The sequence below is a fragment of the Ruminococcus sp. AM42-11 genome (genome assembly GCF_003480145.1).
Taxonomy (GTDB): Bacteria; Bacillota; Clostridia; order Lachnospirales; family Lachnospiraceae; genus Blautia_A; species Blautia_A faecis.
On the sequence record NZ_QUIO01000001.1, the window covers coordinates 230,687 to 288,357 of the forward strand.

The 57,671-nt window shown below is 42.0% G+C and carries 47 protein-coding genes and 2 pseudogenes (3 of these 49 only partly in view); 7 read left to right on the forward strand and 42 right to left on the reverse strand.

Annotation, left to right across the window (positions count from 1 at the left end):
* Positions 1–79, forward strand: the 3' portion of a protein-coding gene (locus DW904_RS01000) for an ATP-binding protein (RefSeq protein WP_243110238.1). The gene continues 1,094 nt to the left of window position 1, outside the view; 79 of the gene's 1,173 nt are visible here — the last part of the coding sequence; the start codon falls outside the window, past its left edge; its stop codon occupies positions 77–79.
* On the opposite strand, the gene DW904_RS01005 is transcribed toward DW904_RS01000, so the two are convergent.
* The 4 genes from DW904_RS01005 to DW904_RS24790 form a co-directional block, all read right to left on the reverse strand.
* Positions 76–642 (reverse strand): M15 family metallopeptidase, encoded by a 567-nt coding sequence (locus DW904_RS01005; protein WP_118577703.1) that lies wholly within the window; start codon positions 640–642, stop codon positions 76–78. The genes DW904_RS01000 and DW904_RS01005 overlap by 4 nt on opposite strands.
* A gap of 114 nt (positions 643–756) precedes the next feature.
* Entirely contained in the window at positions 757–2,163 is a 1,407-nt protein-coding gene (locus DW904_RS01010; RefSeq protein WP_118577704.1) for a YfcC family protein, read from the reverse strand.
* A 406-nt stretch (positions 2,164–2,569) separates the two neighbouring features.
* Positions 2,570–3,697, reverse strand: coding sequence for a linear amide C-N hydrolase (locus DW904_RS01015; protein WP_243110239.1), 1,128 nt, complete (start codon positions 3,695–3,697; stop codon positions 2,570–2,572).
* Positions 3,698–3,821: 124 nt separating this feature from the next.
* The gene (locus DW904_RS24790; RefSeq protein WP_347561985.1) at positions 3,822–4,070 is read right to left on the reverse strand and encodes a DUF6783 domain-containing protein; all 249 of its coding nucleotides are present in this window, start codon (positions 4,068–4,070) and stop codon (positions 3,822–3,824) included.
* Here DW904_RS24790 and DW904_RS24795 point away from each other — a divergent pair.
* The gene (locus DW904_RS24795) at positions 3,969–4,238 is read left to right on the forward strand and encodes a DUF6783 domain-containing protein (RefSeq protein WP_347561986.1); all 270 of its coding nucleotides are present in this window, start codon (positions 3,969–3,971) and stop codon (positions 4,236–4,238) included. The genes DW904_RS24790 and DW904_RS24795 overlap by 102 nt on opposite strands.
* Here the strand turns inward: DW904_RS24795 and DW904_RS01025 are convergent.
* From DW904_RS01025 to DW904_RS01145, 26 genes and pseudogenes are all read right to left on the reverse strand, one after another.
* The gene (locus DW904_RS01025) at positions 4,120–5,157 is read right to left on the reverse strand and encodes an N-acetylmuramoyl-L-alanine amidase (protein WP_243110240.1); all 1,038 of its coding nucleotides are present in this window, start codon (positions 5,155–5,157) and stop codon (positions 4,120–4,122) included. The two genes, DW904_RS24795 and DW904_RS01025, sit on opposite strands and share 119 nt — an antisense overlap.
* A 73-nt stretch (positions 5,158–5,230) precedes the next feature.
* Positions 5,231–6,067, reverse strand: coding sequence for a hypothetical protein (locus DW904_RS01030; protein WP_118577705.1), 837 nt, complete (start codon positions 6,065–6,067; stop codon positions 5,231–5,233).
* A gap of 383 nt (positions 6,068–6,450) precedes the next feature.
* Positions 6,451–7,104, reverse strand: coding sequence for a family 78 glycoside hydrolase catalytic domain (locus DW904_RS01040; RefSeq protein WP_118577706.1), 654 nt, complete (start codon positions 7,102–7,104; stop codon positions 6,451–6,453).
* 137 nt (positions 7,105–7,241) lie between these two features.
* Positions 7,242–9,326, reverse strand: a complete 2,085-nt coding sequence (locus tag DW904_RS01045; protein WP_147422276.1) for a glycoside hydrolase family 2 TIM barrel-domain containing protein — start codon at positions 9,324–9,326, stop codon at positions 7,242–7,244.
* Between the two features lie 38 nt (positions 9,327–9,364).
* Positions 9,365–9,700 (reverse strand): sugar-binding domain-containing protein, encoded by a 336-nt coding sequence (locus tag DW904_RS01050; RefSeq protein ID WP_118577708.1) that lies wholly within the window; start codon positions 9,698–9,700, stop codon positions 9,365–9,367.
* Between the two features lie 104 nt (positions 9,701–9,804).
* On the reverse strand, positions 9,805–10,593 hold the full coding sequence (locus tag DW904_RS01055) for a TIM barrel protein (protein WP_118577709.1): 789 nt from the start codon (positions 10,591–10,593) through the stop codon (positions 9,805–9,807).
* A gap of 195 nt (positions 10,594–10,788) precedes the next feature.
* Positions 10,789–12,327, reverse strand: a complete 1,539-nt coding sequence (locus DW904_RS01060; RefSeq protein WP_202187646.1) for a DUF5060 domain-containing protein — start codon at positions 12,325–12,327, stop codon at positions 10,789–10,791.
* A 159-nt stretch (positions 12,328–12,486) separates the two neighbouring features.
* Positions 12,487–14,016, reverse strand: a complete 1,530-nt coding sequence (locus DW904_RS01065) for a hypothetical protein (protein ID WP_243110241.1) — start codon at positions 14,014–14,016, stop codon at positions 12,487–12,489.
* Between the two features lie 120 nt (positions 14,017–14,136).
* Positions 14,137–14,538: a hypothetical protein gene (locus tag DW904_RS23395; protein ID WP_243110242.1), complete on the reverse strand. Its 402-nt coding sequence runs from the start codon at positions 14,536–14,538 to the stop codon at positions 14,137–14,139.
* 17 nt (positions 14,539–14,555) lie between these two features.
* Positions 14,556–15,947: pseudogene (locus tag DW904_RS01070) on the reverse strand (MFS transporter).
* 157 nt (positions 15,948–16,104) lie between these two features.
* Positions 16,105–17,373: a helix-turn-helix transcriptional regulator gene (locus DW904_RS01075; protein ID WP_118577711.1), complete on the reverse strand. Its 1,269-nt coding sequence runs from the start codon at positions 17,371–17,373 to the stop codon at positions 16,105–16,107.
* A gap of 175 nt (positions 17,374–17,548) precedes the next feature.
* Positions 17,549–17,989 (reverse strand): beta-galactosidase, encoded by a 441-nt coding sequence (locus tag DW904_RS24800; protein ID WP_347561976.1) that lies wholly within the window; start codon positions 17,987–17,989, stop codon positions 17,549–17,551.
* Entirely contained in the window at positions 17,986–18,216 is a 231-nt protein-coding gene (locus DW904_RS24805; protein ID WP_347561977.1) for a beta-galactosidase, read from the reverse strand. The genes DW904_RS24800 and DW904_RS24805 overlap by 4 nt, the downstream gene beginning before the upstream one ends.
* Positions 18,216–19,268 carry a family 43 glycosylhydrolase gene (locus DW904_RS01085; protein ID WP_118577712.1) on the reverse strand — a complete coding sequence of 351 codons (1,053 nt, stop codon included), beginning with the start codon at positions 19,266–19,268 and terminating at the stop codon, positions 18,216–18,218. Before DW904_RS01085 ends, DW904_RS24805 begins: the two co-directional genes overlap by 1 nt.
* Before the next feature lie 113 nt (positions 19,269–19,381).
* Entirely contained in the window at positions 19,382–22,210 is a 2,829-nt protein-coding gene (locus DW904_RS01090) for an alpha-L-rhamnosidase (RefSeq protein ID WP_118577713.1), read from the reverse strand.
* Positions 22,211–22,399: 189 nt separating this feature from the next.
* On the reverse strand, positions 22,400–24,886 hold the full coding sequence (locus tag DW904_RS01095) for a glycoside hydrolase family 3 N-terminal domain-containing protein (protein WP_118577714.1): 2,487 nt from the start codon (positions 24,884–24,886) through the stop codon (positions 22,400–22,402).
* A gap of 124 nt (positions 24,887–25,010) precedes the next feature.
* Entirely contained in the window at positions 25,011–26,558 is a 1,548-nt protein-coding gene (locus DW904_RS01100; RefSeq protein WP_118577715.1) for a family 43 glycosylhydrolase, read from the reverse strand.
* 415 nt (positions 26,559–26,973) lie between these two features.
* Entirely contained in the window at positions 26,974–27,861 is an 888-nt protein-coding gene (locus DW904_RS01105) for a carbohydrate ABC transporter permease (protein ID WP_118577716.1), read from the reverse strand.
* A gap of 15 nt (positions 27,862–27,876) precedes the next feature.
* Positions 27,877–28,812, reverse strand: a complete 936-nt coding sequence (locus DW904_RS01110) for an ABC transporter permease subunit (RefSeq protein ID WP_243110243.1) — start codon at positions 28,810–28,812, stop codon at positions 27,877–27,879.
* Between the two features lie 107 nt (positions 28,813–28,919).
* Complete coding sequence (locus tag DW904_RS01115; protein ID WP_202187647.1) at positions 28,920–30,383, reverse strand: extracellular solute-binding protein; 1,464 nt, start codon at positions 30,381–30,383, stop codon at positions 28,920–28,922.
* 193 nt (positions 30,384–30,576) lie between these two features.
* Entirely contained in the window at positions 30,577–31,683 is a 1,107-nt protein-coding gene (locus tag DW904_RS01120) for a response regulator (protein WP_118577718.1), read from the reverse strand.
* Positions 31,680–33,428: a histidine kinase gene (locus tag DW904_RS01125; RefSeq protein ID WP_118577719.1), complete on the reverse strand. Its 1,749-nt coding sequence runs from the start codon at positions 33,426–33,428 to the stop codon at positions 31,680–31,682. The genes DW904_RS01120 and DW904_RS01125 overlap by 4 nt, the downstream gene beginning before the upstream one ends.
* Positions 33,429–33,430: 2 nt before the next feature.
* Positions 33,431–35,935: a glycoside hydrolase family 3 N-terminal domain-containing protein gene (locus tag DW904_RS01130; protein ID WP_118577720.1), complete on the reverse strand. Its 2,505-nt coding sequence runs from the start codon at positions 35,933–35,935 to the stop codon at positions 33,431–33,433.
* A gap of 19 nt (positions 35,936–35,954) precedes the next feature.
* Positions 35,955–38,180, reverse strand: coding sequence for a hypothetical protein (locus tag DW904_RS01135; protein WP_118577721.1), 2,226 nt, complete (start codon positions 38,178–38,180; stop codon positions 35,955–35,957).
* A gap of 396 nt (positions 38,181–38,576) precedes the next feature.
* Positions 38,577–40,544 carry an oleate hydratase gene (locus tag DW904_RS01140; protein ID WP_118577722.1) on the reverse strand — a complete coding sequence of 656 codons (1,968 nt, stop codon included), beginning with the start codon at positions 40,542–40,544 and terminating at the stop codon, positions 38,577–38,579.
* Between the two features lie 359 nt (positions 40,545–40,903).
* Positions 40,904–41,467 carry a TetR/AcrR family transcriptional regulator gene (locus DW904_RS01145; protein ID WP_118577723.1) on the reverse strand — a complete coding sequence of 188 codons (564 nt, stop codon included), beginning with the start codon at positions 41,465–41,467 and terminating at the stop codon, positions 40,904–40,906.
* Between the two features lie 382 nt (positions 41,468–41,849).
* On the opposite strand from DW904_RS01145, the gene DW904_RS01150 reads away from it, so the two are divergent.
* On the forward strand, positions 41,850–42,401 hold the full coding sequence (locus DW904_RS01150) for a prolyl-tRNA synthetase associated domain-containing protein (protein ID WP_118577811.1): 552 nt from the start codon (positions 41,850–41,852) through the stop codon (positions 42,399–42,401).
* 116 nt (positions 42,402–42,517) lie between these two features.
* Here DW904_RS01150 and DW904_RS01155 read toward each other — a convergent pair whose 3' ends face one another.
* The 4 genes from DW904_RS01155 to DW904_RS01170 form a co-directional block, all read right to left on the reverse strand.
* The gene (locus DW904_RS01155; RefSeq protein WP_118577724.1) at positions 42,518–43,537 is read right to left on the reverse strand and encodes a sugar ABC transporter permease YjfF; all 1,020 of its coding nucleotides are present in this window, start codon (positions 43,535–43,537) and stop codon (positions 42,518–42,520) included.
* Positions 43,534–44,595 (reverse strand): ABC transporter permease, encoded by a 1,062-nt coding sequence (locus tag DW904_RS01160; RefSeq protein ID WP_118577725.1) that lies wholly within the window; start codon positions 44,593–44,595, stop codon positions 43,534–43,536. The genes DW904_RS01155 and DW904_RS01160 overlap by 4 nt, the downstream gene beginning before the upstream one ends.
* Entirely contained in the window at positions 44,595–46,151 is a 1,557-nt protein-coding gene (locus tag DW904_RS01165) for a sugar ABC transporter ATP-binding protein (protein WP_330382806.1), read from the reverse strand. The genes DW904_RS01160 and DW904_RS01165 overlap by 1 nt, the downstream gene beginning before the upstream one ends.
* Positions 46,152–46,319: 168 nt before the next feature.
* Positions 46,320–47,303, reverse strand: coding sequence for an ABC transporter substrate-binding protein (locus tag DW904_RS01170; protein WP_118577726.1), 984 nt, complete (start codon positions 47,301–47,303; stop codon positions 46,320–46,322).
* Positions 47,304–47,591: 288 nt separating this feature from the next.
* Here DW904_RS01170 and DW904_RS01175 point away from each other — a divergent pair, with 288 nt between their 5' ends.
* Positions 47,592–47,801: a hypothetical protein gene (locus DW904_RS01175; RefSeq protein WP_118577727.1), complete on the forward strand. Its 210-nt coding sequence runs from the start codon at positions 47,592–47,594 to the stop codon at positions 47,799–47,801.
* Here the strand turns inward: DW904_RS01175 and DW904_RS24810 are convergent.
* Positions 47,802–47,963 (reverse strand): annotated as a pseudogene (locus DW904_RS24810) (DUF6783 domain-containing protein); the annotation flags it as partial.
* Between DW904_RS24810 and DW904_RS24815 the strand changes: the two are divergent.
* From DW904_RS24815 to DW904_RS01190, 3 genes are read left to right on the forward strand one after another with little or no spacing between them, the layout of a single operon-like run.
* Positions 47,901–48,053 (forward strand): DUF6783 domain-containing protein, encoded by a 153-nt coding sequence (locus tag DW904_RS24815; protein ID WP_320054993.1) that lies wholly within the window; start codon positions 47,901–47,903, stop codon positions 48,051–48,053. The pseudogene DW904_RS24810 and the gene DW904_RS24815 sit on opposite strands and share 63 nt — an antisense overlap.
* A gap of 5 nt (positions 48,054–48,058) precedes the next feature.
* The gene (locus DW904_RS01185; RefSeq protein WP_118577729.1) at positions 48,059–48,745 is read left to right on the forward strand and encodes a GntR family transcriptional regulator; all 687 of its coding nucleotides are present in this window, start codon (positions 48,059–48,061) and stop codon (positions 48,743–48,745) included.
* Positions 48,679–49,083, forward strand: a complete 405-nt coding sequence (locus DW904_RS01190) for a hypothetical protein (protein ID WP_243110244.1) — start codon at positions 48,679–48,681, stop codon at positions 49,081–49,083. The genes DW904_RS01185 and DW904_RS01190 overlap by 67 nt, the downstream gene beginning before the upstream one ends.
* A 131-nt stretch (positions 49,084–49,214) precedes the next feature.
* On the opposite strand, the gene DW904_RS01195 is transcribed toward DW904_RS01190, so the two are convergent.
* Positions 49,215–50,819, reverse strand: a complete 1,605-nt coding sequence (locus DW904_RS01195; RefSeq protein WP_118577731.1) for a response regulator — start codon at positions 50,817–50,819, stop codon at positions 49,215–49,217.
* Complete coding sequence (locus DW904_RS01200; protein ID WP_118577732.1) at positions 50,794–51,825, reverse strand: ABC transporter substrate-binding protein; 1,032 nt, start codon at positions 51,823–51,825, stop codon at positions 50,794–50,796. The genes DW904_RS01195 and DW904_RS01200 overlap by 26 nt, the downstream gene beginning before the upstream one ends.
* Positions 51,822–53,408 carry a sensor histidine kinase gene (locus DW904_RS01205; protein ID WP_118577733.1) on the reverse strand — a complete coding sequence of 529 codons (1,587 nt, stop codon included), beginning with the start codon at positions 53,406–53,408 and terminating at the stop codon, positions 51,822–51,824. Before DW904_RS01205 ends, DW904_RS01200 begins: the two co-directional genes overlap by 4 nt.
* Positions 53,409–53,529: 121 nt before the next feature.
* Positions 53,530–55,542 carry a diguanylate cyclase gene (locus DW904_RS01210; RefSeq protein ID WP_118577734.1) on the reverse strand — a complete coding sequence of 671 codons (2,013 nt, stop codon included), beginning with the start codon at positions 55,540–55,542 and terminating at the stop codon, positions 53,530–53,532.
* 3 nt (positions 55,543–55,545) lie between these two features.
* Positions 55,546–56,274: an HAD family hydrolase gene (locus DW904_RS01215; protein ID WP_118577735.1), complete on the reverse strand. Its 729-nt coding sequence runs from the start codon at positions 56,272–56,274 to the stop codon at positions 55,546–55,548.
* 359 nt (positions 56,275–56,633) lie between these two features.
* On the reverse strand, positions 56,634–57,671 hold the 3' portion of the coding sequence (locus DW904_RS01220) for a trypsin-like peptidase domain-containing protein (protein ID WP_347561987.1). 3 nt of this gene lie beyond the right edge of the window; the window shows 1,038 of its 1,041 coding nt (coding positions 4–1,041); its start codon lies beyond the right edge, outside the window — the gene reads right to left on this strand; it ends in the stop codon at positions 56,634–56,636.
* On the reverse strand, positions 57,605–57,671 hold the 3' portion of the coding sequence (locus DW904_RS23400) for a hypothetical protein (RefSeq protein ID WP_243110245.1). 359 nt of this gene lie beyond the right edge of the window; 67 of the gene's 426 nt are visible here — the last part of the coding sequence; its start codon lies beyond the right edge, outside the window — the gene reads right to left on this strand; it ends in the stop codon at positions 57,605–57,607. The genes DW904_RS01220 and DW904_RS23400 overlap by 70 nt, the downstream gene beginning before the upstream one ends.

Here is a 57,671-nt window from a genome sequence, read left to right on the forward strand (position 1 = left end):
CTCAGTAAAAGTATTAGAAAGTAATGAAAAAGGCAGCATAATTGCACTTATGCTGCCCGTTAGTAGTTCAAAAAATTAAATTTCATAATCCGAAAACGGCGCCGGATCCGTAGATACATCATAAAAATGCCACCATTCGCACTCATATGCCTGGAAGCCTACGGATTCCATTACTTGTTTCAAATACTCGCCGTTTCTTCTTCCGGTTTCGGAATGACCGGAAGAATTCAAAGCAGCGCGTTCGTCCATAGTGTCAAACGGAGATGGCATTTCGATTTCGTTGCCTTCTTTATCAGTTAGTGTGACGTCAACACACATTCCGTTCATATGAGTAGGACGGAATTTCTTAATTTTCGTCATATCCGGCGGACGGGCAATGAAATCATCATTTGGCATGATCTCCCAGAACCGCTTCTGCGCACGAATTGGACGATAAGCGTCCCAGATTTTCACCCGATAGCCATCTTTTTCGAAAATTTCCTTCGCTTTTATCAGGATCTGCGCTGTGTGCTCATCCAGCCAGCAATCCGCTGACTGGTACACCTGCACGCCAGTGAAATTATCCGGCGTGGCATATTTCAGGTCGATGATGAAATCGGAAGACAGGTCCGTAAGTTTAATTAAGTTTCCTTTTCTTTCCATTAGACTTACCTTTTCAGAACAGTTACCTTTATGTTTTTAAAGTTCACTGGTTATCAAACAATTAATGTTCTTGAAGCTTTTCCTTGAAGTTCCGGAGCGTGTTTGAAAAAGGCTCTAGAAACCAATTCCAGTTGCAATTCCCAACAAAATCGCCTGTGTCACAAACAAGATCAGAAACAGCGGTGTAAACCACTTATACCATTTCTGCAGGGAAATTCCACCAAGGCCACAGATGATAACGATATCTGCCGTCGGCCAGAAAATATTGGAAAGTCCATCGCCAAACTGGAATGCAAGAACTGCTGTCTGTCTGCTCACACCAATAATATCTGCCAGCTGTGCCATGATCGGCATGGTTGCAGAAGCCTGGCCTGTTGCAGATGGTATGAAGAAGTTGATCAGAGTCTGTACTACAAGCATTACCTGTGCAGAAACTGCATGAGGCGCATTTTTCAGCACATTTGACAAGCCGTAGATAACAGTATCCATAATTTGCGCATCTTGCATAACAACTGTGATAGCCTTCGCAATACCAGTAAGGATACATCCCCACATTGCAGTCTTTGCGCTGTCAATAAACTCACTGCACCATTTATTCGGAGACCACTTACAGATTGCTGCAGCAATCATAGACATAAGAAGGAACAAGCCACAAAGCTGCGGGAAATCCCATCCCCATTTGATCAGACCCAGCATAAGAACAACCAGCACTACAAGAACATCCAGAAGAACCAGACCATCTTTTAAGGTAAAGCTGTATTCATTTAACTCATCTCTGTCAAAGGCATGAATGTTTTTTTCACCAAATACAACGGATGCACCTGGATTTTTCTTAATTTTCCGCCCGTAAACCATTACATAGATAATGGAAATTGCCATGAAGATCACGAAGCAGATCGCACGGTATCCGGTTCCGGAATAAAGCTCTACACCTGAAATTGTCTGGGCAATTCCTACAGAATATGGATTCAATGTCGCTCCCATAAATCCAACAAACTCTCCAACTGCAATAATGGCAAATCCGAACATTGCATCATATCCAAGAGCAACTCCCAGACCTACGATCAATGGATAAAATCCATAGAATTCACTTGCCATACCAAACACAGAACCGCCCAGTCCGAAGATCATCATAATGATTGGAACAAGCAGAATTTCTTTTCCCTTCAGTTTCTTTAAAATGGTTCCGATTCCTGCATGGAAAGCACCTGTTTTCACCACAACACCGAAAGTTCCGCAGCAGCAGAGGATCATGAAGATTACATCAGCAGCCTCCACGCAGCCTCGATACAGTACACTGAAAAATCCAAGGAATCCGGTTGTGGTAACTTCGGATTTATCAATTGTGTGATAAGTTCCATCAATGGCTACGTTTCGAATTCTTCCATTGATGTTCATTTCCTGATAATCGTAGGTTCCGGATGGAATGATCCATGAAAGAATCGCCACCAGAAGTACAACGGATGCTACGATGATCAGGGTGTCTGGCATTGCCAGTTTTCTTTTTCTCTTTCCCGTCATAAATGACTCCCCCTTTAGATAGATGGATTATAAAAACTATTCGCTTTGCCTGAAGAGTTTTACACTTTTTTCTTATGCATACCCCATACATTTATCCACTCCGCAAACAGCAATTATAAATTCATAATACACTGCATATACTATGGAGTCAATCAAAATTAACGTGTTAAAGCGTTATTTTTCAGACTAAGTTGACATATTGTTTCAAATTTATAGACAAATTTCACTAACATTCCAGTCAACACTGTAACAAGATTAGTATTTCAAATAATCAAAATGCCCCGCCGGGGAAATGATGAAGCTTCCCTTTGACGAGGCATTTAAAACCTTATATTGAACTTCTGGTTCACGTGTCTTTCTCTTCCTTTAAGACTACCGGATTATGTTTGAAACAGGCTCTATGTTATTATTTTAGTGTAATCGCGTTATCCTTCAGATTATACCCGATCACATCATCCCAGTTTCTCCGAAGGGCAATCTCTGCGGTGAGATTGGTATCATCATAAACAATAGACCACTGGGTATTACTGGTAACTTCCTCCTCTGACGGCTCCTGTGATGCGGCCTTCAAAGCCTCCCATGCAACATCACTGTTGTAAACTTCCTCATAGTCAAAAATAGCTTCCATTTTGTCATACCGCTCTTTTCCGTGACCGTAAATGCCATTCTTCTGATTCGGAAGGACTTTATCCTCATAGAGTCCAAAGAAATTCGTAATGGAGCGAATTGATGTGGCAACCAATTCTCTGGTTTCACTTTCACAGTCATACTCCACTACTCTGCCATCACCGGAAGCATCTGTGATATAAAAATGATAATCTCTGCCGCTTGTAGCAAACATGTCATACTGATTCAGAAGCTCTACGGCTTCTTCTGTAGTTGCCGCACGGTCCAGAATCAAACGGATCACAAGCGTAGTTCCGATCACCGGCTTGCCTGTATTCTGGTGAACCGGTTCGCTGTCCAAAGTAAGGACTGCAATAGATACCCCTTTTTCATTCATGCCATCCAGGCAGATAAATGGTGCTGTTAATGTGGCAAGCTTTTTCTTCATACTCACATCCGGAATATTTGCAGAGATATTATCCAATGCTGCGAAAGCCACGGATTTGTAACCACCCTTCGGTTCACAGTAAACCAGCATTGCGGAAGTATACCGTTTGAAATCATAGTTTCTGCCCATCAGCACATTTCCGTCTGCTTCCTGCAGGGTAAAAGCACTGCAGCCAAAATCCGGTGCTTTAATATGTACTGGCAAGATAGGAAGTGCCTCTTTCACAATGGCATCAACAAAGCTCTGGTTATCTGTTATGCCGTATTCGATCAGTCGATCCAGATCATAATCATATTTCACATCCATGCGATACAGATTATACTCGTCGTAATCTGTCACTTTCTGTATACTGCTTATGGTTTGAAAACGCCCCTCATACACTGAAATAAAACCACCCGCAGCCACTATCAGAAGCAAAAGAATCACCAGTAAAACCGTACGGATTATCTTATGTTTCTTCGATTGTGTCCTCATCTGCATACCCCCCTCCTGTAATATTTTTGATATAATCATTATACTGGATTAAATAATAGGTATGCAAGACAATTGTTGGATATGACTTGTTTTTCTGTTGAATTAACCTATTTTTATCTATAACCTAACTTTATTTTATTCCATATTCTTCCATCAACTTTTCACAATATCCAGGATCATCCAAAGCAAGTTGTACATCAGCCATTCGGTCAGAAGCCAGCAATGCTTTCATTAAAGCAGTCATTCTAGAGCGTGTTTGAAAAAGGCTTTCTGCAAGATGTGCGTCACAATTTGTGGGAGATTTTGCCCGGATGAGGGCGTCGTAGCGGGCTACGACAACCGAATTCGGGTGAAATATACCGCAAAGTGGGGCGTGCAGATTGCAGGAATGATTTTTCAAACACGCTCTAGAGCGTGTTTGATCATGGTCAGCCGAGGAAATAAGCTTTTATTCCTTCTGCCATTCCTTTTACCATCTTTTTCTGGTAAGCTTTGGTCTGCATATTCCGGTCTTCGGTTGGATTGGACATATAGCCCATTTCGATGAGAGTGGTGGGGACTTTGCTCCAGTTGTTGCCGGTCATGGTGTCGGTCTGCCAAATATATTCTTTGTGGCAGCCAGTTGCTTTTACGTAAGCATTAAGGACTGACTGGGAAAGTGCATAGCTTTTTTTGTATAATTTAGATGAAACAAAGCGGTTGTTCTTTGTAACACAGATGGTCATAGCGCCGTTTGTGCTGGAATTACTGCTGCCGTTGGCGTGAATGCGCAGGTATGCATCTGCTTTGGCTTTGTTGGCTGCTTTGGCGCGCTGAATGCAGCTTAGAGGATTTTTACTGTTTGTTCGGGTCATAACCACTTTGCACCCCTGCTTCTTCAGCGCCGTGGAAAGCTGTTTCGCCACTTTTAAAGTCATCTGATACTCAGCAACACCTGTTGCGATACCTTCTGTGCCGGAAGTATCCTTCGCTTTCATTTCACTGGAACCTGGTCCCAACGGTTCATAGCCGCCGGCTACCACACCGGTGTGTCCTGGATCCAGTACTACTACCGGAGTCCAAATTCCCTTGCTGTTTATTTTTCTGCCCTGAATTGTGGTGTTTACTCGCATTTTGCCTGTTTTTTTCGAAAAATAACGATAATGATTGCGTATATGTTGCCAGCCAGTGTACATGACGCCTTTCGAATTGAAATAGTACCAGGCACTATCAATCTGTTGAAAACCGGTTAGTTTCCTGCCGTTACGGTAACAATAATGCTTACCGCCTTTCTTTTTCCAGGTTACAGAAGACTGTAGCGAAGCGGTAGTTACTGTAGTTTTGTCCGAAGGTGTAGTTCCCTCTTGTACATTAGTCTCTGCCTGTGCAGTGACAATTGCCAGCTGTTCCATCTCCGGACAGGAAATCCCTAAAACTCCTGCCAGAATCATTCCTGTAAATAATCTGTTTAAATTTCTCTTTCCCAATTTCTCCCCCCTGAAATCCAGCTTTTTAACAAAGAGCCGGATTTCTCCGACCCTTCGCTTAGCTTAATTCACTTTATTTTATTCCATATTCTTTCATCAGTTTTTCACGAAATCCAGAATCGTCCAACGCAAGTTGCAAGTCAGCCATTCTGTCAGCTTCCAAAAGCTTCTTGGTTAATGATGCCATTCTGTCACTTCCTTCTATTCTTCCTTCACTTTTTCCGGCTTTTAATCCATCATCGTACAACATCTGACCTAATCTTGTCATCGCTACAACCTCCTTTATTTCCTCCAACTCATTTCCCTGCAGGAACTTATCTGCCAAAGTATACAATATTGCTACTGTCTTTTCTGCAGTTACTCTGGTATCCTGTTTTGCAAGTAATATAGCTGTTTTTATAGTATCTTTCCGATCTTGTCCGCTACTCATCAATGGTGTTAATGACAGCTTCGCATAGTCCTCATCCGAAAAGGCTTCTCCCTTTCTGCTCTTCTCCTGCAAATAGTGAAAAACTTCATCCGCGCTCTTCTGTGTCAGAAATACAGGAGAGATTTTGTACGAGTAAGTTCCGCAATCCAGTGTATCTCTGGCATTTTTAATGCCGCCAGAGTAAATCACATATGTAACCACCTTTTTCCCTGTTTCATGAGAAAAAACAGCTTCATATGCATGGAACCGTCTCAGATCACCTTCCCCGGAATCCGTGGTCTGAAACTCCACATGAATATAAAAATCTTCTGTCGTCAGAAATGTAAAGTCCATAAACATGGAATGAATGGTTAATTCCACAAGCTCTGTAGGTCCGATATCCACATAATCGTAATCAATTCCCAGCATCTTCAGTATCTGATCACGAAAATACCGAAAACCCATTTTCATAATCGCATCTTCATGTTTTGTGTTTGACATGAGCATTTCCCTTCTTTAGATTCAGTATAGTCATCTCATGTACTTTATTATTTCCTCTGACTGTGTCTCAGTCCACGTCACCTTCTTTCTTCCTTTATTTCTTATAGTTTATCAAAACACTCGTAAAATTACTATACTAATTTCCATTTTTATAAACTTTTCATAATTTTATTTTTATCAAAAAACATTTGTTTTATAACAAAAACAACATTAAATTATGTGTTGCATGCAATTATACATACTATCTAATAACAATATTATCTTACATTTTATCGTAGTTCAATATAATAAAGACAAATATCTTCATACTCTCCATTTTTCAGCCTAAAACCGCCTGGAATCACACCCACTATTGTAAAACATTATCGCCGTATAGAAAATTTCTACTGTATACAGCTTTTCTCATACACATTTAGGCCTGCGTGCAATATGACTTTCTCCCTGCCCAAACACAAAGAGGAGTTAATCCCTTTAGGAATATCCAATTCAATTCTCACCTTTTCGTTTGTCTTTTTAACCATAAATTTCAATATTCCCATTAGTGTTACAAGCTGTCCATTCATATTTTTAAGCACCGAAAAATCCGGTGAAATGCTAATTTTCTCCCATCCTGCCTCTTCAATGCAAAGCCCAAGAATATGATGAATAAACTCATAAATCGGCTGAGCACTCCACGCATGACACTCACTTCTACTATTAACCGGAACTTCTGGGCATGTAGTACATCCCTTTTCAGGAAGTACTCTCCAAAGTTCAAACATTTTTTTCAGATAGTCTGATACATCCACACCATCATAATACTGACGATACCGATCTCCTTTGCATGGACCAGACAATACAGGTTTTCCATTAATCCATAATCTATATCTGGCAACTGCTGTTATTTGTAAAAACAGTTTTCCAACTTCCTCTAAATCTATATCCAGATGAAAAAAAGCAAAACGATTGTTCATATCTCCTTGTAAAATATTCCATTTTATAATTTCTGACAACGGAACTCCAATCCACTTTGCATTCGTGAACATCATAATCCCCATTCTTCTTTGCTCCTCATATCCGTAACTGAGCCCTCATAATAATTTCTATTTTCATATGCTTTAATATTACACAGGCTTTTTGAAAGCAAAATTCTATCAGCAGTACAATATCTTCCGTATACAAAAATAAAGTTTTATCAACATTTCTTCACTGGAATTTTCATTTCTACACTCGCACATCCTTCTGTCATAAAACGTACTATAGCTTCTCCCTCTTCATAACTAGCACGTATTGCTGCCTGTACACGTCCTTCAAATGTGGGAATTGTCTTCTGCTGATATGTTCCTTGAAAATAAGGATCTGCGTTTCCATACCCTTGAACAACACCTACTCCTTGCGCTTCAATCCTTATATCTTTTTTTGCCTGCATATTTACAATGCCGTTTTTATCGCATAATTCCACCGTGATAAATGCTATATCAGATCCATTTGGACGAAGCTCTGTTATATTACTGCTTATTTCCAGATTCACTTTCTCTTCCGCTGTATGAATTTCATCTGTTAAAATAAACTCTTGAGATTTATTACCTATATAATATGCTTTCACCAGTATTGTTCCAGGTTCATATGTAACCTCATATTTAGCTGTAAAGCGTTTTTTCTCACCAGTCTGTTTTTTTCCTTGTGATTTACCATTAATAAATAGCTCCACTTCATCAGATGCAGAGTACACATCCACGATAATCGTTTTTCCTTCGTAACCCTTCCAAGTCCAGCTTGGAATGCTGTCTTCAAATGCCCATTTACTTTTCTGTTGTTTTATTCCAAAATGAGCCGGATCTTCTACCGCTATATAAGGAGCCTTTCGAATGCCATAAACAATTTCTCTGAAATAACTAACAGGGCGGCGTTTACCAGTAATATCAATATCACCTGACCAAGAAGTTCTTCCAATTATCTCCTTCTCACCTTCAAATTTTATGGTACCAAGCCCAGCTTCTCCCAAATAATCATAACCAGTCCAGGTCATATCACCAATTACATGATTGTTTCTCTTTACAATTTCCCAAAGCTCTGGGATATCACATGGAAATGTTTCCGATCCAAGTACTACCCTGTGAGACTTACGTTCACGATCCATTTCATGACGAAGTGTTAGATAATTGTAGCCGGCAACATCCAAACAGCCCATAAATGCATCAATTCGTTCTGTCATAATTGGATGTACTTCCATACTGGCAATCATTTTTTCATCCCCTATATCCATCATTTCACCCATCATATCGTTAAGATTTTTATTTTCTCGTACGGCCTTCTCCTTGATATCTTTAGAAATTGTTTGCTCATAATCGATACCAGCAAGCCACCCGTTAAACCCACAAGTCACATAACGTGTAGAATCAATACTTCTGATTTTTCTTGCAATCATACGGTTTATTTCTACGCCTTTTGGCGTTCCAACTTCCTGAATTTCATTTCCTGTACTGTAAAGGATCACTGATGGATGGTTATAATCTTTTACTACCATTTTTTCCACATCGTTTTCCCAGTCCATATCGAAATATGTAGCATAATCGTTCATATTCTTTGACCATGTCCACATGTCGGAGAATTCATCCATAACAAGCATTCCATATTTATCACAGGCATCCAACATCGCCTTGCTCAGAGGATGGTGGGAGCTTCTAATACAATTGAATCCCGCTTCTTTTAACAAACAACATCTTCGCTCCTCAGCCATTTCTAAAGTACAAGCTCCAATGATACCATTATCATGATGAATACAAGCTCCACGAAGTTTCACTTGTTTTCCATTAATACGAAGCCCATGTATACTATCCATCTGAAGCTTCCGGACTCCAAACTTCACTTCCGCTTGTTCAATAAATTTTCTGTCACTTTCCAATGTAAGACGGCAAGTGTACAGATACGGATTATCACTATCCCATAATTGGGGATTCACAATACCAATTCTTTGGTAATGGCTCTGTTCTGTCTGCCCATAAATTGTGGAACAGCTCGATTCTTCTGTTACTACAAATCCATCTCTATCCAAAATTTCTGTTTTTATTGTAATTTTATGATTTAATTTATCCTCACTTTTTACAGTTGACTGTACCAGTACTAAAGCCATATCTTTTTCTACATCTGGTGTTGAAATTTTAATACCGTCAATGGCAAAATGTATCTGCTCATCTTCATATAGCCAAACATTACGATAAAGTCCCGTTCCTGTATACCATCTGCTGTTCAGTTCTTCATTATTTACAAGAACCTCCACCCGGTTTTTCTTTCCATATAACAAATGCTTGTCCAGATTTACATAAAAATTTGAATAACCATAATGGCAGCAGCCACATAATTATTGTTAAGATATACTCGACTGTTCATATAAGAGCCTTCAAATTCCAGATTAATGATTTTATCTTTCCATTCTTCCGGTGCTGTGAAGTCTTTTGTATATCGGTAATAACCCCCTGGAAAATATGCTGTTTGGGTATTATTTCTGCTATTTATATCTGTGCTTTCCTCAATCATAGCATCATGAGGGAGGTTAATGGATTTTCCTTCCGGAAAACCATTAATCTGCTGTCCAAGGATTTTTCCGTCAATTTTGCTAACTTTCCAGCTTTGATTAAACTTTGTTTTTTTCATTCATTAATACTCCTTTTTGAAACAAGCCCATTAGTGCATGTGATCTGCAAGGCCCATCTTCGGACTAGATACAGGAAAATATTTCATTTGCTATTATTTTAATCTCATATTTTTTCCCAGGTTTCTTTGATCCATTTCACAGATTTTCTTATTCCATCAGACATAATCTCTGCGGGATATCCATATAATTCTGCAATAAATCCACCATCATATCCCAGTTTCTTAAGCCTTGACATAATCTCTTTAATATGTATAAAACCATCTCCTACGGGAACCGAACAGACTCTTTCTCCATCGGCACAAACTACAACTGGGTACTCTACAATATATTTGTCGCCACTTTTATCTTTTCCACAAAGACTATTTTCAACGTAAGTAACCTCTCTCTCATAACATCTGTCTTTCAAATGAACCGTACAGATTTTTTCTTTAAATATTTCGAATGCTTTCAGTTCATCATCATGAAACATTACAAAATTCCCTGTATCAAAACTCAATTTTAATCCTGGTACATTCTCTAAAAATTCTGCTACTCCTGAAACTCTACAGTATGGAGCAGTAAGTCCATCAAAATCCTCTATTGAAACAGCTACCCCCTGTTTTTTCCCATACTGAACGGCTCTTTTTAGTCCTGTCCACATATTTTGTTTGATTTGTTTTTCCCTTGCTATATCTTCCTCCGTTATAAAACCTGGCACAAACAATACATTCTGAGCTTTTACTTTCACTGCCAGATCAATCATATTTTTATAGCTGTCATCCATTGGAAAATGATCAAAGTAAAAAAATCCATACACCCCTTCTACTCCCAACTCCAATTCCTGTAACATTTTCAGAACTGATTTCTCCTTGTCATTTCTCAACGTTTCATAAGAAATATATACTTTTTCCATTCCTTCCCGCTTCAATTGCGCCAAAACATTTTCATATCCAAATGTTCAAAATTCACAGCATCCAGAATATTCTCATAAAAAGCAGAAATTTTCATATATTCTATTTCACCTCACAATAATTAATTATTTCATCCCATAATCCTTTAGCTGTAATGCCTCCCCTGTATACTACATTAATTCAATTAAATTTCCATCCTACAACGTCGTACACTTCGCCAGTACTGCAATTCCTTCCTTACCAGGAAGCTTCAACTTCACATTTCCACTTACACCAGTCATAACTTTACTGCGTGACATTTCCCATACATCCAGAACTTCAATGTCGTAACTATGATTTTCCGGTAATTCCAGTTCTCCTTCAGCGGTACAATGTCTTCCATAATATGCAAGATAAGCATCCTCTCCACAATGTCCGGTGTAAATGCGGGTATCCTTTTTCAGATTTCGTACAATTTCAACTGCGCGCTCGGCCGGGAGACGAAGAACTGCCCGAATAAAATCGTCCTGTGGAATCTCCGCTTTACCATTTTTCACTGCCAGCAAAAGCTCTGGTGTTACAAAAGAACTGGGAACCGGTTCCAATGCCGCTGGCAATTCTTCCAAAATTTCACGAAGAAATCCAATTCTTGCAGGAGACTCTCCTACCAGTCTGCCACCTTTTCCCCACCAAAGAGTATCTGTATCATTCATATAAGTTTCTCCGTGTGTCCCATAACCACCCATCACACAGCACAACCAGAAACGGTGCACTTCCTCAAAGGCAGAAAGATTTCCCCAGTGACAAAAAATATTTCCCTCATAACCAAATTCATCCATCAGAGCCGGTTTGCCATACTGCTTCATCAGGTTTTCCACTTCAGTTACATCCCCCTGTACAGAACAGTGTGTCACATTCTCACAGCTATAATCATAAGGTTCCAGCATATAATGACAGCTGAGCATATGTCCGTAAACATCAGTCTGGCTGATATAATTTTCAATGCTTTTCCAGTCTTCTTTTGAAAAAGCATTCATACAGTCGTATTCATTTGCAAGGCTCCACCACACATTGGGATAAGCTGCCAGACGCGCCAGCAAGTAATGCAGATACGGCAGATACTGTTCCTTCGTCATCTTGGAAAAGCCCCACCAATCATACGGATGAAACAGAATCAGATCAACCTGGATCTCGTGTTCGTCAAAAATCTGAAGCATTTCATCCATTGCATTCCAGAATTTCATGCATGGCTGTTGGAAATCAAAGCTTCCATCTCCTTTTCTCTCAAATGCAAAATATTCTGGTTCGTTCTCATTGAATACATAATGTTTCGGAAAGACGCAGGTACGGATTTTATTAAATGGAGAGTGCAGCATAGTATCAATAGTCTGCTCAATTACTTCTTTGGGCTGATGCATCATGGCATAAACAGTAGTTCCAAAAGTACGGCAGATCGTACCGTCTTCATATTGCATGGCAGTTCCATTGGGTTTTACTACACCATGGTGAATTCCATCTGTACATGGAACACATTCTTCTTTTCCTTCTGCCGAAAAAAGACCGGTTACCTTCCATTCCACAAGTCCATTTTCCTGTGGCAGATAACGCACTTCATACTGTCCATCTCCTGCATAAAATCCATATACTTTTTTCATTTTTCCATTACAGGTGAATTCTGCAGTCAGATCAATTTCTGACCAGGACCCCTGTGGCTGTTTTCCATTAAATTTTAAGGTGAATATTTCGAACTGTTTCATTTTCATTCTCCTTTATCTCTATACTTTTTCCTCTAAACATTTTGTTATAGTACTACAACACCGGTATACCAAGAATTTCTCTTCAGCATACCGGTGTATATACCATTAATTTCTAAAACTACGTTTCTATTATATTAAGTTAACTTACCTTTTTCAGTTCTACTCCACCACAACTCTTACTCTGTCAATATTTCTCACCTGAGTAAATACATCCGCCGTATTTCCTTCTCTCTGGGATCTTATCCTTACAACAGCGAAATAAGTGCCCTTTTCTGAAAAACTATGATTTGTTTGGGCAATACCCTTTCTTCCGTCCTCTGACAGCTGAAATGCTCCCTTGTATGGAAAATCCGTTTCTCCTTCAAAACTCCATTCCACAGATGTCAGGAAACCTGCACCTTCCGGAACTTCTGCTTCGGCTGTGAAAGTAACACTTTCCCCAGCTTTTACATGTGCACATTTCCTTCCATTTGCAAAAAAGTGTACAACCGGCTGGATTCCCCCGCGTTCTGCTGTATTCTCCCCCATTTCCACGTGGCCTACCTTTACCTGATAATTGCTGGATGCCAGTGGAGCTTTATTCTTCTCTACCCATGCCGCCAGATCAATCAGTGTCTGCCATAATCCGGACAAATAGGTAGTTGCATGAAGCTCATCAACAGAGTCTCTCTGGTCATCATGAAGTACATTATCAAAATACCATAATCTGCAATAATCACTGTCGTTTCCATTATGTACAGAATCAACCTTTCTTCTATACCAATCAGCCTGCCATGGATATGCCTGTTCATCCATAATGGAAGCCACGATAATAATCTTACCCTGTATCAGTCCATTCTGCTCACATCCAGGTCCGTTTCCACAGAAAACAGGTCCCAATAACATTTTTTGCTGTGGATATAATGGCTCACCATTTTCATCACGAAACTGATCCCAGGCATGGTAATCTGCGGATGGAATCTGATGTCTGTGATACGTCTGAATTGCAATATAATCAGAATTATCCAAATGTACACTATCACCATTTTCTGCCATAGTCAGAGTTTCCTGAATTGGATCCATTCCGAATCCTTCGATAATATAAACTTTCTGCCTTTCAATTCGTCCAATCTGCAGCTTACGTCCTTGGGCCTTTCCATCTATAAACTCCAGTACTGCTCCTTTCAGATAAAGGTCTTCATTCTGTGGAAGCTGATCCAGTTCCAACCAAGGTTCTTCCTCTGTACTCTCATCACTAATCATCTTTTTCCACGCATCATTTACTCCGTTTCTATTATCATTTTTTCCCTGAGTCTGTTCTTTTTTACTAGGAACAAAAAGGAAATGAATCTTCGTATCTATACAAATACGATCTTTTGCAGCATTTCCCTCTGGATCAGCGCCCAGATATCCAGGAACCTTCCAGTAATCTTCGAAATAAGAAGGATCCATTACTTTCACCCCGGGAGCAAGAACTGGAAGGGAGCCGTCATTAAGATCTGCACTAGCAAACCAACTTTTTAATGGATAGCCAAACAATGTAACTTCCTTTAAAGCCTTTTTCTCTTCCTCATTTAATCCTTCATACGGATTTCCGCTTCCACCTGCATCCACAGCATCAATAATCTGTTGAATCTTGTGTCTGAGAATTCTTTCCGCATAAGCTCTTGTAGTTTGGCAATTGGGAATTGCATAAGGAGAACCAATCACATAGGGTGCCGCTCCATCAAATGCATTCGTATTCTCAATGCAGGCAATGGTACGATAACCACCACCGCTTCCTCCGTAGACATATCCATATGGGCGATGCTCATAGCCATAGATTTTGTGCTATTTTCGCGAAAATTCGGCACAAGCTGCGCTGGAACGGTAAGTCATGGTGTTATCTTCTGTATTGGTAAACACAGCGCCAGAGCCCATATTGGACTCCACATAATAAGCGCCATGAGTAATGCAAAAGGCAATCTTATCATTTTCCCCATCTTTATCCAGAGATGCAAGTTCCTCCTCTGGTCCTGGAAATGGGGACAAATACTGATAAAATCTGCCCTCATAGGCTTCCTTTTCCGGGAAGCAGAGAGAAAATCTTACTGCTGTCCCGGTAAATCCACCATGCATGTAGCGATATGGCATCTCTGTTCCATTTTCCATTTTGCGCACACGTTTTTCATTAATATCAATGTATCCATCCTGAAACTGGGGATCTGTTTTCGCGTCATAAATCATTCTCATTGTCTCCGCCTCCCCAATTATTCCTGAATATCAGACTGGACATTTCCTGCTGCTGCCCTTCTTGCTTCATTGTCTGCTTTGATTTGTGACATAATCTTATCAAGTGTATACAATTTCAATGAAAATGCAGTCAATACATAAAGGACCATGGGCACAAGACTATAAAGCATACGAATCATAGTAACTACACTATCTGACATATTTTCGGCGCTTCCAGTATAGCCAGCCAGAGATAATAAAACACCAAGCGCTCCAGTTCCAAGTGCAGCACCAACTTTACCACCAAAATTATTAATGCTGCTCATAGTACCTTCCATTCTCGGAATTCCTTTCCATTCATTGAAATCAGCACATTCGATAATTACAAGTGAAATCAGCATACTTACAGGGATTGTTCCAGCACCGGTAAACACAGCCCCCACCATTAGAAGCACCATGTTCGAACCAGCAAAAAAGTTAATCAGATATCCTAATGCAGATACCAAAAATCCTACAAACATCAGTTTCACAGTGGAAAATCTGGAAATAAGCTTTGGGAAAACAAAGGCCAACGGAATCGCAACTATCTGCGCAATGTAAGTAGCACCCATAAGACCTACATTCCCAACTACGTATGTAAAATAATATACGTTTACACCCATATTGCACACAAAGTTAAATATAAGTGACATTAGCGCAATAAGAAGAATATATTTGTCTATTTTTACGACAGTAAGAATATCCTTTACTTTTAATTTTTCTCCCTAACGTGTAGTCACATCTACGTCATATTTTTCTTTTACAAAGAGCATACGCAGAATACCGATTGCTGCCATAGGCACGGCAAACATCAGAATCAGTCTGCTCCAGCCAGAAGCGGATGTTGCAATCTTTCCCATCAGAGTCGGAAATGTGACATTAAATGCAACAGCTGCCAGCATAGTTACAACACTTCCATAAGAAGTCAGCTTTACGACCTGTTTTTCATTGTATGCACGCACCTTATAAGGTGTCTCATTTGCATTTAAAAATGTATAGCATACAGACTGAGCCAATGTGTACATAATGAAAATCCATACACATTTCATAGTAGTGCTAAGTGATTCTGGACAGGAGAATAACAGCCAAGTACAAATCCACAAGCCAACAATAAAAATTTCATAAGGTCTTGCTTTTCCCCACTTCGTTTCTGTACGATCAACAATAAATCCTGCTACCATATCGGTAACACCATCAAAAACCTTACTTGCTAACAAAATGAGACTGACTGCTGCTGCCGGAATTTTCAAAGTATCTGTGGCATAGATCATCAGATAGCCTAGCATTAGCACCACAACAGAGTGAGACACGGCACGACTCTGCCAGAGCATTAAACCACCGAATCCAATCTTATCATCCTTATTCTTTTTTACATCCTTTACCTTTTCCATTTGTTTCTCCTTTCTTTTGCTCCACACTTCCGCTTTTTTAAGGTAAATTCAGTATAGTACAATGCTTTTAAAATGCACGTGTCTGTTTTCGTTATTGATTACACTTTTTCGCTCTTTTTTGCATTAAAGAAGAATTTGGATACTCAAACGCCGATTTTTATCCCTTCCTTCCTGCGTTCTCTCGGAACTCCGCCGGGGACATTCCAGTTATTTCACGGAATACCTTACTAAAATAATTCCGGGTTCCAAAATGAAGGGAATCGCTGATGTCCTGTATACTTTTCGTAGTAGTAATCAGTACAATTTTTGCATACTCAATGCGTGTCTGTTTTATGTAATCCGTCACTTTGATTCCCATTTCTTTACTGAATTTCTTTGTAAAATAATATGTAGTATAGCCCAGTTCCTTTGCAATGGATTCCACTGTAAGAGAACTTAATACATTAGCTCTGATATAATCGCAGCACTCCTGGATTGCTTTAGAAATCAGAGGTGTCTCCTGCCCTTCCCGAACACGTTTTACATATTCATCCAGCATATTTCCCGCAATATTTTTCAGCTCGGTAATGGTTTTACATTTCTCAATCTCACCAGATATGCGTAGCTCAATTTCCTTTGCTGCATGAACAGATATGCCGCCGTCCATTGCCGCACGGCTACATAATGCATTGAAAACAAGCTGAGTGTTTTTCCAGTCACGAAGAGCATCTCCTGTCATACTGATAAATCCACTGTTGTAGTTACTCTCTCTTTCCAGAATTTCCTCATAAGCAGGGTTCCCATCACGTATTGCCTGGAGAATCATTTTTTCTCCTCTTAGTATCCGTTCCGGATTCATTTCCGGCTGCCCTGTCTGCACCTTGTCCTCTTGTTCCAGGATATTGTTTCCTGAATTCTGCTCTCCATAATAGAGAAAATCCGATGTTTGAATTTTCTCTGAGGTAAGTGTAAAATGCAGCATTTTTCCATATTGATTTAAGGATGTCAATGGAATCACTGGCACATTTGCCAAAGTTCGCATCATCTGTCGCTGCATATGTATAGAGGACACTCGTTCCCGAAGTGCCTTTTCAATATGTTTCACGGAAGTCTGGCTAAGAAACATTGGACCAAGAATAATCAGCATTGCAGGCTTATTTTCCAGATATGCATATTCGCTCATCCAGACCAGCCCTAAAGGATCGCTAATGATAAAAGGACGGTGCATATCCTCTTTATGTTCTTCCATGATTTCCAGGCATTTACCCAGTTTCAAAAAGCCTAGAAATTCCTTTTCCATAATGCATGTAGAATACATCAGACTTTCACTGGAAACAAAGCACCAGGTTCCCAGATTAGCTGCAGCATTCACCTGACCTGCAAAAATACGGATTCGTATAGGCACAGCATACTCTTCCAGATTATCCATTCCTTCTATATATCCCATAGACTTCTTCTCCTTATTTCTTATGGATCATTCATCTTTGTCATATATTATAGATAACCTGAAACTCTTTTTCAAATTATTTTTCCACTATTTTCTCCTGAAATCTTCTTTATAACATCTCATACACAGCAGTTCCATATGCTTCTATGCAAATTTTCCGCACACAATTTTACTATCATATAACAGTTTCATACGCGTTTTTAACAATATTTCCTGCGTTGAACCTGTATAATCCTGAATTATTCACGGAACAGTATCTGAACTGATAACTGCACCATGAATAATTCAGGTTAAGTCTATCCAGTGTTTTATATTTTTCTTTTACAAAATTACGAAAAGCTATCGAATCTGATTCCGAATAAAATTCATCTATTCCGCAATTTAGCTCATTATCAATCTGCCAGCCCACAATAGCCGGATGTTTTCCATAATGTTCTGCTAATTTCTCAACGATTCGAGCTGATAATTCCCTATACTTTTTTGAGTTATAATTATACTGTCTTCTGGATCCATGGCAATATACCACACCATCCTGACGGCAATTCAGCACTTCCGGATATTTTTCTGTAAGCCAGGCTGGAGAAGTAGCTGTTGGTGTTCCAAATATTACTTTCATTTTTCCGATTTACATAACTCAAGGAACTCATCCCAGAAAGTGAATATAAAGTTTCCTTCTTCCGGTTCCACTTTATTCCAGGCAAATTCTGCTATACGTATTACAGAAATTCCTACTGCTTTCATTCTCCGCAAGTCATCCTGCCATAATTTTTTATCCCACTGTTCCGGATAATAACAGGTTCCCATTGTCATTTCATTCCATTGAAAATTTTGGTGTTTTCTCATTATTTAAATTCCTCTATCTTCCATTCATCTTTCCAGTCCAGATAAGCCATCTCCCCCTCAAAACGAAATGGCAGCCAGACATAGTCAGCAATGGAAGTATTACGTTTGCTGTCATCCCCGAATTTTTTCGCCAGGTCAATAGCTGGACCTTCGTAATCTTCATTGAATATCTGTTCAAAACCCTTGGCATATTCTTCGTATTTGTAATCCATATGGTCTGGAACCCAGCGGTCAGCCATTGCAATATACAGGTCTTTTTTTCCTTCTACTTTGAATACACAGGATATCTGTGAGTAGTAAGAGGTATGGCTTTCATCCTGCGGATGAGGATTTCCAAGTACTTTGTAAGGACCATGCCAGGTATCTGCGATTGCCACTTCAGATGGGTTCGGCAGATACCCACTGGTTCCTGATGTGATCAGATAGTGCTTTCCTTTTCTCACAAAATGAGAGGTTGCCTCTCTGACAAACGGCGGATATTTGTTTGGAAAATGAGTGGTATAATAGCCGGTCACATCTGTGTAATCTTCCGTCAGATCCGCACAGATTGTCTCGCTGTGTACACGTTCGAAATAATAATATGCTTTCCCATCCGGTGCCACTGCAAGGTCGAAATCCCCGGCACTCATATTCAGTGGACGAAATCCTTCTCTTACTTTTTTATAAGGTCCCAGAATATGGTCTGCAGTGAGAATTGTCTCGCTCTGAGTGCCATCCTTGTTCATTATTTTCAGCCAGCACACAAATTTTCCAGTGCCTTTGTTATAGATGATATGCGGTCTGTCCATCATGGATGTTGGATGAAGTGATGAGTCTGGATCAGCTGTTTCCGGCGGAATAATCAGGCCTTTATCTTCCCAGTTATACAGATCCTTTGAGGTGTAACAGCGTACGCCCCAGTGCCAGATATTATCTTTTCCAGTTGTCTTCTCTTTGTTTTCCCCATACCAGTAATAAGTTCCATCCAGGTACATGACGCTCCCGCCATGTGCCTGAATCCGCTTTCCTTCTGTATCCAGCCATATCTGGCCGGGTTTAATTGAATTGTACATGTCATTTTCCTCTCTCATCACATATCTATGATATTAGTGTCAAAAAATCTTTTGACACTAACTCGATACCACAGATTATTCTGCAGCTACGCTGCTCTCACAATCCTTCATATCTATCTATTATTAAAATTTACAAGAAACTCCTCCAGCCGCTCCATTCTTTCTTCCGGTGCTGCCGGCGGGAAAAGCTCATGCATTTCATTGACTGTATTACCCAGATACTGCAATGGAACATCCCATTTTTCTTCATCCATAAACGCTTTAATCTCTGCATTTTTCAAAAGCTCACGACAGGTAGAATCCAGACTGAATTCTTTTTTCATGGACTTTGTCAGCTTATACTGTATCTCATACGTACCTGGCTCCAGAATGCAGATTCCATCCTTCACATTTGCAGTTACAAGATTATCCTTATCCTCAAAAATCTCTTTTGGCGCATATGGCAGTATTAGTTCTGCCTGTCCACCAAACGGAACCTCCGCAGTAATCTGGATCTCGTCATCAGATAGCAGTTTCCATCCACACTTATAAGTACCGCAGGAGGAATCATAGGAAGCGTTCATGAAACCAAGCTCCGGATTTGGTGTAGGTGCCATAGAAATTTTTCTAAGCCCAGGCATGTTGTCCACAGTATTAATTCCTGCACCATGACGAAACATCCACTCTACAATGGAGCCATAGGAATAATGATTCATGCTGTTCATGCCGATTCCAGAAATAGTTCCATCCGGAAGAAGACTGTTCCAACGCTCCCAGACGGTAGTCGCCCCAAGCTTCACTTCGTACAGCCAGCCTGGGTATTCTTCGTTGAGAAGTAAGCCATATGCGATATCCTCCATACCATTGTCGGACAGAATATTACACATTAAAGGAGTTCCCACAAAACCAGTTTTCAGCTTTCCATTATTTTTCTCATAAAGCTTGCGAAGCTGATTTTTCACCAGTTCTTCATTGCCAGAAAGATTATACTTCAACGTCAGCAGAAGGGCTGTCTGCGTCTTGATACAGCATCGTCCAGTCGGACTGTAATACTCTTTTTTCACAATTTCAAACTGCTCCTCGGACAGCTTCTGGTATTCTTCCTGCTCTGCTTTTTTACCAATCACACCTGCTGCTTTTGCCACAAGTCCTGCGCTGACTGCATAGTACAGATTGGCAATAAATTCCTCGTCTGTTCCTCCCATAACTGTCTCTGGTCCCGGATTGGGATTATCCAGTGCCAGCCAGTCTCCATAGTGGAAAACATAACGCCAGCCATGATTGTCTCCATCAACCTTCCGTACATAATCCACCCAGCTTTTCATGCTCTCAAACTGGTCTTCCAGAATTGCCTTATCACCATAGAAAAGATACAAATTCCACGGCATAATGCAGGCTGCATCTCCCCATACGCAGGCTGTGCTGTCCACACCAGGAGACGGAATTACATCTGCAACTTTTCCCCCTCTGTGAGACTGTTCTTTTCCCATATCGTACAGATATTTTGCATAGAATGCATAGGTATCCTCCAGATAAGTTGCCGTTGGGGAAAATACCTGTGCATCACCGGTCCATCCCAGACGTTCGTCACGCTGCGGACAGTCTGTAGGTACATCGATAAAGTTGCTTTTCAGTCCCCAACGGGCATTTTCCACCAGTCTGTTTACCAAAGGATTACCTGTTTCCAGCTGTCCTGCCTCTTTCATTTCACTGTACAGCGCAATGCCTGTGAAGTCTTCTTTTTTCAGGTCATGAACCCCCTCCACCTTCACATAACGATATCCGAAATAAGTAAAATGAGGCATCAGAATGTGTTCTTTTCCGTCTGAAATATAGATGTATTCTGACTTTGCACTGCGGAGATTATCGTTATAAAAGTTGTCATTCTGCAGGACTTCTCCCGTCTGAATATGTATTTTCGTTCCTTTTGGTTCCTGTACACGGAGGGTAAAAATCCCGGCAAATTCCTGTCCCAGATCAAACACTTCTTCCCCGGCAGGTGTATGAAGCAATTTCACCGGTTTAAAGGTTTCGTGCATCCTTACTGGAAGACTCATCCGGTCAGATAATGTGCCTTCCGGTGCATCACAGAATACTGCCAGCTCCTCTGGTATTGTCTCCAGCGTGTCATCCTGGTGCTCTCCATCGTACAGATTGGAGAATGTAATATTGCTTCTCTTCACCGTCCAGCTGTCATCTGTACCAATTATCTCACTGGTTCCATCTTTGTAGAACAACTGAAGCTCAGCGATCAACTTCCACTCTTTTCCCCAGTAACCATTCTTACCTTCTTCTGAAAAACCGAAGCGACCTTTGTACCAGCCGTTTCCAAGAATAATGGAAATCTTGTTGCCTGAAGTAATTCCAGCTGCTTCTCCAATCAGATTCGTCACATCATAGGTCTGGTACTGCACCCACTGGGTATAGTCATTGCTGTAAGGCGTCAGATACTCATCCCCGATTCTTTTTCCATTGTAATAAGATTCGTAAAGCCCAAGACCACAGATGTATAATCTGGCTTTTTCTACTTCTTTTTTCAAACAGATTTCTTTCTCAAATATAGGGTGACGTGCTTCTTTATTGTTGCAGGTAATCCATTTTCCAGTCCATGGCTGCTCTCTTTTTCCTGTTTCAAACCACTGTACCGCCCCAGTTGCTTCCTCAGTTATCATATCGCCAGCCTCGTTTTTCACGCTGGCATTGCTTCTTACGGAAACGTTCCAATAATAACGTGTTGTCGGCTTTAGTTCCACTTCTACACTGCTTGCAAGACTGTCCAATTCTTTAGACCAACCGGTATCATTCAGGATCTGTGTCATTTTCTCATCTGCAGCCACCTGGATTCTTGCTTCTGTCTGCTGTTTTCCGATGGCATTCTTTACTTTCCAGGAAAAAACAGTCCGGGTCATTCGAAAACCAAGGGGATTGGTGAGATGGTTTACTTTACAATCGTATATCTGCATGTCGTACCTCCATTTACAAATTCATTAATAATATCTTTATATACGCATCTCATTCATATCTGTTCTTCTGAGACCTTCGTAATAATTCTATCATCTGCTTGCTTTTCTCAATATTACAATAATCTTTATTTTCATATAATTTTCTTCTTTTTCTACATCAAATTTACTTTTCAAGCTGGTATCCTGGTCCTATCTTACTCTGCCAAGAGAATAAAATTTCCTATCTTTTCCATCAATCCACGCGTCTTTCATAATGCGGAAGCTGCTGCGCTGACGAATATCTGCTGAAGAAGAACCAACCAGCACATCAATGTCTCCTGCTTCGATCTTCCACTGCATGTTTTCATCCAGAAATGCTACCTGGGATGGGGCTACTTCAAATTCTACTTGTTTTTTCTCTCCAGCAGCCAGATAGACTCTTGCAAATCCGGCAAGCTCCATAACGGGTCTGGTCTTGCTTGCATAACGATCCTTCAAATAAAGCTGGACTACTTCTGTACCTGCGCAGCTGCCAGTATTTTTGATTTCCATGGTCAGATAAACTTTTTCCGTTGGAAGTACTTCCGTTATTTCTCCGGTCAAACATCTCTTCTTGTCAAGCTGCAGTTTCCCATATTCAAAGGTCGTATAAGAAAGACCATGTCCAAAATAATACCTTGGCGTATGAGGCAGATCCACATAGTCCTTAAATCCAATACTTTCTCCCTGATGCCATGCCGAGCCATTCATATGGTTGTAATAGATTGGAAGCTGTCCAGTGTGATAAGCAACCGTTACCGGAAGCTTTCCACTTGGGTTGTATGCTCCAGTCAACACATCTGCAATTGCCTGTGCACCCATTTCAGACGGATTCCAAGCCTCTACAATTACATTCAGATGCTTATCTGCTACGTCACTGGAAATCGGACGTCCATTAAAATGAACACCTACCATTGGTTTTCCCAGCTTGGCCGCCTCTTCAATAAATGCATCCTGACACTCTGGAAGATTGATATTGGCACCGTCCACGCCTTCTCCCATAGAAGCAACAGAGCAGGAACCATGCTTTCCGCCAAGAGTAAGGATAATCAGATCTGCACGTTTTGCCACTTCCAATGCCTCCGCGAAATGAGAAGTGTCGTTTCCAGCAATGGGATAACCATATGCATAGTTGATTTCCACATCTGGCATAGCATACCGTAAGCCTTCCACCATATTTTTACAATCTGGTTTCTGCAAACGCAGAATTGCATCAAATTCCTCCGTTTCATCACTCTGGATCTGAGTTCCGGGAACACGCTTGTAACCCACTGCCAAATCCTTTTCCTTTATATTTGCGCTATCATCACTTTCGCATTCGACTACAGAACAGTCTACATTCCCATTATTTTTCACATCCACACCAGCCAGAGAATTTGCAACTGCATGTACAGCTTCTTCCATGCTAAGATGTGTATAGCCACCGAAGAAACTTCTGGCATTTGCTCCATGACAACCAATTACGGCAATTTTCTTTACATCTTTTTTAATCGGAAGCACCCCATCATTTTTCATCAGGATCATGGACTCCCGGGCACTTTGCAGCAATAATTCCTTATCACTTTCCTTGTAAAATGCCTGTTTCAGTTCTTCTCCGCTAAGCGCATATGGATGCTCGAACAGTCCCATTCTGAACTTTGCACAAAGTACACGATAAACCGAAGCATCCAAAGCTTTCATGTCTGCCTTTCCGCTCTGGAACCAGGATTTCAACTCCTCATTGTACCCGCAACAGGAAGGCATCTCCACATCCAGACCAGCCTCCAGGCAATGTTTTCCAGCTTCTGTCACACTTTCATACATATACTGTGCCACATGTACGTTAGAAATAGCACTATAATCAGCAGCCACTACACCATCAAATCCCATCTTATCCCGCAGAAGACCTGTCAGAAGCTTCTTTGAGGCAGAAAGCGGTTCTCCGTTTACATTGCAGTAGCAAGGCATAACTCCCCGAAGCTGTGATTCACTGATTGCTGCCTGGAATGGTTTCCCATAAACCTCCTCCAGAGTTCTATCTGTTACCTCGCTGGTAGCTCCATGAATAGCCGCCTGTGAAGCGTGAAAACCAAGAAAATGTTTTGCAACAGATTCTGCCTTACGTCCGCCGCTTTTCACTGCGTTCTGTACACCTTTCGTGTAAGCAGCTCCCATTGCGGCAGCCAGTGTAGAGTCCTCTCCATAAGTTTCTCCCTGACGGCCAAGCCGGGAATCCCTGGAAATATCCAATACTGGTGCCAGTACCTGGGTAATTCCCACTGCCGTTTCCTGTCTTGCCACAATATCACTTAGCTTTTCTTCCAGTTCCGGGTCGAAAGAGGAACCTCTTCCGATTCCAGATGGAAGACTTGCCGCATCCTGGATAAATGCACCACATAAGCCTTCCATATGAAAAACTGCCGGAATGTGATGTGGTGACTGCTCCATGATCTTTTTCTGGATTTTTTCCTGCCATTTTGCTACTTCTTCCAAACTTGTTATCTGACGTACTTCCAGAGTAGAAACTTGTCCAATTCCATAAGCCGCCGCTTTTTCAATGTCTTCATGCTCTGCAAAAAAACAATTGACCTGTCCCATTTTTTCTTCCAGACTCAGCTTACCAAGAAGATCCTGTGCACGCTCCTCTGAGGTTAAGGTTGTATCTAAGTATTTTTCCATCTATATCATCCTCCATGTAACCTAATACGTATCTTGTATACATTCGTTACTTATCAACCACCATAATATTTCTCTTTTAACCGATAAGACATGTTCATCTGTCTCTATACGGTTGCATACTTCCTTATATTAATTCAAACTGCGCCAGATCTACTTCCCCTACTCCTTCATATTTCAGATAGAGTGGATATGTTCCCTTTTCAAGTAATAATTCACAGCTTACCGTTATCCAATTTTTTTCCGTGTTTTCACTAATTTCAACAGGTATTATTCCACAAGAAAAATCCTCAAGACTCTGTCCTACCAGAATTTTTCCCGCCACATTTTGAGATCTTGCTCTTATAGTAAGTGTAAGTTTTTTCGTATCTTTGAAATCAAAATACTTATATCCCACAATATTCTTATCCTGAATATTCGCAATATACTGAACAGGAAACTCTTTTTCCTGTTTTGCTTCTTCAGATTCCGGCTCGATGTCATAGCAATCCTGCGTCAGAAATGGATAATCCATTTTCATTAACCTCGGATGTGAAGTACACATCGGTTTGCTTCCAGTCAGATGACAACAAATACGTGCAGGATAAACTCCCTTTCCTTCCAGGGGACCATCATTTAGACCGCAAGACGTTACTTCTGCCTGATCAATGCTTCCGTCTTCTTTTATATAAATTTTTTCCGCACAGCCCTGACGGCTGAAATTCGTTCTTGCGGTCTGTCGATGATAAAATATGTACCATTGCCCTTTTACACACACCATTCCTCCATGAGTGTTTCCAAGCGGATTTATTGCTTCTCCCTCCTCTTTTCCCCGAAGTGTCAAGTCCCCAATATCCACCAAAGTTCCACCATAACGATATCCTTCATCCGGTTTTTCGCTTACTGCGTAACAAAGTTCAGAGCTTTTTACCGAAGAATAAACCAGATAATATAAACCATTGTTTTTTCGAATAGAACTCGCCTCGAAAAATTCATGACCTTCGTAGCCGGTACCTGCACTTTCTGTAATGCTTGGAAGCAGCTTCTTCGGTTCTTCCTTTAAGGTAACCATATCTGGCATAAGCTTCATTACCTGAGACGCCTGTGTCCCATTTTCATACTCCGGTGCTATCGGCGCATTGCCTGAATACAGATAAATTTCATTTCCCTCTACATAAATTCCAGGATCGAATTGAATCAGATCTCCTTTTTTCTGTCCCAAAGGAATTCCATCTGCATGTTTTACCAATCCCAGATATTCGTATTTTCCAGCAGGTGTATCACAGACAGCAACACCAATTTCAGGCAAAAAATCCAAACCATAATATAAGTAATAACGCCCATCTGGTCCTTGTATCACATCTGGCGCAAACTGAGCATGAATTCCACGTGGGTTCAGGTCTTCCTCTTTTTCCGGTTTGATTCCGAAAAGAAGTTGCTGCTCTGGTGCGTCTTCTGGAATATTCTGGTTTCGCGGATCTGCAGTTTTCGGATAAATTACACCCTCATATCTCCATTCTGCCAGATTATTCAGATCAGCTGAATAACATACATAATCGTTCAAACAAAAGCCAGCTGAGCCAAACCTGTCATGACTGCCATATATATATAAACGATCTTCAAATATTCGTGGTTCACCATCTGGAATATATTCATAAGATGGAAGGTATGGATTAAATGCTTGTTTTTTACTCATTTTATTGCGCTCCTATTCAATTTTTAGTCGTAACTGTTCAGTATCTTCACAGTTACAAATGCAATTTGCTATATGGTTACTTTTAATCCTATGTTTAGTTTTATACTATTCCCCATTTGTTTCAGTAAAATTGCACTTAAAGATAATTCTTTATCTTTTCCAATGTTATCATAATATAGAAATCCAAAATCGCACATTCACAAATTCGCCATTTTATATATAAAATCGTCCTATTGCCAAAAAAACTATTCAATAAGATTTTTATGCATCCGGAAATTTCTTCATTACATAAAAATGCCGGAAGAAACAGGAACCTGTAAAAATCCCTGCTTTCTCCCGGCAAATCATTATGCCTTGGAATCGCCTTAAAATCTCATTTTCAAGGCACCGGTGAATATTCAATTACTTATACGAATCAGCCCTTTACGCCACCCACAACAATACCTTTCACAAAGTATTTCTGCAGGAATGGATAGATTACCATAACTGGAAGTACTGCAATTACTGCAATTCCCATACGGATACCTACAGTCGGCATTTTAATCTTTGCAGCGTCAGCTCCCAGCATACTTGCACTTCTGGAAAGGAATTCTACATTCTGGATCATATTATTCAAAATCATCTGGATCGTATTCAAACTATTATCATTCACATAATACATACCATTCATCCAGTCGTTCCAGTAATTCAGCCCCACCATCAGAACCAGTGTAACCAGCATCGGTTTTGATAATGGCAGGATTACCTTTGACAGAATTTTCATTTCACTGGCACCATCCAGCTTCGCAGCCTCAATCAGGGAATCCGGAATGCTGGTTGTGAAAAATGAACGCATCATAATGACATAAAATGCATTCATCATCAATGATGGAACAATCAGTGCCCAGATTGTATTTTTGATATGAAAAGTGTTCGCATACATCATATATGTAGGAACAAGACCACCATTAAACAACATCGTAAAGAACAAAATAAATGATAAAGCATTACGATATGGAAGATCTTTTCTTGACAGCGGATATGCAAATAATACTGTCATTGCAATGTTACAAGTTGTACCAATAACAGTAACAAAAACTGTCATAAAGTATCCACGGAAAATCGTATTTGCACTTCTGAAAATATAGCGGTATGTTTCCAGGCTAAACTTTTCCGGGAAAAAACTATACCCGTTTCGGATCAGTGTCTGCTCATCTGTGAAAGAGGCCATCACCATTAAAAGGAAAGGAAGCACACAGCACAATACCAACCCGATCATAAATAAATGCATTAATGTCTGCTGCAGTTTATCATGTTCAACCATCTTTTATCGCCTCCTTTAGAATAATGCGTTGTCTTTGTCAACTTTATTTACAACCAGATTTGCAGTAAGTACAAGGATAAATCCACAGATTGACTGGAAGAATCCAGCAGCTGCAGAACGACCTACATCGTTAAGAAGCATAAGTCCCTTGTATACATACACATCAATTGTTGTTGCTACATCATATAGTAATCCCGAATTCTGCGGTACCTGATAGAACAGACCGAAGTCAGAATAAAATACTCTTCCTACCGCCAGCAGAGTCAGGGTGATAATTGTCGGTTTCAGTCCTGGCAGTGTAACATGCCAGATTCTCTGCCATCTGGAAGCACCGTCTACTACTGCTGCCTCATACAAAGAAGAATCAATACCAATTACAGTTGCATAATAAATAATACTGTTATAGCCGAAGCTCTTCCATAAATTGACGATTACAAAAATAACCGGCCAGTATTTCGCCGTCATATACCAGTTAATATGACTTCCAAAAGTCTTATTTATAAAACCACTGTCTGTACTTAAGAAAGCAAAGACAATGTAACTTACAACTACCATGGAAATCAGGTACGGAATCAGAATAAATACCTGATAGATTTTTTTCGGAACCTTTGCACGGATTTCGTTCAAAATGATTGCCACTACAATAGCAAAAACAGTTCCTGTCACGATAAATACAAAATTATAGCCAAGAGTGTTTCGAATCATTAAAGCCGCATCTCTTGTGCTGAACAGATACTTAAAGTTGCTTAGTCCTGCCCAGTCGCTTCCCCAGATACCATCTTTGTAGTTATATTTCTTAAAAGCAACTACCAGACCAGCCATTGGAATATAGTTATTCACGATCAGATAGATCATTCCAGGCAGCATCATTGCGTATAATTCCCAATGTCTGAACACATTTTTCCAGCTGCCATGCTTTTTTGTCTTTTTTAATTTTGCTTCTGCTGTCATGGTTTCTCCTTTCTGACAAAAAATGCAGGCGGCGGGGGCTTCCCCTGCCACCTGCGAATTACAGTTTACTGTATTTTCTCCAAAGCATCAGCTTCTGCTTTTTTGCTTTATTTATTTGCCAGGTATTCATCCAGTGCAGTCTGGGTTTCAGCAAGCACATCATAAAAACCAATAGATTCCAGCTCGGACTTGATCTGCGGAAGTACGTCGTCAAGAGCAACGCTTCCAGTCATAAGAGCGTTTTCATATTTATCTTCAAGGTTAGAATATGCAGTTAAGAAGTCGGCTTTATCACTTGTATCATAGAAGAATCCAAATGCAGGAGATACCTCTACGCCTGCATCCCAGTCCTCAACAGTCTGTTTTGCATCTTCATAAAGTGCTGTTTCCTTCACTGGAAGAATCAGGAAGTCCGCATAAGTAGCAGTTGCTGAGAATCCACCATATGGCTCAGTCTCTGCTGTCATTCCTTCCGGATACTCAGCACGGTCTTTGTCATTTAATACATAGTGCTCGCCTTCAATACCATAAGCAAGAAGAGTTGCAAATTCCGGATCTGTATACATTGCTCCAAGAAGGGTAAATGCTTCTTCCGGATGCGCACTGTTTGCACTGATACCATACTGAAGGTTACCAATGTCCGTTGAGATTGCACGTGCAGGTGCGATCACAGATGTCTCTACGGTATTTGGATAAAGTGCATCAAGAGGATCAACATCTCCATTATGAAGGGTACAGAATGCTGAGCCTGCGGTTACCATGGAGCTACCTTCCATTGTATTGCTCAGTGCATCTGGCATTACAAGTCCATCATTGTACCATTTATTTGTGTATTTACAGAAATCTGCAAAGCCCTGTGTTTCAAATAAGCTCTTAAGTTCTGTAGTTCCCCAGTCTGCATATGCATAATTGGTAAGACCGATTCCTTTATCACAGATAGCGGTCCACGCCCATGTCATTTCGGCCATACTCTGTGGAACGATCGTATAAATATCCGAATATTTCTCATGTACCTGATATAATACTTCTTCCAGTTCATCCATTGTAGTAATGGATTTTGCATCAATTCCCATTTCGTCACAGATATCTTTGTTCAAAACAGCGGTCTCATGTCCACCATACTGATATTTACGAACTAAACCATACATTCTTCCGTTCATACTGGATGCCGTAATCTCCGCATCTGTGAATGTATTTTTTAAATCATCAGATGCATTCTCAAAATAATCTGTGATATCAAGAAGCTGTCCATTTGATACATAGGTAGAAAGCTGTCCGTCACCTGTAAAATAACAGGTAACATCAACTTCATCGGTCGTCATGGCAAGGTTAATTGCCTGCTCGAAGTTTCCGATTTCCACATATTCCAGATCAACCTGAATACCATATTTCTCGCCCATGTATTCATTGATCTTGTCCTGTACCTCTGCAACTGCTTCATCTGAATAGGTTGCCAGTGTAGGAATCCACAGGGAAAGTGTTGTCATGTCATCTGCGGATACCATTGCCGGTGTGAACATTCCGGTCATCATTGCAGCAGTTAATGCTCCTGCTAAAAACTTTTTCTTCATATTGTTCTCCTTTCGTTCATGTGCGCCCATTTATAGCATATTCAAAAAAACATTTCTGAAATTCCCACGTTCTAGCCGATTCTTTCTTATCTGCATTGGCGCTTTGTTTTTTGATAGGTCTAGTTTACCGTTAACAAAGGGAAAAAAATAGTCATTTTCCGACCCGGAATATCAGTTTTCTGACTTTACAATTTTATTTTGTATTCATTTTCCGATATTCTGTAGGTGTGGTTCCCATTACCTTACGGAACATCTGGGAAAAATTGGTGAAGTTTTCGTATCCCACCTTGGACGCGATCAAGGTTACCGGCATCGTGGTATTCGCAAGCAGTTTTCCAGCGTAATCCATTTTTATTTTTAACAAATGTTCTTTAAATCCCATTCCAGTCTCTTTGCGGAACATTCTGGAGAAATAGTCTTCATTTAAAAACACATATTTCGCTGCTTCTCTCCTGCTTATCATCCGATCCATATTTTCTTCCAGATACCGGATTACTTCTCGGATACGTTCCTGAACCGTATAGTTTTCTTCTTCCCGTCCTTCCCTTTTTACCAGTGTTTTTTCATAGTTATGTAAACATTTATCAATTGCTTCCGTCAGTTCTTCATCTGAATGAAAGCTCTGAAGCATGTTCTCATAACTAAACTGCTCAGAGAAAAATGCTTCCTGCTCTACTTTCTTCTCGTAACACGCCACAGAACATGCCTCTAGAAAAGCGTGGATCATCTGCTGCCGGTAGCGGATTGTGAGATAACCGTCCTGCCCTGCCAGATGAAGCAGATTCACTGCCTGGTTCCTTAACAGTGCATAATCTCCGCGAATCAGCCATTTCCCCCACCTGCCGCTGTCAGGTTTCCGTTCCTCCGGACACTCTGCCTGCTCGGTAAGGGCATCGTAGCGTTCACTTTTTTGCATATAATAGTTGCGCTGTGCCAGATTCTCAATACATCTTCCAATGGTCTCCTCTATTTCCGAAATACTTGCCGGCTGGACAATATAGTCGAACGCACCACCTCGGATTGCTTCTTTTGCATAGGCAAAATCAGCATGGGAAGTAAGAAAAATGCAATATACGTATGGATACTTCTCAACCTGCCATTTCTGCAGGGCAATTCCATCTTCCCCTGGCATTTCAATGTCTGTCAGCATAATATCCACGTGCTGTTCCTGCAGGATTTCCTTTGCAGCAAGAGCACTATTCGCAGTATATACCTTATCTACATGAAGTTTTTCCCAATCCACCAGTTTCTTCGTCGCTTCCAGAATTTTCTCCTGATCATCTACAATCAATACTGTCATTCCTGCACCTCTATCTTTTCCGGCAAAACAAGTTCACTTACCGCTCCGTCATGGTTTTCGAAGTACCAGCTTGCCTTATCTCCATAAAAAATTCGCAGACGGCTCTGTAAATTAATAACCCCGATTCCCAAGCCTTCTTTTTCCTCTGGTTTGTACTCATTGATTACATCCAGAAGTTTCTTTGGATACCCGGGTCCGTTGTCTTTCACCGTGATATCCAGATAATTGCCATCTTCTGTTTTCCGGTATTTCACACTTAACCAAATACGAAGCTGTCTTCCAGTCATATCACGGGCATATTTTACTGAATTTTCAATAAACGTCTGTAAAGTAAGGATTGGAACTTCTTTTTCCATAACTGCTTCATCAGCTTGTATTTCACAGGTAAGCGGTTTACTTGTCATCAGCTTTTGTAGATCTACATAGTTTCTTACAAAATCTAATTCTTCCTGGATTGTCACAAAACCTTTTTCCTGCTGGAGGAGATAACGTAAATGTACAGATAACCGCTGAAGGAAAATTTCGGCATTGTCATATTCCTTTAATGCCAGCATATAATAGGCGTTTTTCAGACAGTTTGTGTAAAAATGGGGTGTGAGCTGAAGCTGCAGATACTGTCTGTGTATTTTTGCCTTTTCCAGTTCTTCCTCGTAAAACCGGATCTTGTACTGTTCAATTTCTGCGAGAAGGGTTTTTACAGACTGACGTACATCTTCTATTTCGGAAATACGGTTCGGGGCTGAGAAATCCACTTCCCATTCACCAGTTTTGATGCTTTGAAGCGCATTGCTCATATCTTCCAGCGGTCTCGATAATTCATAGTAAACGAATTTTTCAATCCGCACAGCTGCAATCACAAAGAGAACGATCAGCAGCATAAATACAATATGAAATCCATTTATATAAAGCCATATACTTTCCGGCAATACTACTGCGACTGCCAGATCTGCAGAATTCAGCTGATGAAGGTATATGACTTTTCCGTCTATGTGGTTTTCACCAGGCTGTAATTTTGCGATCTGAATGCTGTCCAGAACTTCTGTTTCTAAATTTTTTCCATTTTCTGAGACTTCTGTTCCAGCATTAGATTCTGTCACATTTCCAGCAGCATCTACAGTGCAATAAAACTTGCCATCCTCTATCACACCGTACACTGCATTTTTTTCTATCTTGTCCGGCAGCCCCTGACTCAGATTTATAGCCCCGCCGATCGCAGATGCAGCTTTTCTCATATAAAGCCCCAGCCAGCATTCTTCATCTGCTCTCAATATTTCTGTCATATAATTATCCGATCTGGATGTAAGAATACTTTTGCCAGCTTTTTTTACCTGCTCCACAGCAGCAAAAGACATACTATTATTTATGGCATACTGCACCCGCTCAAAAGCATCATAATACAGGAAAAGTCCACCAATGTTCTTGTTACCGTTTACCTGGATATGCATCACATTCAACAGATTATAAATACAATTCCACCGTTCAGCCACCGACGGATAAGTATCAATCACGTTAAAAGAATTATTCTGGGCATAAATTTCCCCTGTTATGCTCCTGAGCTGTGCCAGATTGGTTTCTAACGTGTTTGCATATGCGGCCATATCCGCGCTTCGTTTTTCATTATTTTTCTTTTGATAAGAATTAATGGAACTAAGCAGAAACGCCATGAGAAGCAGTGCCACTGTAATGATAAACAGCCAGGATGCTCCCACGATCTGACGTTTCAGACTGAACATTTTGTTTTTCATTTTTAAATTCTCCCAGCCTCCAGCCGGAGTATCGCTGCCAGAATCCTTCTGGAACAGATTCGCAAATCTTCTGACGTAATTTCACCATTCTGCGCGGATTGATATAATGCTTCAATATCTGATTTTGCACCAGGCATGATCAGATCATTTCCAGCGCGGATGCAGCCGCTGCATGTGGAGGCTTTATATTTTCTTTTTTCATTATCACCTGAAGAAGTAGTTCCCCAGTCTGTCATAACCATGCCATCAAATCCCCACTCATCTCTGAGAATGGAGGTCAAAAGTTCGTAGTCGTTTGCAGTATGGACACCATTGATAAGATTGTAGGAGGTCATGACAGCAACCGGATGAGCTGATCTTACAGCGATTTCAAATCCCTTCAGATAAATCTCTCTCAAAGCACGTTCGGAAATATGAACGTTTGTTGCATACCGGTTGTCTTCCTGGTTGTTGCATGCAAAATGCTTCAAGGTTACACCTGCACAGTGGAATTTCTGGATGGCTCCGGTTACGGTTGCTGCGCATTCACCGGTAATCAGCGGATCTTCTGAATAGTATTCAAAATTTTGGCCGCAAAGAGGATTTCTGTGAATATTCATGGATGGAGCAAGCCAGAGTTCTACATGAAAGCGCTGCATTTCCTGCCCTTCAATTTCCCCGCATTTGCGCCAGCAGTCCCGATCCCAGGTCTGGGCAAGCATTGTTGCTATAGGAAGTCCTGTCGTATACTGCTCATAAACATTATGATTTACTCTGTCTTTAATATAATCCTCACCGATGATCCTGTCCACATTCCGAACGGAAATCACACCTTCTGTCAACAGACTTCCCTCTTTGTCCACCTCGAACTGTGGAAGAACACGAAGTCCGCTGCCGCCATCAGACATATGCATATTGGGAATTCCACGGCTTTCCACCAGCATTCTGGTGCTGTCGCAGGTTCCTGGTGCCATAGGAATGACAGCTTCTGTTTTTGTATTTGTGCTTCCATAGGTCACAAAGGTAGCTTCCTCTTCTCCTGCATTTCCCACACAGAGATAGCACATTTCTTCGATCGTAAGAGAGTTTACAAAATCATCCAGACTCAGATGGCCAGCGACCACATCCTGGAATTGTAGAAGTTTTCCCATGTTTGAATGTCCATTCTCTTTCGTTTCAGAAGTTTTCTTTATTTTTTTCGCAGACATTTCCGGTAGTTTCTCATCTCCCCTGCAAAGATTCCGACACTGCTCACATATGATTTCTTTTTCCACCTGGAAGCTACCGGCGACCTCCGTATTTCTGGATGAATTACCCACGCGGATCACATACTCTCCTGCTTCCATAACCCATGCAGCCTTTTTTTCATTATAAGATGCAAGACTTTTAAGTTCAATTTCTATCTGGACTTTTTGTGCTTCCCCAGGCTGCAACAACCGCGTTTTCTGAAACCCTTTCAGTTCCTGGTATGGCTTTTTTAGTTCTCCTTGCGGCGCAGAAATGTAAACCTGGACCGTCTCCCTGCCAGCATATGTATCCCCGATATTCTTCACATTTACATGAATGACAAGTTTTCCGTTTTCTTTGGAAATTACTTTTGTCTCAACTGCAAAATCCGTGTAGGACATACCATAGCCAAATGGATATGCTGGCTGGATTCCAAAGGAATCAAAATAGCGGTAACCCACATAAATTCCTTCTGTATAATATTCATCATCCAGATTTCCATTCATGGCTCCGTAATTACCAGCATTTGGATAGTCTTCGTATTTTTCGGCCCAGGTATCTGTAAATTTTCCTTCTGGTGTCACTTTACCTGTCATAATGTCTGCTACCGCAAGTCCTGTTACACCAGCTGCCTGCCCTACAAAAACCAGGGCGCTTAGATTGGGAAGCTGACGAATATAAGCTGTATCAATCTGGCTTCCCATATTCAGAAGAACCACTAATTTCTGAAAATTCTCTGACAATATTTTCAGATTTTCTTTTTCTTCCTTTGAAAGATAATAGTCTCCTTCTTTCAGCCGCCTATCAGCACCTTCTCCAGAAGTTCGTGACACAACAAATACTGCTGTATCTGCTTCTTTGGACTTTTTCAGATCTTCTTCCGTAATAATCGGCTGGGCGCATAAGGTCAAAGGATTTCCATACATCTCCATCACTGCGCGAATCAGCGATTCACTCATATATTTCCGAATTTCACTATAATAGTTGTCCTCCTGCTCCTGAACCAATTTTGCATATTGATCCAGGTAAGCTGTTGAAGTTATAACAATTCCTGACCGCTTCAGACCTTCCATAATAGAAATTTCCTCACGGCTTGTGAAGCTTGCCGCACCAAGCCCACTGAATTCTGTGTTCTTTGCACCAGAACCATAAAGTGCAATCTTTGTTCCTTGCTTCAGCGGAAGTACGCCATCATTTTCCATCAGCACCATTCCCCGCGCAGCCACTTCACGTACAACCTGAGTGTGTTCCAGTTCCTCACTGGTAATTGTTCCAGGTTTTAAGCCATAGTATTTGTTCATAAATATTTCCCCATTTCAATCATTTTTTATAATACACCAGAAATTTCCCTCTATAAGAAATCAATTCGATTGCCTTTCCTTTCTTCGCAATAATTACAGAACCATCTGACGGATCCCAGATTTCTGCCTGTTCTTTTCCTGGAAAATCCCAGATTAATTTTACATCTTTTTCCGAATTATTGACTACAAAATAGATTATTTTATTATCTTTTATGAATTTGGCGCGCAAAATCATAGGATTTTCTTCCGTGTATTTCTTGTCTTCGACAGTTCCATTCCTTATAGTATCCAGCTTCAGTTCTTCTTCCTGTGAGTCCAGTTCAGCAAGAATTTCTTCTTCATTCATAGCTTTGAATAATTCAGTTTCCGTGCATTTCGGTCCACGGATGGATTCCTCACGGAAATTGTACCATTCGAAACGGATTCTTTCACCAACCCGATTTGCCGGAAGCTTATCTGCAAACATCACATTTACGCCATGTTTTTTCAAGATTTCCAGGGCTTCCCAGGTGTCTGGCCAGATTTCATCCATTGCTGGAAGAATGATATTTTTTACCTCAATGCCCGAAATTTGCGGAATTCTATTCTGGTTCGCTACAATATTTACAGCTTTCTCTTTTTTATTCTTAGTATCGTTTTCCAATTCAACTGTCGTATCTGCCTCCAGACTTTTTGCTGCATTCACAAGATCTTCTCTGTCTGCAAACAAATAATCATGACCAGCTTCGTAAATTTTCCTTGTTATGGACAATAGCGATCTGTCTGTATCGCATTCCGCCGATTCCTGAGCGCAATGCTGTGGTCTGGTCTTCGCCTGTGCATCTTCGATTGCATAATATACAAAAGTACCGCAGTCATTCTGCACTCCGTCCAGCATATAACCGATACGTCCAACGTAATTATTTACCCATTTAGCCTGATCACAGCTCATATAGCCTTTATAATCCTTCAACACTTTCGGTGCGTAGGAAGCAAAATCTGAAGAAAAATAGGAATTAATGCATCTGCAGCCGCCAAGATAAAGCAGATTTAAGATTCCGGTTGCATAACGTACTGGTTCTTTTTCAAAATAGGGAATATCAATAAATGGGCAGAGCTCAGTCATAATTCCATTTGTTCCTTTTTTCCTGGAAGCCATCTGGGCAAAACGAGTCGTATTATAATGATAGATTTTCGGATAAGCAGCCAAAACATCAACGCCTGCATAGTCTGTTGCTTTTAACACTTCCAGATAGGAGCCGTAATATAATACATGGAAGCGCAGTGATTCCTCTGCCAGATAGTGACCAGAAAAACGGGTTCCATGTTCGTGACACCACTGGGAAATCTGCGTTACGTATGCCTTTGCCACAAGTTTCCCGATCAGATCATAAAAATGCACTCTTGTTGTATAAGAGCTTTCACGGCCTTCAAAAATCTGTGGTAAATAAGGAAGCAGTGAATATCCGTATTCTTTTTCAAAATCTTCAAACAATCCTTCTTTCCAGGGTGCCAGTGCATAAGGCCATACTTCATCCCCCTGAATGTAAGCTGCCATTAGACTGGGTTCATCTGTGAAAACAGCTTCTGCATTTTGATAAGCAGACCGGGATGTCTTTGCGATTGGTTCATAGCATACATCCAGAAATCTACGCACTGCTTTTTCTTCCATAATATTGATATAACGACTTCTGGAACACACATTATGCGTCAGATGTGTTCCTTCGTATGCTGACTTTACGCTGAAAATGAAAAAAGCCTCATTTTCTTTCAGGTCACATTCGCAGAATGTATCTGTAAATGGCACAGGCTTCATTTTCTCATATTCAATAATGCTGGCATTCATAACAGAATGATCTACCGGATATTTTGCTGCCCAGATGATTTTATCTGATTCATCATCCAGATGGAATTCGGAATGTTTGGTTTTCACTGCAAGACGACGGATCATATAGAAGCCTTTTGCCTCTAATTCTGGATAATCTTCCAGAGCAAGTCCGCCTGCATAACCGGACGGATAACCTTTCTCATCATAGATCCAATAAGCCAGATTCCTGTCCTGAAGTTTTTTCAAAGTCCGATTGAACTTTTTCAGGTTTTCCGGGTTAGATGTATAACCATTTTCTTGACTGGGATTAGTTGCCACACCACCATAACCAAACTCACGCACTGCATCCATCAGTACTTCTTCCTGTTCTGGCCATCCGTGAACAATGGTTTTCATCCTGTATTTTTTATCCGGGGTTGTAAATGCTTCTCGATTCATGTTTTTCCTCCTTTAAAACAGCTCAGTCTTTCATAGATCATTTGACACAATCTTTAAAACTGTAGCATCACCTAGATCCGAACATCCGTAAAACTTCTGATCCAGGCTTTACGTTTATCTTCTACTATCCTTCTCTTACCATAAATTATTTGTGTTGAAAATACGATATCGTTTTCCTACTTAAATTGTTGATAATCTGACTTTTTCGAAAAAAATACAGCTGAAGTGCCATCTCAACACTTCAGCTGTATTTTTCAACATTCATAAACTCTTTATACAGTTTAATTTTGCTTTATCTCATATTCCTGCATCAGTTTTTCGCGATATCCCTGGTTATCCAGTGTAAGCTATAACTCTGCAATTTTATTACTATCCAGCAACAACCTTACAATTTCCTTATTTCTCCACCATATAATCCTTAATCACATCATGATCTCTCAGTACCTTCTCGACTAAAGTCCCCTTAATTGCTTTCAGCAGAGGTTTTTTCACCAGGTTCAGCGGGCCAGGAAGCTCGACTTCAAGTGGGGATCTGCCATCCATAAGTTTTACACTGGCATCGAGGAGTTCTCGCACGTCGTAAACGCTGCCCCATACTTCTGGAACGCCACGGTCTACACCCATAAGTCCGTATACTGCTTCCATTGCGGTACGAACAGAATATTCTGTGGTGAATATAGTGTCTCTTGGAGTCTCAGCGAACTGGCCAAGGAATGCGAAGTTCACGCAGCCATCCGGGATAACATCCGGTCTGTCGCCTTTGGCTCTTGGCATGAAGAATGCAGTGATGTAAGGCATCATGGTCGGTACGCAGACTGCGCTGTTTTCAGCCAGATCCTCGATCTGATCCGTCGGTACGCCCATATGGTACAGCCACTCTTCCGTGATTTCTTTACCGGTACACTCTTTCATCGGTTTCTTTACATAATCACCAGGTACATCTGTGAAGAGACCATATACCCAGACGCAAACCTTATCTTTGTCCTGATCCTTGAACTGACCCTGACGGTTGATGGTCCAACTTAACAGCCAACTGGAATCCTGGCAGCTTACGATACCGCCGGTAACAACCTTGCCGCTCTTCGGATCTCGCTTGCAGATGTCGGTAATATAAGGAATGATCTTGTCATCCAGTGTGGTAACAGTTGCAGATTCCCAGTTAGTCTTCGCGATATCAGAACAGAATTTCTCCGGATGTCCGAAAGACGGATCCTGTTTTGCAATATTTTTCCAAAGGCTCCAGCAGCCGCTTGTACGAACCTCAGCATCTCCGTTTGGAGCGTGGTTCTGGTCACCGTAGATAGTTCCCTCTGTACAGCTTCCGTTGGTAACAAATACATAGTCGTTCTCAGTAAGAAGGATTCCCTTCTCAACACCCTTTACCTTGCACTCAATAGCAGTTGCCACTTTTTTACCATCGTGAATATCGAAGATTACATTGGTAACCTCTGTGTTGAACTGGAAGTCAACACCTGCATCCTCCAGATATTTCTTCATTGGAAGGATCAGGGACTCATACTGATTGTATTTGGTGAATTTCAGAGCACTGAAATCCGGAAGTCCGCCGATATGATGGATAAAACGCTGGATGTAAAGCTTCATCTCCAGTGCGCTGTGCCAGTTTTCGAATGCAAACATAGTTCTCCAGTATAACCAGAATGTGGAATTCAGAACCTCATCATCAAATACATCCTCGATGGTCTTGTCATAAAGATCCTCATCCTTTGTAAAGAACAGCTTCATGATTTCCATGCAGCCCTTCTGGCTCAGGTTAAATTTGCCATCTGTGTGAGCGTCTTTGCCCTGCTTTACAGTAGCACGGCAAAGAGAATAGTTCGGATCATGTTTGTTCAGCCAGTAGTACTCATCCAGTACAGAGGCGCCTGGTTTTTCCAGAGATGGAATGCTGTGGAAAAGATCCCAGAGACATTCGAAGTGGTTCTCCATCTCACGGCCGCCTCGCATTACGTATCCTCTCATCGGATCAAAAATACCATCGCATGCACCGCCTGCAATGTCCATCGCTTCCAGGATGTGAATGTGGTCGCCAGGCATCTGCGCGTCTCTTACCAGGAAGCAGGCTGCTGCCAGTGAAGCAAGTCCGCTTCCTACCAGATATGCATGCTTGTCATCTACACCTTCCGGTTTCTCCGGGCGGGCAAATGCTTCGTAGTTACCGTTTGTATAATAAATACCTTTGCTGTTTTTCTCGTTTTTACCACGCTCTGTATTGCGGTAATTCGGGTCTACGTGTGCTTCTGTAATCTGTTTCTCCTCACGGCTTTTATTTGCCAGGACTGCTGCTCCTGCACCTGCTGCGGCAAGTGCTGCCATACCTAATACGGAATGTTTCTTCTTTGACATAAAAATTACCACCTTTCTGAAATTTGCCGTTGCATTATTTCCGGCTATCTGTGTTTATTCTTGTTTTAACTTTACGAATCAGCTTCTAAGCTCTCTCAGGTTTGTTTCCTGACCTTCAGATAAAAAGCTTTTATTTGACTAATTCGAAATTCTGCTGCCTTTTATTTAGTATTTCCTGTTTCTGAGTGTATTCTACGTCAAAAAATAATTTTCCTCAATTTACAAAACAAGACGGATGACAAAAAACTTATCATCCGCCTTACTTTGTAAAGTTGATTTCGAAAACTTTATGTCCCGCACTTTCAGCATTAAAGCTGCTATGCCATAGTTATTCCTTATTTTCCGGATAAACTTAATCTTTATTGCCCTTCCTTCTCCATATTCCGCAGAGAATTCCCAACATTTCCATGCATGGTCACGCAGACCATATTCGCGATTTCTTCTGGGGCTTCCTTCATTCCTCTCTTGATCCAATCAAGCATAACACCTACGAAACTGTATTTGTAAAAATCCGCAATAAATTTCTTCTGTTCCTCTGTAACCCTCAGATTCTCGCTCTGCTCTTCCACCACTCCTTCGATCAGCTGATAGGTCAGGCTGTACAGATAACTTTCCACCTGCTCTCGTTTCACAGAGCGATACACATTCAAAATAAATGGCTTATTTTCCAAAACAGCCTCAAAAATCTGCTGAAGCCCTTCCTGCCAGGTGTCGTAAGTCTTTTTTCCCTGCAAAGCCCGGGAAGCGTCCTCAATACAGGACCATTCTACCAGGTCATAAATATCTTTAAAATGATAGTAAAAAGCCATTCGGCTGATTCCGCAGTCTGTAGTCAGATCACTGATTGTAATCTTGTCCAGAGGCTTCTGAAGGAGAAATTTCTTCAGAGACTCTTCCAGTGCATTTTTTGTGATATTGTTCATTCAGATGTGCTCCTCCTGATAATATTTATTTTGCAGTATGGCATCATGCAATACATGAGGTCTGTACAATTTCTAGAGCGTGTTTGAAAAATCATTCCCACAATCTGCAGGCTCTAAGGATTTTATAAAGCCTTTTTGAATTTTTGTCAACAGGAGCACTATGGAAAAAAGCAGATATCCGCCTCCGAACTTATATATGCATATATTTTCTGAAATATTCATCGCCATCCTGAAATATATTTGGAAAAGGCTTTCTGCAAGATGTGCGTCACAATTTGTGGGAGAACATCCTCCACTTTACAAGAAAAACTCTCAATGCTACAATATTCCCCAGATATTTGACAAAAAAAGACCCTGTGGGGGAATACATAAGGAGAACACCATGGAATTAAAGCTTGAAAACGGACGTCCCGCAGATACCACGGGCAGACTTGAAAAAGAGATACGTACTTATGATTTTCTTGATGCACTTCAGGTGCCTTATCAGAGGATTGACCATGAAACTCTGATGACCATTGAAGCTTGTAAAGATGTGGATAAAGTGCTTGATGCAGTAATCTGCAAAAACCTGTTTCTCTGCAACCGCCAGGAAACGAACTTCTATCTGCTGCTCCTGCCAGGCGACAAGAAGTTTAAGACAAAGGAAGTATCTTCCCAGCTTGGCGTTGCCAGACTTTCCTTCGGCAATGAAACTTATATGGAGAAATTCCTTGATATTACACCTGGTTCTGTCAGTATACTTGGGCTTATGAACGATAAGGAAAATCATGTGCAGCTGCTTATTGATGAAGACCTCCTGAAGGAACCTTACATCGGCTGTCACCCTTGTATTAACACATCCAGCCTGAAAATTAATATGAAAGATATGATGGAAAAAATTATTCCGGCTATGAAACATGAACCGATTTTTGTGAAATTGGGACAGGAAGAATAAAATTGCAATTAACTAATTTGTATGTTACCCTTTCTTCCATTATGCTCAAAATAAAACAGACAGATACACATTTTAATCATGTACCCGCCTGTCTCATTTCAGTCTTTATTCAATTTTTATTTGCTCTTCCGCTCCTTTACCAGTGCAAATACACTCTGAAGTACAATGAAGAAGCACAGCAGGATTGCTGTTACAATGTTGGACCAGGAGCTGATCAGTTTTCCATTGGTTTTAACCAAAGTAGAAATCGTACCATTGATCAATACACCAAATAAGGAACCAAGTACATTTCCTACACCACCGGTAAGAAGTGTACCACCGATGACTGCGGAGGAAATAGCGTCCATTTCAAGGCCGGTTGCCTGGGTGGTGGTACCTGCCATGGTATTCAGGCAGTAGCAGATTCCGCCGATGGAAGTAAGGAAACTGGAAAGAATATATGCCTTCATCTGTGTTTTCTTAACATCAAGTCCCATCAGGGTTGCAGACTGCTGATTGCCGCCTACTGCGTAAATACTGCGGCCGAAGCGTGTGTATTTCAGCATCAGATAAATAGCAAGAACTACGATCAATGCAACTACAACAGTTACACGAAGGTATGGAAACTGCATGATTCCCTTTTTGTTCAGATACCCTCCAAATGGAAGGGAAATCTTAAAGCTGGAAAGAGTGGTAAAAATCTTGTCAGAAACAATACTTACCTGCTCTTTACAGATCACAGCTGTCATACCTCTGGCAAAGAACATTCCTGCCATAGTAACGATGAAAGGCTGGATTTCCAGGTAGGAAATACAGAAGCCCTGAACAATACCAAATATAATGCCAATTGCAAGGATCAGAAGCATAAGTACCGGGCTGGACCATCCCCACTGCTCAATTCCCACTGCCAGGATCATACAGTCCATAGCAACCAGGGAACCTACGGAAATATCAATACCGCCAGTAAGCATAACGCATGTCATACCAGCTGTAATGCAGATCAGACCTGCATTGTTGATCAGGATGTTCAGAAATGTCTGGAAACGGGTAAAGCCTTTGTCCGCATATACGATACATCCTGCAGCATACATTACAAAGAATAATACAATGGTGATCAGCAGCAACAGGTTATTGCTGTTTATTTTTTTCTTTTTCATGCCCGAGCTGCCTCCTTTCCGGATTTCTTTGTCAGCTTCTTAAAGAAGGCTTTGGCTGGCTCAGCCTGAATTACTACGATGATAATAACTACGATTGCCTTAAATACCGGTGCCTGTGCAGAAGAAACACCAAGTGCATACAGAGTTGTGGTAATCGCCTGGATGGTGTACGCTCCAATGATGGAACCTGCCAGGGAAAACTTACCGCCGCCAAGGCTGTTGCCGCCAAGTGCTACAGAAAGAATTGCATCCAGCTCCATGTTCAGACCGATGTTATTGGTATCTGCTGAATAGATTCTGGAGGTTGCAACCATACCTGCAAGACCTGCACAAAGACCGCAGATTGCATAGCACATAAGGATGATTTTTGCAGAATTAAAGCCTGCGATACGGGAAGCTTTTTTGTTAATACCAACACTCTGGATGTAAGTTCCAAGTGCTGTGTAGCGAAGTACAATAGAAGCAATTGCTACACACACAGCAGCCACAATGATCGGTGTAGGAATGATTCCGCAGTAAGCGCCAAGCTTCTGGAAAGAAGGAACTCGAACATAAACGATCTGGCTGTTGCAAAGAAGAAGTCCTACTGCTCGGCCTGCCGACCATAGGATCAGGGTGGCGACCATAGGCTGAATATTCATATAGGCAACCAGAAATCCATTAAAAACGCCACAGATCAAAGTGACAAGAAGTCCGGCTCCAATGCCAACCAGCAGCGGATGCGCATATTCCTGCACATTTACATTTCCGTATCCTGCAAGGATCATACAGCAGACACCTGCGTAAAGACTCATTACGGAACCAACGGAAATATCAGTACCGCCGGAAGCAGATACAACGAGTGTCATACCGATTGCCAGTATGGCGATTTCACTTCCACGGTTCAGGATGTCGATCAGACGTCCGTAAAGTACACCATTCTTAATGGAAATCATAAAGAAGGAAAGCGGTGCGCTTCCTGTTGCAATATCATATACTACGTTGATCAGCATGACCAGGATCATACTGAAAACCGGAAGGAACAGACGTTTCTGCGCCAGTTTTTTGAAATTACCCATTACTGCTCACCTCCTGCGATTGCTTTCATTACGTTCATCTGGTTCATATCTGCCTCATCAATCTCTCCAACCTTCTGACCGTCACGGAGAACTGCCATACGGTTGCAGGTACGGAGCATTTCCTCAATCTCAGAGGAAATGAAGATCAGACTCTTTCCTTCATCTGCAAGCTTCAGAACCAGCTTCTGGATCTCTGTCTTGGTACCGATATCGATGCCTCGAGTAGGCTCGTCCAGAATCAGGAAATCCGGGTTTGTTGCAAGCCATCTTGCAAGGATAACCTTCTGCTGGTTTCCACCGGAAAGCTGTTTGATCAAAGTCTCGCGGCTTGCACATTTGATCTGGAGAAGATCAATATACTTGTCTGCAATCTCACACTGTTTTGCCATAGGGATCTTTTTCAGAATGCCCTGTTTTGCCTGAATTGCAAGGATGATATTTTCTCTTACAGACAGATCTGCAACAATTCCCTCCGCTTTACGGTCGTCAGGAAGAAGTCCCATTCCAAGATGCATGGCATCAATAGGATTTTTCACCTTAACTTCCTTGCCTTTTACTTTCAAAGTACCAGTCTGGGCGCGGTCAGCACCGTAAATAGCACGTGCCAGTTCGCTTCGTCCGCTTCCAAGAAGTCCGGTAAGACCGATAACCTCTCCTTTGTGGATATCAAGGTCAAATGGTTTGATGGTTCCTGCATGGCTTAAGCCACGTGCTTCGATTACCATCGGCTCTTTTCTTTTATCTCCTGTGGTCTCCGGTTTAATGGAAGCAAGATCGTCGAAATCTTTTCCCATCATAGCTGCTACCAGCTTCACTCTCGGAAGATCTGCAATCTCATACTCGCCAACCAGCTGACCATTTCGAAGAACGGTAATTCCGTCACATACTGCATAAACCTGTTCCAGGAAATGGGTAACAAATATGATTCCTACACCTTTCTCCTTCAGTCTGCGCATCATGGTAAAAAGCTTTTCTACTTCACGATCATCCAGTGAAGATGTGGGCTCATCCAGAATGAGCACCTTACAGTCCATATCTACAGCACGGGCAATTGCGATCATCTGCTGCAATGCCAGTGAATATTCTTCAAGATTACGTGTTACATCAACGTCAAGCTCCAGCTGTTTCATAAGGGCAGCTGCCTGACGGTTCATTGCCTTTCGGTTGACCGTTCCAAGCTTTGTCAGCGGCTCGCGGCCTATGTAAAGATTCTCTGCCACCGAAAGGTTTGGACAGAGGTTTACTTCCTGATATACAGTAGAAATGCCCTTCTTCTGGGCGTCCATGGTATCTTTATTTACGATGGGATGATCAAATCCTTCCAGATAAATCTCTCCAGCCTCAAATTTATTTACGCCGGTCAGGCACTTGATCAATGTGGATTTACCCGCGCCATTCTCTCCCATCAGCGCGCGGATTTCACCTTTTTTCAATGTCAGATCCACGCCTTCCAGTGCTTTTACACCTGGGAATGTCATGCAGATTCCCTGCATTTTCAATACTACTCCTGCCTCCAACGCGATTCCTCCCTTCCCGTTATCAACTTCATTTTTCATTCTCCTCGTTGCTCGCGAAAATTAAGGGGAAGAAAATCCGCATTGGGACTTTCCTCCCCTATTCGTTCATCTTTATCGTTTTTCAGCTGCTTGCTGATAACCAATTTCGATGTTTACGGATTGTTTCACAGCTCTGCTGTTTTCACACTCTCCGATTGATTTTTCTGATTAGTAAGCACGTCCAGCCAGAACTTCATCAGTCATAGTTGTTGCATATTCGCTCTCGATTCCAGGTGCTACGAATGCCTGATCCTCAACAAGTGTTGTCTTCTCAAATTCTTCGCCTGCCTGCATTTTTTCGATTACGCCCTTAACAACCTCAGCCTGGATCGGGTTACACTCAACGTTGCAGTTGATCTTTCCGTCTAATGTGTACTGAAGTCCATCGTGTGTTGCATCGAAGGAAATAAGAGTTACATCGCCATCAACACCGTAGGTGATACCTGCTGCATCCATTGCATCCATTGCGCCGTATGCTTCGTTATCGTTCTGGCAGACAACTACATTGAACTGTCCCTCATAGGATTTGATGAAGGATTCCATAACTTCCTGACCACCAGCCTGTGTAAAATCACCAGACTGAGAATCAAGAATCTTCCAGTTATCATGCTCGCCAGCTACCTGATTGAATCCTTCTGTACGTCCGAGTGCTGCGGAAGCTCCTACGGAACCTTCGATTACAAGAATGTTAGCGTCTTTATCGCCAAGGTACTCAGCTAACCAGTTACCAGCTGTAATACCTTCGTTTGTTGTGTTTGTTCCAACCCATGCATCATATAAATCGTCGCTTGCTTCGATCTCACGGTCTGCGATGATTACAGGGATTCCAGCATCCTGTGCTTCCTGAAGAACGGTGTCCCAGCCAGCGGACTGGATCGGAGCGATTACGATGTAATCCATATCTTTACTAATGAATGTACGAACTGCTTCAAGCTGTGCAGCATTGTCATTGTCGCAGTCTACAAGATCAAGGCTGTATCCAGCATCTTCTGAGAAAACATCCTGATAGTTCTGGGTGTTTGCTGTACGCCAGTCTGACTCATGTCCTACCTGTGCGTATCCAACGGTTACCAGATCGTCAGCATAAACCGGCATAGCCATCATGCTGAGTGTTGCTGCTGCGAGTGCCATAACTGCTAATTTCTTTTTCATGTGATTGTTCCTCTCTTTCTTTTAGAAAAATACTTTTGCAGGTCGCGCCTGCCATTGGTTTCTCGTTCAACACTGATCCGTTTGCTGTCTCAGCTTTCCGTCCGTTCTTGAATCCGTGTTCTTCTTGATGTCTATAATTTAGCGAAAATCAACATAAATTTCAATATTGTTTTCCCGTCTTTTGGTTGTTTCGTCAGTTCAAACAATACAAATTTGTTGGTTTTCATAGTGAAATACAGACAAATTTATATTATAATGGACTTCAGGCAGGAAAAGGGGTGATATTTTATGATTTCTCATTTAGAAAGTTTGTTTTCTTATGATTTTGTGAAAAATATTACACCTTTTTCTATGTTTTTCGATTTGGCAAACTGTCTAAGCTGGAAAAAAAGGTTTGATCATTTGAAAAAAGGTATAATATTTTGGGTTTTAGAAGTGAAAAAGCAGAAGATTTATTGGGAAATCATAAATAATTCATGTGAAAATTTTATGAAATAACTATCCCAGCAAAATAAAAAAACCAGAGTGGCGCGACAGATTGCGGGAATACTTTTTCAGACACGCTCTAGAGCGTGTTTGGAAAAGGCTTTCTGCAAGATGTGCGTCACAATTTGTGGGAGATTTTGTCCGGAGGAGGGCGTCGTAGCGGGCTACGACAACCGAATTCGGGCAAAATATACCGCAAAGTGGGGCGTACAGATTGCAGGAATGCTTTTTCAAACACGCTCTAACCTAAGAAAGAGGAACTAAAATATATGGCGATCAAATATAAATGGCTGGTTGAACAGCTAAGAGAAATCATTTCAGATTCTATTCAAAATGGAATCAACAAGCTTCCCACCGAACAGGAGCTGGCTGTCAGATACCGTGTCAGCCGACAAACGGTCCGGGCTGCGCTGGCGGTTCTTGAAGATGAGCGGGAAATCCGCCGCATTAAAGGGAGCGGAGCTTACATTACCGGACTTTCCAGCCTGGAAGACCGGAATATAGTTGGAATTCTGATTCCCGATGAACAGCAATATGAATATCCTGCACTGATAAATGATATTCGTGTGGCGCTGGCTACGGAGGGATTTTCCTGCAAGGTTTACCCCACTCACAATCATGTGGACCAGGAACGGCAAATCCTTCAGTTTCTTTTGAAAAGTCCGCTGCGGGCACTTATTGTGGAGCCTGTAAAAAGCGCCTTACCATCACCTAATACAGAGCTTTATCAAAGGCTGATACAAAGGGGAACTTCCATTTTGTTCCTGGAATGTGCTTATCCCCAGTTGTCTCAGATTCCAGTAATCTATGAGATAATCTATATGGGGCTGGTCTTCTGGTGCAAAGTCTTGTGGAAAAAGGCCACTCTTCTATCGCCGGTATTTTCCAGATGGACGATCAGCGGGGACTTGAACGCTACCAGGGATTTCTGGATGCTATGCAAAATCAGGGGCTGACTGTACCAGACCGCAACATCTGCTGGTACACCACACAGGAACTGGATGATTTCCGTCAGAGCCAGGATATCAGCTTCCTGAAAAAATTTCTGGAACGGATCACCCCCGACTGCACTGCGTTTATTTGTGAGGATGACTTTATTGCATGGCTATTATGGGAAGAGCTGTCGCTTGGACAGGAGAAAAAGATAGCAACTCATGCTTCCCTTTCATCCTCTCTTCAAAGCACTGGATTCAAGACTACTTCCGCCGACCATAGTTTCGAAACCACAATAGCACTAGCCGCCTTCAATACCAGCTACCTTACCACATCTGTCTGCTCCGCGCCACAACACTGACACACCAGACACACCAGCCTGGTACTCTGGCCGCCCAAATGAGCATAAACAAATTAAAAGGACTCCCTGTCTCTTCGCAGGAAGTCCCATGGCAGTTATCACTGCCGAAATCGCATAATTAATTTTAAATATCATGCAGTCCCCTTACTCCGATATTCCCTTGGGCTGCACCCGGATTTTTTCTTAAACACATAACTGAAATAATGGGGATCCTTATATCCCACCTCCTGTGCGATCTCTCCGGACGACTTGTCCGTCTCGCGCAGGAGTTTTTTCGCTCTGTCAACACGTTTGCAGGTAATATACTCTACAAACGTCTTCTGCATATTCTGGCTGAAAATTGCGCTTAAATAGTTGGCACTCATATTCACCGCATCCGCTACTTCATTCAGGGAAATGGTCTCTTTATAGTAATTCTCATCAATATAATCCAGCACTTTCCTCATGGCGCTGTTGCCCTGAGACTCATTCTTCTCATCCCTGATATCAATGGCACTCTGAAGAATGTCCACACAATACCCTGCCACCTGCGATGCCTTGATACTGGTATCCTGATATTTTCCCTCGATCCGTTCTGTATAACCCTCTTTTTCCACACCAATGGATTCCAGATACATAATAGTTGTAAACCGAATATGAAGCACCACATAATCCCGGAACATTCTGGACTCCAGTGCCTTACTCATTCCACCCAGATATCCCTGAACGAACTCCTGGATCTCACTGCTGCTTCCTTTTGTAAGAAAATCCTTGATGATCTCCGGATTCAGCTGTGAAGAATCCACTGCTGCCAGCCGGTTCTCTCCCTGCGAATTTACATAACTCTCCAAAGTATCTTCTGTAAGCACATGCAGTCCCGGCACCATAAAACGATATGCAAAATAATGATTCACACTCTGATAACACTGGGAAAGCAAGCTCAATCTCTCCACTGGTTTTCCTACAGCTACATACCAGTCCATCTGCTCTTCCCCTTCGCAGGTCCGCTTCACATACTCCACGCAATTATCTGTCAGCTCCGGAAGCCGGGACAATTCCCCCTTTACCAGAACTCCGTAACTGTTTACATTCCAGCGGAAAAGCAGATACTGGGGATAGCGGAGAAAATAATGAAGCACTTCATCCTGTTTCCGAAGAAAACCTGCCATCTTGTCCTTATTTTTCTCCTGTAAATACAGGAAAAGCAGATTATATCCTGCTGCCGTAATTTCTATAGACTGACGCTCTGCCTCATCATAAATCTCCTTAACCGACAGCTCCCCCTCCAGAATTTTTTCCATAAAACGCCGTCTGGAAAACTGCTCATACTCCTGGATCTCATTCTGAAACTGGGTGCGGTAGTCCTCCTGCTCCTGATCCTGCTCGATCTTATCTTTCAGTTCAAGAAGTACATTTTTCAGCTTCATTCTGGTAACCGGCTTCAGCAGATACTGGTCAACACCAACTTCAATTGCCTGTCTTGCATATTCAAAATCATCATAACCACTGATAATAATAATCTTCATCCGCGGAAATTCTTTGCTCACAATTTTACTTAAGGAAAGCCCATCCATAAAAGGCATTTTAATATCCGTGATCAATACATCCGGCTTCGTCTTACGGATCAGGGGCAAAGCCATTTCCCCATCTGCTGCTTCCCCTACAAAACGGTATCCGAACTGATCCCAGGGAATCCTGTCTCTGAGCCCTTCGCGGATCACCGTCTCATCTTCAACCAGAAATACCTTCCGTAACATTTTCTTCCTCCCCAACGTTCTCCTGGGTATACACCCGCTCCGGAACATAATATGCTTTCTCTATTTCTTTGCCATCTTCCATATCCTGAATGATCTGCTCCACGTATTTTCCCTGGTCAGGATTACACTGGACATCAATGTTGATCTCCCCGTTTCTCACCAGCTCCACGCCCGCATCCACTGCATCAAAGGAAATTACCGTAATATCGCCGTCCACTCCTGCAGTTTTTCCTGCTTCTCTGATGGCTTCAAGAGCACCAAAAGTCATGTCATCGTTCTGTGAAACCACCACATCTATGTCCTCATACTGATCCAGAAGCCTTGCCATCTCTTCTTTTCCTTTTGCTGTGGTAAATTCTCCGTCTACCTGCTGCAAAATGTTCCAATTGCGCTGCACCTTTGCCACTTCATTGAATCCACGAGTTCTGCCGATGGTCGCGGAGGCGCCTTTGGTTCCTTTCAGCACTACGATGTTAACTTCGTCATCTTCCCTGCCCTGCTTTTTCATGTAATCCTCAAGCCAGTAACCGGCATCCTGTCCTTCGCAGACAAAATCGGAACCAACCCAGGAAGCATAGAGGGAGTCATCATCCACAGAAACCTTACGGTCTATGAGAATTACCGGAATCCCGGCATCCTTCGCCTCCTGAAGCACAGTGTCCCAGCCAGATTCCTCAATAGGAGAAAGTACGATATAATCCACCTGCTGGGAAATAAAGCTTCGGATGGCCTTGATCTGATTGGCCTGTTTCTGTCTGGCATTGTCAAAAATCAGCATGTAGCCGTTTGCCCTGGTGAAAGCGTCCTGAATGGACTGAGTGTGGGCACTTCGCCATACAGATTCGCTTCCCACCTGGGAAACACCTACTACGATCAGATTGTCGTCCTCCGCAGGAGTTTCCTGCACTTTACTGCTGCTCAAAGGACTTCCCAGAAGAACCAGTGCCACAAGCACAAACACAACCGGTGCTACAGCCCAGATGTTTTTTCTTATAAACTGTCTCATACGCCTGTCTCCTCCTGCTGTGGCCGTCCACCCTCAATTATCTTATTGGCATTCTGCTGTTTCGGATTATTTTTTATTTTTTTATTTGCGTCAGAATTCACGCTGTTGCCGACTTCAACTACTTTTGCTGTATCATTCCCTGTTTTCTCAACCGGAGCTTCCAGAAGAGCCGGAATTACAATCTCCACTGTAGTTCCCTTACCCTTCTGTGACTGGATCTTCATTCCATACTCCGGTCCGAAATACATGTGGATACGCTCATTTACATTTGCCAGGCCAAAGCCCTTCTCCGTCTCCTGGCAGGGCTTCTCGATCTGCTGACGAAGCTGTTCAAGCTCATCCTCATCCATGCCCACACCATCATCCCGGACAGTCAGACGGATAATATCTCCCTCTTTTTCCCCATGAATGTGAATACATCCCTTAGCACGTTTATACTTGATTCCATGGTAAAGTGCATTCTCCACCACCGGCTGAAGAGTCAGCTTCAGAATCTGATATTTATAAATTACCTGATCCAGCTGAATGTCATATTCCAGAATATCCCGGTAACGCATTTCCTGGATCTGGAGATAACTGCTGATATGCTTCTCTTCTTCCTTAATGGAGATAAATTCCTTCCCTTTGCTGAGGATCTCACGGAAAAAGTCCGACAGTGTAACAACCATGGTCACCGCTTCGTCCGGCTCATTGGACTCGATCAGCCACACAATGGTGTCCAGCGTATTATAAAGAAAATGAGGCTGGATCTGCTCCTGAAGAAGGCGCAGATCTGCTTTTCGCATTTTCCGCTCGTCTTCCTTTACCTTATCGATCAGAGACTGCATGCTTCCTGCCATTTTGTTAAAGCTCACTGCAAGCTCAGCCACCTCATCCTCGGAATCCGCCTGGGCTCTGGCATTAAAATCACCCTGAGCGATTTTCTCCGTAGCCTGGTTCAGCTGACTGATAGGCTGTATAATACCGGAAACGATCATCACCGCGCTGACTGCAACCACAATGATCAGCACGCCGATCAGCACACTGCACACCACCATAAACCGCCTGATCTGATCCTGCAGGGTATCCGTGACCTTGTCCATATAACGTGTCTGATAATAAATATAATACTGAATATCGTCCTGGATCAATTCTGTCAGAATGTAAATATTGTTGTCCAGCTTCTCAATATTCTCATTATATCTGCCACCGGCAGAAATGCTGTCCACAATATCGTCCACCCTTTTTTCCAGGGTATCGATATTGCGAAGAAGGCTCTCCAGCCACAGCTTGCTCTCAGATTCTGTGGTAATGGCTGTCAGTCTGGTAAACTCGCTGCGTAATTCATCTATTAAAGTATATGGATTCTTAAGACTTTTGTCTGTTTCGATGGTATCCAGAGTGACGTAGCCAACAACCAGCTTATACAGGCTCTCGTCCATCTCTTCTTTGAAATTCAGATTGTAATTGTTCGCTACAGTCATGTTGCTTACGATCTCATCGTAGGTATTGCTGTAGCTTGCCATCGAGGCAAGAAGATACATCACAAGAAGAATAAACGGCAGTGTTACCACTGCCGCCAGTGTAAGAATTTTCTTTTTCATAAAGTAAAACTTACCCCCACTCCCGCAGGTCCCCCGACCTGCAAATGCTGCTGTTCACGATCTTTCCCAAAAACCCTTCGCCGAACAATACCGCAATATAATACATTATAATAGTCCATGCCTACTGCACCGTCTCAATCATCTTCCCCACATAAGAATTCTGCACAAGCATAGGCTGTTCTGCTGCTCTCTTCATTTCCACCTGGATATTGCCTTGAATATCCTGCAAACACTCCAGAAGCAGCGGATTGAAGGTTCCGCACTCACCAGCCAGAATCATCTCCATAGCCTTCTCATGGGAAAATGCTTTCTTATATACGCGCTCACTTGTCAGTGCATCATATACATCCGCAACAGAAACCACCTGGGCTGCAATCGGAATTTCTTCCCCCTTCAGACCATCCGGATAGCCCTTGCCGTCATAGCGCTCGTGGTGCCATCTGCAGATCTGGTAAGCCACCTTCACAAGCTCCTCATCCTGATATACCCCAAGACTCTTCAGCATGGAAGCACCGATCAGGGTATGCTTTTTCATTTCCTCAAACTCTTCATTTGTCAGTCTGCCTGGTTTATTCAAAATCTTCTCATCTATTCCCACTTTACCAATATCGTGAAGGGCAGATGCTATTGTGATCATGTACTGGTCAGACCATTTCAGATCATATTTGTCTGTTTTCTGCATCAGTCTGTCCAGCAGAAATCCGGTCAACATCTTTATGTGCTGAACGTGCTGACCGCTCTCTCCATTACGAAATTCTACGATATGGCTGAGAATATCTATCAAAATTTGACTATTTTTTTCTTTTTCTCGAATTTGATCCGTTACAAGTGTGATTAGACGCCTCTGTTTTGCGTATAATTTAATAGTATTATATACACGCCGGTAAACAACCTTGGCATCAAACGGGCGGCTGATATAGTCTGAAACTCCCATTTCATACGCCCGGCGTATATATGATTCTGTCTCCTCACTGGAGATCATGATGACCGGAATGTCCTCAATCCAATGGTTCCGGTTCATCGCCTCAAGAACTGCAAAGCCGTCCATGCCAGGCATTACAATATCAAGCAACACCAGTGAGATTCCTGCACCATACTCCCGAAGCACGGAGAGACATTCCTCCCCACTGCTTACTTCCATAGTCTTAAAATCATGGTGCAGAATCTCCGCAAGAATATCACGGTTCAGCTCAGCATCATCCACGATCAGAATCTGCTGTTTCAGCTCATCACGATTAACCTCTGCGCCGTCTGCATTTCCATCTTTTATCTCATTAGACTCGGTTACCACCAGATTCTTACGGGTTTTCGCCTGGTACATAAAGCGGTCAGCTCTTCCTACCACACTTCCCAGCGTTTCATCGACCCCGGCAATTGTTCCTCCAATACTCACAGAAAGCTGAATCCCGGCATATCCCGGCACAGTAGCCAGATGGATCTTATCATGGATTTCCTGCAGTCTTCCGGCAAATTTCACTTCTGTTACTCCGGGAAGCACCAGAAGAAACTCATCCCCTCCATAGCGGATCAGAATATCATCCTTGCGGATATGCTTGCATATGGTTTCTGCAACAACAGTCAGTGCCATATCCCCGGCATTATGTCCATATGTGTCGTTATAAAGCTTAAAATCGTCCAGATCGATCATGGCAATTCCAGCCGGTCCCATCTTGGACTTCAATTCTTCTTCATAATAACGTCTGTTGTATGCCTTCGTAAGAACATCCTGATACAGTCTCTCGTTATATCCGGTAAGGCTGCTGATCAGGCGCTCATGATCTTTCCGGTCGATCAGGCTGCTTTTGTCCATTTTCTTCAAAAGCTCCATTACATAAGGATTACCGTCAATTTCCAGATATTTAGCCATGATCTGATAAATGTCATCTCCAATAAATTCCAGCTTGCACAGCTCTGCCTTCCGTAAAAAGGCTTCCATTGCCACACAGCCCTGGCAAAAATGTCCTATGCACAAATCTGCTTTTTTTGTCTGTCCGCCCTCTGCTGCCAACAGACCTTCTGCATTCAATTTCTCCAGTTTTTCCTGGTCAAGAAGCCTTACAAAGTTAAAAACCCTACGGTAACAGACCATCTCGTATTCTGCCTGCTCCATGGTGATTTTGTAATCTGATACCATACTTTATCCATCCTTCTTCGTTGTAAAGCATATTTGGACAATAAGCTTTCTCAACTCTTCCTCTGTATATGCAATATAATCTGGTTTTTCCATACCTTCCGGAACCGTATAACGGTGATGGTTCATCCAGATGGTCTTCCATCCGGCATTTTTTGCACCTGCAATGTCATTCTCCAGAGAATCCCCGATCATAAAAGTATTCTCCGGCTTCATTCCCCATTTTTCTTCTGCCATGCGGAATATCTTCACATCCGGCTTGACCACGCCCACACCTGCAGACACGATCAGCTGATCCTCTGTAAACCATTTATCAAGTCCCAGTGTGTGAAACTTCTGAACCTGATGGGAAAAAGGTCCGTTGGTAATCACGCCCATTTTCACTCCGGCAGCTTCGCATTCGTCCAGCAGTTGTGTCATTACCCCTGAAACATGAAGATGGGACTGATTCTCTTTATATCTCTTCTGGAAGAGCTCTGCCTGCTCTCTGGTAAAGGGAATTCCCAGGTCTTTCATAGTATTTTCAATTCTGTAAATCCGGGATTCATGAATGGAAACCTGTCCACTCTCGCTGAACAGAAACATTTCAGCGCTTCTTTTCCCGAAGATCCGGTAAAACAGCTCCGGATCCGGAAGCTTCCTGCCCAGACTGAACTCACAGGCTGTAAGCAACGGCTCCATCTGGCTATATAAGGTATCATCTATATCGAAAACCAGAAATCTTTCGTTGTTCATTTTACTGACTCTTTTCCTTGTTCGTATAATTCTTAAAAATATTATGCCGCAGTCTGCCGACAATAAAATAATTATACCTTTTTAATGTAGGTTACGCAATCTGTTATTCAATTTTCTATGTGTTTTCTAACTATTTCAAAGCATAGTATGTTTGAAAATCAGTTTCTCAATCGGCACGCCCCGCTTTGTGGGAGAGTTTGCCCGAAAAAAAGAGGTCCACCTTTTTTACAGATGAACCTCTCTCATTCTATTATTTACATTTCCGTGGCTGAATCAATCCCGGTTCTCCTGCCTTAGAGCGTGTCTAAAAAGCATTCCGGCAATCTGTATGCCTTACTAGAGCGTATTCGCCCAAGTGTTTAATTCCAGCCCTCGCCGTACTGGAGACCTGAGCCGCCTTCGTTATTCTCCCAGTCTTCCAGAAGATTATCATCCTGACTGCTTCCCTGACCGTCACCGTTGTCCTTGGAATCTGTGCTCTGTGTATTTGTGTTCTCGCCAAGAGTTACAGTTACTGTATCTTCTTTGTAACCTTTTCCATCCGGAACTTCAATGGTAAGCTCTACATCCTCACCAGGCTCGTAGTAGGAAAGGAAATCAACCAGCTGTTCCTTGGTTGTAACAACCTTGCCTGCAAATTTGGTGATGATAGTCTTTGCCTCAATGCCAGCCTTATCAGCTGCACCGCCTTCTGTTACGTCTCTTACAAGAACGCCTTCCGGAACACCGTATGCTTCACTTACTTCACTGTCAACACTCTGAACTGTGATTCCCAGAACACCGTGGTTATCAACTTTATCTCTGGTCTCCTCATTCATCAGGCTCTCCAGAGTATCTGTTACATCAGAAATTGCGATTGCATAACCGATACCCTCAACCTCTGTGGAAGCAAGCTTTGCAGAGTTGATACCAACAACCTCACCGTTCATGTTCAGAAGAGCTCCACCACTGTTGCCTGGGTTGATTGCTGCATCTGTCTGGATCAGGTTTGTAGCGGAATTGCTGTCGCTGTCATAATCACCAACTGTATCATCAGAATTCAGCTGACGGTTCTTGGCACTTACAATACCAGTTGTTACGGACTGTCCATAACCAAGTGCGTTACCAATTGCAACAACCTGTGCGCCAACCTTCAGGTCATCGGAATTACCGATGGTTGCGATCGTAATGGCATCCATTGTATCGCTGTCAATATCATCCAGGGAAACTGCTACAACTGCAAGATCCTTCTCACTGTCATAACCTTTTACCTTGGCCTTACATGCTGTGCTGTCACAGAAGCCAACAGATAAGGTCTCCGCACCTTCTACTACATGATAATTGGTCGCGATCAGAAGCTCGGAATCGTTCTTACCAATGATAATACCGGAACCGCTTCCCTGAACCTCCTGTTCCTG

Excerpts from the sequence above, each read along its gene's own strand:
- DW904_RS01005 (WP_118577703.1), bottom strand. The coding sequence starts at position 642 with ATGGAAAGAAAAGGAAACTTAATTAAACTTACGGACCTGTCTTCCGAT.
- DW904_RS01010 (WP_118577704.1), bottom strand. The coding sequence starts at position 2,163 with ATGACGGGAAAGAGAAAAAGAAAACTGGCAATGCCAGACACCCTGATC.
- DW904_RS01015 (WP_243110239.1), bottom strand. The coding sequence starts at position 3,697 with ATGCAGATGAGGACACAATCGAAGAAACATAAGATAATCCGTACGGTT.
- DW904_RS24795 (WP_347561986.1), top strand. The coding sequence starts at position 3,969 with ATGTGCGTCACAATTTGTGGGAGATTTTGCCCGGATGAGGGCGTCGTA.
- DW904_RS01030 (WP_118577705.1), bottom strand. The coding sequence starts at position 6,067 with ATGTCAAACACAAAACATGAAGATGCGATTATGAAAATGGGTTTTCGG.
- DW904_RS01040 (WP_118577706.1), bottom strand. The coding sequence starts at position 7,104 with ATGGGGATTATGATGTTCACGAATGCAAAGTGGATTGGAGTTCCGTTG.
- DW904_RS01050 (WP_118577708.1), bottom strand. The coding sequence starts at position 9,700 with ATGAAAAAAACAAAGTTTAATCAAAGCTGGAAAGTTAGCAAAATTGAC.
- DW904_RS01055 (WP_118577709.1), bottom strand. The coding sequence starts at position 10,593 with ATGGAAAAAGTATATATTTCTTATGAAACGTTGAGAAATGACAAGGAG.
- DW904_RS01060 (WP_202187646.1), bottom strand. The coding sequence starts at position 12,327 with ATGAAACAGTTCGAAATATTCACCTTAAAATTTAATGGAAAACAGCCA.
- DW904_RS23395 (WP_243110242.1), bottom strand. The coding sequence starts at position 14,538 with ATGAGAATGATTTATGACGCGAAAACAGATCCCCAGTTTCAGGATGGA.
- DW904_RS01075 (WP_118577711.1), bottom strand. The coding sequence starts at position 17,373 with ATGGGATATATAGAAGGAATGGATAATCTGGAAGAGTATGCTGTGCCT.
- DW904_RS24800 (WP_347561976.1), bottom strand. The coding sequence starts at position 17,989 with ATGAAAGTAATATTTGGAACACCAACAGCTACTTCTCCAGCCTGGCTT.
- DW904_RS24805 (WP_347561977.1), bottom strand. The coding sequence starts at position 18,216 with ATGAGAAAACACCAAAATTTTCAATGGAATGAAATGACAATGGGAACC.
- DW904_RS01085 (WP_118577712.1), bottom strand. The coding sequence starts at position 19,268 with ATGTACAATTCAATTAAACCCGGCCAGATATGGCTGGATACAGAAGGA.
- DW904_RS01090 (WP_118577713.1), bottom strand. The coding sequence starts at position 22,210 with ATGCAGATATACGATTGTAAAGTAAACCATCTCACCAATCCCCTTGGT.
- DW904_RS01095 (WP_118577714.1), bottom strand. The coding sequence starts at position 24,886 with ATGGAAAAATACTTAGATACAACCTTAACCTCAGAGGAGCGTGCACAG.
- DW904_RS01100 (WP_118577715.1), bottom strand. The coding sequence starts at position 26,558 with ATGAGTAAAAAACAAGCATTTAATCCATACCTTCCATCTTATGAATAT.
- DW904_RS01105 (WP_118577716.1), bottom strand. The coding sequence starts at position 27,861 with ATGGTTGAACATGATAAACTGCAGCAGACATTAATGCATTTATTTATG.
- DW904_RS01110 (WP_243110243.1), bottom strand. The coding sequence starts at position 28,812 with ATGACAGCAGAAGCAAAATTAAAAAAGACAAAAAAGCATGGCAGCTGG.
- DW904_RS01115 (WP_202187647.1), bottom strand. The coding sequence starts at position 30,383 with ATGAAGAAAAAGTTTTTAGCAGGAGCATTAACTGCTGCAATGATGACC.
- DW904_RS01120 (WP_118577718.1), bottom strand. The coding sequence starts at position 31,683 with ATGACAGTATTGATTGTAGATGATCAGGAGAAAATTCTGGAAGCGACG.
- DW904_RS01125 (WP_118577719.1), bottom strand. The coding sequence starts at position 33,428 with ATGAAAAACAAAATGTTCAGTCTGAAACGTCAGATCGTGGGAGCATCC.
- DW904_RS01130 (WP_118577720.1), bottom strand. The coding sequence starts at position 35,935 with ATGAACAAATACTATGGCTTAAAACCTGGAACAATTACCAGTGAGGAA.
- DW904_RS01135 (WP_118577721.1), bottom strand. The coding sequence starts at position 38,180 with ATGAATCGAGAAGCATTTACAACCCCGGATAAAAAATACAGGATGAAA.
- DW904_RS01140 (WP_118577722.1), bottom strand. The coding sequence starts at position 40,544 with ATGTCAAAGAAGAAACATTCCGTATTAGGTATGGCAGCACTTGCCGCA.
- DW904_RS01145 (WP_118577723.1), bottom strand. The coding sequence starts at position 41,467 with ATGAACAATATCACAAAAAATGCACTGGAAGAGTCTCTGAAGAAATTT.
- DW904_RS01150 (WP_118577811.1), top strand. The coding sequence starts at position 41,850 with ATGGAATTAAAGCTTGAAAACGGACGTCCCGCAGATACCACGGGCAGA.
- DW904_RS01155 (WP_118577724.1), bottom strand. The coding sequence starts at position 43,537 with ATGAAAAAGAAAAAAATAAACAGCAATAACCTGTTGCTGCTGATCACC.
- DW904_RS01160 (WP_118577725.1), bottom strand. The coding sequence starts at position 44,595 with ATGGGTAATTTCAAAAAACTGGCGCAGAAACGTCTGTTCCTTCCGGTT.
- DW904_RS01165 (WP_330382806.1), bottom strand. The coding sequence starts at position 46,151 with ATGAAAAATGAAGTTGATAACGGGAAGGGAGGAATCGCGTTGGAGGCA.
- DW904_RS01170 (WP_118577726.1), bottom strand. The coding sequence starts at position 47,303 with ATGAAAAAGAAATTAGCAGTTATGGCACTCGCAGCAGCAACACTCAGC.
- DW904_RS01175 (WP_118577727.1), top strand. The coding sequence starts at position 47,592 with ATGATTTCTCATTTAGAAAGTTTGTTTTCTTATGATTTTGTGAAAAAT.
- DW904_RS24815 (WP_320054993.1), top strand. The coding sequence starts at position 47,901 with ATGTGCGTCACAATTTGTGGGAGATTTTGTCCGGAGGAGGGCGTCGTA.
- DW904_RS01185 (WP_118577729.1), top strand. The coding sequence starts at position 48,059 with ATGGCGATCAAATATAAATGGCTGGTTGAACAGCTAAGAGAAATCATT.
- DW904_RS01190 (WP_243110244.1), top strand. The coding sequence starts at position 48,679 with ATGGACGATCAGCGGGGACTTGAACGCTACCAGGGATTTCTGGATGCT.
- DW904_RS01195 (WP_118577731.1), bottom strand. The coding sequence starts at position 50,819 with ATGTTACGGAAGGTATTTCTGGTTGAAGATGAGACGGTGATCCGCGAA.
- DW904_RS01200 (WP_118577732.1), bottom strand. The coding sequence starts at position 51,825 with ATGAGACAGTTTATAAGAAAAAACATCTGGGCTGTAGCACCGGTTGTG.
- DW904_RS01205 (WP_118577733.1), bottom strand. The coding sequence starts at position 53,408 with ATGAAAAAGAAAATTCTTACACTGGCGGCAGTGGTAACACTGCCGTTT.
- DW904_RS01210 (WP_118577734.1), bottom strand. The coding sequence starts at position 55,542 with ATGGTATCAGATTACAAAATCACCATGGAGCAGGCAGAATACGAGATG.
- DW904_RS01215 (WP_118577735.1), bottom strand. The coding sequence starts at position 56,274 with ATGAACAACGAAAGATTTCTGGTTTTCGATATAGATGATACCTTATAT.